The 57671-nt window shown below is 71.5% G+C and carries 46 protein-coding genes and 2 tRNA genes (2 of these 48 only partly in view); 11 read left to right on the top strand and 37 right to left on the bottom strand.

Features of this window, described 5'->3' with window-relative positions:
* From ABZ865_RS01650 to hrcA, 4 genes are all read right to left on the bottom strand, one after another.
* A protein-coding gene (locus ABZ865_RS01650; protein ID WP_361222331.1) for a 16S rRNA (uracil(1498)-N(3))-methyltransferase crosses the window boundary here: on the bottom strand, positions 1–533 show its 5' portion. 208 nt of this gene lie to the left of the window's left edge; 533 of the gene's 741 nt are visible here — the first part of the coding sequence; the start codon lies at positions 531–533; its stop codon lies off the left edge, out of view.
* The gene (locus ABZ865_RS01645) at positions 530–1618 is read right to left on the bottom strand and encodes a nitronate monooxygenase (protein ID WP_361222329.1); all 1089 of its coding nucleotides are present in this window, start codon (positions 1616–1618) and stop codon (positions 530–532) included. The genes ABZ865_RS01650 and ABZ865_RS01645 overlap by 4 nt, the downstream gene beginning before the upstream one ends.
* A gap of 214 nt (positions 1619–1832) precedes the next feature.
* Positions 1833–2969 (bottom strand): molecular chaperone DnaJ, encoded by a 1137-nt coding sequence (dnaJ, locus tag ABZ865_RS01640; protein WP_361222327.1) that lies wholly within the window; start codon positions 2967–2969, stop codon positions 1833–1835.
* Positions 2970–3986: a heat-inducible transcriptional repressor HrcA gene (gene hrcA / locus ABZ865_RS01635; protein WP_361222325.1), complete on the bottom strand. Its 1017-nt coding sequence runs from the start codon at positions 3984–3986 to the stop codon at positions 2970–2972.
* 162 nt (positions 3987–4148) lie between these two features.
* Here hrcA and ABZ865_RS01630 point away from each other — a divergent pair, with 162 nt between their 5' ends.
* Together ABZ865_RS01630 and ABZ865_RS01625 are read left to right on the top strand one after the other, a co-directional pair.
* Positions 4149–4880 (top strand): MBL fold metallo-hydrolase, encoded by a 732-nt coding sequence (locus ABZ865_RS01630; RefSeq protein ID WP_361222324.1) that lies wholly within the window; start codon positions 4149–4151, stop codon positions 4878–4880.
* 34 nt (positions 4881–4914) lie between these two features.
* Entirely contained in the window at positions 4915–5730 is an 816-nt protein-coding gene (locus ABZ865_RS01625; protein WP_361222322.1) for a DUF3097 domain-containing protein, read from the top strand.
* A 67-nt stretch (positions 5731–5797) separates the two neighbouring features.
* Here ABZ865_RS01625 and hemW read toward each other — a convergent pair whose 3' ends face one another.
* From hemW to lepA, 4 genes are all read right to left on the bottom strand, one after another.
* Positions 5798–7030, bottom strand: coding sequence for a radical SAM family heme chaperone HemW (hemW, locus tag ABZ865_RS01620; RefSeq protein ID WP_361222320.1), 1233 nt, complete (start codon positions 7028–7030; stop codon positions 5798–5800).
* A gap of 59 nt (positions 7031–7089) precedes the next feature.
* On the bottom strand, positions 7090–8925 hold the full coding sequence (locus ABZ865_RS01615) for a SpoIIE family protein phosphatase (RefSeq protein ID WP_361224303.1): 1836 nt from the start codon (positions 8923–8925) through the stop codon (positions 7090–7092).
* Between the two features lie 280 nt (positions 8926–9205).
* Entirely contained in the window at positions 9206–11080 is a 1875-nt protein-coding gene (locus ABZ865_RS01610) for an AMP-dependent synthetase/ligase (protein WP_361222318.1), read from the bottom strand.
* 257 nt (positions 11081–11337) lie between these two features.
* The gene (gene lepA / locus ABZ865_RS01605) at positions 11338–13212 is read right to left on the bottom strand and encodes a translation elongation factor 4 (RefSeq protein ID WP_361222316.1); all 1875 of its coding nucleotides are present in this window, start codon (positions 13210–13212) and stop codon (positions 11338–11340) included.
* A 226-nt stretch (positions 13213–13438) separates the two neighbouring features.
* Between lepA and rpsT the strand changes: the two genes are divergently transcribed.
* Complete coding sequence (gene rpsT / locus ABZ865_RS01600; RefSeq protein WP_015660447.1) at positions 13439–13705, top strand: 30S ribosomal protein S20; 267 nt, start codon at positions 13439–13441, stop codon at positions 13703–13705.
* Positions 13706–14092: 387 nt separating this feature from the next.
* Here the strand turns inward: rpsT and holA are convergent, their stop codons facing one another.
* The 7 genes from holA to leuS form a co-directional block, all read right to left on the bottom strand.
* The gene (gene holA / locus ABZ865_RS01595; protein ID WP_361222314.1) at positions 14093–15082 is read right to left on the bottom strand and encodes a DNA polymerase III subunit delta; all 990 of its coding nucleotides are present in this window, start codon (positions 15080–15082) and stop codon (positions 14093–14095) included.
* 235 nt (positions 15083–15317) lie between these two features.
* Positions 15318–15563: a hypothetical protein gene (locus tag ABZ865_RS01590; RefSeq protein WP_361222312.1), complete on the bottom strand. Its 246-nt coding sequence runs from the start codon at positions 15561–15563 to the stop codon at positions 15318–15320.
* Between the two features lie 196 nt (positions 15564–15759).
* On the bottom strand, positions 15760–18513 hold the full coding sequence (locus ABZ865_RS01585; protein WP_361224300.1) for a ComEC/Rec2 family competence protein: 2754 nt from the start codon (positions 18511–18513) through the stop codon (positions 15760–15762).
* A gap of 71 nt (positions 18514–18584) precedes the next feature.
* Positions 18585–19829 (bottom strand): ComEA family DNA-binding protein, encoded by a 1245-nt coding sequence (locus ABZ865_RS01580; RefSeq protein ID WP_361222310.1) that lies wholly within the window; start codon positions 19827–19829, stop codon positions 18585–18587.
* A gap of 121 nt (positions 19830–19950) precedes the next feature.
* The gene (locus tag ABZ865_RS01575) at positions 19951–20796 is read right to left on the bottom strand and encodes a DegV family protein (protein WP_361222309.1); all 846 of its coding nucleotides are present in this window, start codon (positions 20794–20796) and stop codon (positions 19951–19953) included.
* Between the two features lie 72 nt (positions 20797–20868).
* On the bottom strand, positions 20869–21609 hold the full coding sequence (locus ABZ865_RS01570; protein ID WP_361222307.1) for a hypothetical protein: 741 nt from the start codon (positions 21607–21609) through the stop codon (positions 20869–20871).
* A gap of 140 nt (positions 21610–21749) precedes the next feature.
* Positions 21750–24623, bottom strand: coding sequence for a leucine--tRNA ligase (gene leuS / locus ABZ865_RS01565; protein WP_361222305.1), 2874 nt, complete (start codon positions 24621–24623; stop codon positions 21750–21752).
* 416 nt (positions 24624–25039) lie between these two features.
* Between leuS and ABZ865_RS01560 the strand changes: the two genes are divergently transcribed.
* Both ABZ865_RS01560 and ABZ865_RS01555 read left to right on the top strand, forming a co-directional pair.
* Positions 25040–26326 (top strand): cytochrome b/b6 domain-containing protein, encoded by a 1287-nt coding sequence (locus ABZ865_RS01560; protein ID WP_361222303.1) that lies wholly within the window; start codon positions 25040–25042, stop codon positions 26324–26326.
* A complete protein-coding gene (locus tag ABZ865_RS01555) occupies positions 26323–27933 on the top strand; it encodes an NADH-ubiquinone oxidoreductase-F iron-sulfur binding region domain-containing protein (protein WP_361222302.1) in 1611 nt (536 codons plus the stop codon). The genes ABZ865_RS01560 and ABZ865_RS01555 overlap by 4 nt, the downstream gene beginning before the upstream one ends.
* Before the next feature lie 149 nt (positions 27934–28082).
* Here the strand turns inward: ABZ865_RS01555 and ABZ865_RS01550 are convergent.
* Positions 28083–28155: transfer RNA gene (locus tag ABZ865_RS01550), tRNA-Ala, on the bottom strand.
* A 139-nt stretch (positions 28156–28294) separates the two neighbouring features.
* Between ABZ865_RS01550 and ABZ865_RS01545 the strand changes: the two genes are divergently transcribed.
* Positions 28295–29536: a glycosyltransferase 87 family protein gene (locus tag ABZ865_RS01545; RefSeq protein ID WP_361222300.1), complete on the top strand. Its 1242-nt coding sequence runs from the start codon at positions 28295–28297 to the stop codon at positions 29534–29536.
* Here ABZ865_RS01545 and ABZ865_RS01540 read toward each other — a convergent pair.
* The 3 genes from ABZ865_RS01540 to ABZ865_RS01530 all read right to left on the bottom strand — a co-directional run bounded on the left by ABZ865_RS01540 (position 29515) and on the right by ABZ865_RS01530 (position 31353).
* The gene (locus ABZ865_RS01540) at positions 29515–29748 is read right to left on the bottom strand and encodes a hypothetical protein (protein ID WP_006136074.1); all 234 of its coding nucleotides are present in this window, start codon (positions 29746–29748) and stop codon (positions 29515–29517) included. The two genes, ABZ865_RS01545 and ABZ865_RS01540, sit on opposite strands and share 22 nt — an antisense overlap.
* A 3-nt stretch (positions 29749–29751) precedes the next feature.
* Positions 29752–29925 carry a hypothetical protein gene (locus tag ABZ865_RS01535; RefSeq protein ID WP_107407407.1) on the bottom strand — a complete coding sequence of 58 codons (174 nt, stop codon included), beginning with the start codon at positions 29923–29925 and terminating at the stop codon, positions 29752–29754.
* Positions 29926–29994: 69 nt separating this feature from the next.
* Complete coding sequence (locus ABZ865_RS01530) at positions 29995–31353, bottom strand: MFS transporter (protein ID WP_361224297.1); 1359 nt, start codon at positions 31351–31353, stop codon at positions 29995–29997.
* 400 nt (positions 31354–31753) lie between these two features.
* On the opposite strand from ABZ865_RS01530, the gene ABZ865_RS01525 reads away from it, so the two are divergent.
* The gene (locus ABZ865_RS01525; protein WP_361222297.1) at positions 31754–32641 is read left to right on the top strand and encodes a helix-turn-helix transcriptional regulator; all 888 of its coding nucleotides are present in this window, start codon (positions 31754–31756) and stop codon (positions 32639–32641) included.
* 77 nt (positions 32642–32718) lie between these two features.
* Here the strand turns inward: ABZ865_RS01525 and ABZ865_RS01520 are convergent.
* The 7 genes from ABZ865_RS01520 to ABZ865_RS01490 all read right to left on the bottom strand — a co-directional run bounded on the left by ABZ865_RS01520 (position 32719) and on the right by ABZ865_RS01490 (position 37266).
* A tRNA-Ala gene (locus ABZ865_RS01520) sits at positions 32719–32791 on the bottom strand.
* Positions 32792–32897: 106 nt separating this feature from the next.
* Positions 32898–33566, bottom strand: coding sequence for a histidine phosphatase family protein (locus ABZ865_RS01515; protein WP_361222295.1), 669 nt, complete (start codon positions 33564–33566; stop codon positions 32898–32900).
* Positions 33566–34009, bottom strand: a complete 444-nt coding sequence (rsfS, locus tag ABZ865_RS01510; RefSeq protein ID WP_361222293.1) for a ribosome silencing factor — start codon at positions 34007–34009, stop codon at positions 33566–33568. Before rsfS ends, ABZ865_RS01515 begins: the two co-directional genes overlap by 1 nt.
* Before the next feature lie 241 nt (positions 34010–34250).
* Positions 34251–35969: a LytR C-terminal domain-containing protein gene (locus ABZ865_RS01505; RefSeq protein ID WP_361222291.1), complete on the bottom strand. Its 1719-nt coding sequence runs from the start codon at positions 35967–35969 to the stop codon at positions 34251–34253.
* Between the two features lie 16 nt (positions 35970–35985).
* A complete protein-coding gene (gene nadD / locus ABZ865_RS01500) occupies positions 35986–36714 on the bottom strand; it encodes a nicotinate-nucleotide adenylyltransferase (protein ID WP_361222289.1) in 729 nt (242 codons plus the stop codon).
* Between the two features lie 56 nt (positions 36715–36770).
* Positions 36771–36935: a hypothetical protein gene (locus ABZ865_RS01495; RefSeq protein ID WP_361222288.1), complete on the bottom strand. Its 165-nt coding sequence runs from the start codon at positions 36933–36935 to the stop codon at positions 36771–36773.
* A gap of 166 nt (positions 36936–37101) precedes the next feature.
* Positions 37102–37266, bottom strand: a complete 165-nt coding sequence (locus ABZ865_RS01490; RefSeq protein WP_361222286.1) for a hypothetical protein — start codon at positions 37264–37266, stop codon at positions 37102–37104.
* A gap of 102 nt (positions 37267–37368) precedes the next feature.
* Here ABZ865_RS01490 and ABZ865_RS01485 point away from each other — a divergent pair, with 102 nt between their 5' ends.
* On the top strand, positions 37369–38463 hold the full coding sequence (locus ABZ865_RS01485; protein ID WP_361222284.1) for a M48 family metallopeptidase: 1095 nt from the start codon (positions 37369–37371) through the stop codon (positions 38461–38463).
* 70 nt (positions 38464–38533) lie between these two features.
* Here the strand turns inward: ABZ865_RS01485 and ABZ865_RS01480 are convergent, their stop codons facing one another.
* From ABZ865_RS01480 to proB, 5 genes are all read right to left on the bottom strand, one after another.
* Positions 38534–39604, bottom strand: a complete 1071-nt coding sequence (locus ABZ865_RS01480) for a hypothetical protein (RefSeq protein ID WP_361222282.1) — start codon at positions 39602–39604, stop codon at positions 38534–38536.
* Between the two features lie 87 nt (positions 39605–39691).
* Entirely contained in the window at positions 39692–40291 is a 600-nt protein-coding gene (locus tag ABZ865_RS01475; RefSeq protein WP_361222280.1) for a hypothetical protein, read from the bottom strand.
* An 81-nt stretch (positions 40292–40372) separates the two neighbouring features.
* Positions 40373–41659, bottom strand: a complete 1287-nt coding sequence (locus ABZ865_RS01470) for a glutamate-5-semialdehyde dehydrogenase (protein ID WP_361222278.1) — start codon at positions 41657–41659, stop codon at positions 40373–40375.
* A gap of 76 nt (positions 41660–41735) precedes the next feature.
* On the bottom strand, positions 41736–42161 hold the full coding sequence (locus tag ABZ865_RS01465) for a hypothetical protein (RefSeq protein WP_361222276.1): 426 nt from the start codon (positions 42159–42161) through the stop codon (positions 41736–41738).
* Between the two features lie 171 nt (positions 42162–42332).
* Positions 42333–43460 (bottom strand): glutamate 5-kinase, encoded by a 1128-nt coding sequence (gene proB, locus ABZ865_RS01460; RefSeq protein WP_361222274.1) that lies wholly within the window; start codon positions 43458–43460, stop codon positions 42333–42335.
* Between the two features lie 363 nt (positions 43461–43823).
* On the opposite strand from proB, the gene ABZ865_RS01455 reads away from it, so the two are divergent.
* Positions 43824–44555: a hypothetical protein gene (locus ABZ865_RS01455; protein WP_361224294.1), complete on the top strand. Its 732-nt coding sequence runs from the start codon at positions 43824–43826 to the stop codon at positions 44553–44555.
* Positions 44556–44614: 59 nt separating this feature from the next.
* Here the strand turns inward: ABZ865_RS01455 and galE are convergent, their stop codons facing one another.
* Positions 44615–45586: a UDP-glucose 4-epimerase GalE gene (galE, locus tag ABZ865_RS01450; RefSeq protein WP_361222272.1), complete on the bottom strand. Its 972-nt coding sequence runs from the start codon at positions 45584–45586 to the stop codon at positions 44615–44617.
* A gap of 336 nt (positions 45587–45922) precedes the next feature.
* On the opposite strand from galE, the gene ABZ865_RS01445 reads away from it, so the two are divergent.
* Together ABZ865_RS01445 and ABZ865_RS01440 are read left to right on the top strand one after the other, a co-directional pair.
* Positions 45923–48154, top strand: a complete 2232-nt coding sequence (locus tag ABZ865_RS01445) for a bifunctional glycosyltransferase family 2 protein/CDP-glycerol:glycerophosphate glycerophosphotransferase (RefSeq protein WP_361222270.1) — start codon at positions 45923–45925, stop codon at positions 48152–48154.
* Positions 48155–48177: 23 nt separating this feature from the next.
* Positions 48178–51747, top strand: a complete 3570-nt coding sequence (locus ABZ865_RS01440) for a CDP-glycerol glycerophosphotransferase family protein (RefSeq protein ID WP_361222268.1) — start codon at positions 48178–48180, stop codon at positions 51745–51747.
* 123 nt (positions 51748–51870) lie between these two features.
* Here the strand turns inward: ABZ865_RS01440 and ABZ865_RS01435 are convergent, their stop codons facing one another.
* From ABZ865_RS01435 to ABZ865_RS01415, 5 genes are all read right to left on the bottom strand, one after another.
* Positions 51871–52986 (bottom strand): glycosyltransferase family A protein, encoded by a 1116-nt coding sequence (locus ABZ865_RS01435; protein ID WP_361222266.1) that lies wholly within the window; start codon positions 52984–52986, stop codon positions 51871–51873.
* Between the two features lie 388 nt (positions 52987–53374).
* Positions 53375–54820 carry a GTPase ObgE gene (obgE, locus tag ABZ865_RS01430; RefSeq protein ID WP_361222264.1) on the bottom strand — a complete coding sequence of 482 codons (1446 nt, stop codon included), beginning with the start codon at positions 54818–54820 and terminating at the stop codon, positions 53375–53377.
* 120 nt (positions 54821–54940) lie between these two features.
* Positions 54941–55195, bottom strand: coding sequence for a 50S ribosomal protein L27 (gene rpmA, locus ABZ865_RS01425; RefSeq protein ID WP_361222263.1), 255 nt, complete (start codon positions 55193–55195; stop codon positions 54941–54943).
* A 13-nt stretch (positions 55196–55208) separates the two neighbouring features.
* Positions 55209–55529, bottom strand: a complete 321-nt coding sequence (rplU, locus tag ABZ865_RS01420) for a 50S ribosomal protein L21 (protein WP_361222261.1) — start codon at positions 55527–55529, stop codon at positions 55209–55211.
* A 270-nt stretch (positions 55530–55799) separates the two neighbouring features.
* Positions 55800–57671: the final stretch of an Rne/Rng family ribonuclease gene (locus ABZ865_RS01415; protein WP_361222259.1), read on the bottom strand. The gene runs 2475 nt beyond the window's last position; only the last 1872 of its 4347 coding nucleotides appear in the window; its start codon lies beyond the right edge, outside the window; the stop codon is at positions 55800–55802.

Below are 57671 nucleotides of genomic sequence, written 5' to 3'. Positions count from 1 at the left end.
TCGCCGCTCTCGTGGAGCACGGCGGCGAAGTCGGCCTTGGCCAGAAGCGCGCCAACCTGCTTGGTCGTCGCCGCGTCCGCGACCTCGGGGAAGCGGACTCGGCGGGACTGCTTGCCGGCCTCGCGGGCGGTGGAGCGCCACTTGCCGAGCGCCTTGAGACCGCGGTCGCCCTTCCACTGGGTGATGCAGCGGGACGCCTGCCACGGCACGATCGCGTCGACGCCGACCTCGGTCATGGTCTCCACGGCGAGTTCGCCCCGGTCGCCCTTGGGGAGGGCCTGCACGACGGTGATGCGGGGCGTGGGCCACGGCTCCTCGTGGACGGACTCCAGGTCCGTCACCACCAGGCGGTCCTTGCCCTCGGCGGCCTTGACGACGCCCTCGGCCCAGCGTCCCCGCCCGTCGGTGAGGACGACGTCCTCGCCCGGCCGCAGCCGCTTCACGGAGACGGCGTGCCGGCCCTCGGGGCCGTCGAGCACGAACTCCGGCCCGATGCGGTCGAGTTGGTCCACGACGAAAACGGGCGCGGTCATCGCGCGTCACCTCCGGGCCATCTGACATCCGACAACGCTGTCCTGGCCGCGGCGAGTTCGGCCGCCAGCACCTCCACCAGTTCCCCGGCGGGCAGTTCGCGGGCCATCCGGTGGCCCTGCCCCGCGAACATCGCCATGCCCTGCGCGTCACCGGCCTTGGCGGCGGCCTTGCGCAGCGGGGAGGTCAGATGGTGGATCTCGGGGTAGGCGGCGGGGGCGTACGGGCCGTGCTCGCGCAGGAAGCGGTTGACCAGGGCGCGGGCCGGGCGTCCGGTGAAGGCGCGGGTCAACTCGGTGCGCGCGAACAGGGGGTTGGTCAGCGCCTGCTTGTGCTGGGGGTGGGCGCCGGACTCCGGGGCGGGCAGGAAGGCCGTGCCCAGCTGGGCGGCGCAGGCACCGGCGGCGAGGACGGCGGCGATCTGGCCGCCGCGCATGATGCCGCCCGCGGCGACGACGGGGATGGCCACCGTCTCCCGGATCTGCGCGATCAGCGACAGCAGTCCGATGCCGGCGCCGTCGTTCTCCGGGGTGTCCCGGTGGGTGCCCTGGTGGCCGCCGGCCTCCACGCCCTGCGCGATCACCGCGTCCGCGCCGGCCCGCTCCACCGCGAGGGCCTCCTCGGCGGTGGTGGCCGAGACCAGGGTGAGGGTGCCGGCCCGGCGCAGCGCCTCCAGCACCTCCCGGCTCGGCACGCCGAAGTGGAAGGAGACCACCGGCACCGGGTTGTCCAGCAGGACCGCGAGCTTGGCGTCGTACCCGTCGTCCCGGCCGCTGTCCGGATCGCCCAGCTCCGTCTCGTACCAGGCGGCCTCACCGGCCAGCTGCTGGGCGTACAGCTCGACCGCGCCGGACTCGGCATACTCCGGCTGCGGCACGAGGACGTTCACGCCGAAGGGGCGGCCGGTGAGCCCTCGCAGCTGCTTGATCTCCTGATACATGCCGTCGGCCGTCTTGTACCCGGCGGCGAGAAACCCCAGCCCACCGGCCTCGGACACGGCAGCGGCGAGCTGCGGCACGGAGACACCGCCCGCCATCGGGGCCTGCACGATCGGGTGGGGGAAGAGATCGGTCAGTGCGGAGGACATGACCGCATGTTGTCACGTCCCCCGAACAAGTCCGAATCCGGCCTTCCCATGGCATAGGCCATTGGCACAGGGGGTGCCGGGAGCGCTACGGGGCCGCTTTTTCAGCCGCTTTCCAGCCCACCGAGTCGGGTGGTGGGTGGGCCGGCCGGGGGTCCAGGGGGCGGAGCCCCCTGGCGGGGTCGAAGGGGCAGAGCCCCTTCTCCCCGGCTCCGGCTCAGCGACCGTTGAACGCGTCCTTCAGCCGTGAGAACAGCCCCTGCTGACCCGGCTGGAACTGACCCTGGGGCCGCTCCTCGCCGCGCAGCTTGGCCAGCTCCCGCAGCAGCCGCTCCTGCTCGGGGTCGAGCTTGGTCGGCGTCTGCACCTCGACGTGCACGATGAGGTCACCCCGGCCGCCGCCACGCAGATGCGTGACGCCCCGGTTGTGCAGCGGGATCGACTGGCCGGACTGGGTGCCGGGCCGGATGTCGACCTCCTCCATGCCGTCCAGCGTCTCCAGCGGCACCTTCGTGCCGAGGGCCGCCGCCGTCATCGGGATCGTGACCGTGCAGTGCAGGTCGTCGCCGCGCCGCTGGAAGACCGGGTGCGGCAGCTCGTGGATCTCGACGTACAGGTCACCGGCCGGACCGCCACCGGGGCCGACCTCGCCCTCGCCGGCGAGCTGGATCCGGGTGCCGTTGTCGACACCGGCCGGGATCTTGACGGTGAGGGTGCGACGCGACCGTACGCGCCCGTCGCCCGCGCACTCCGGGCACGGGTTCGGCACGACCGTGCCGAAGCCCTGGCACTGGGGGCAGGGGCGGGACGTCATGACCTGGCCCAGGAAGGACCGGGTGACCTGGGAGACCTCGCCACGGCCGCGGCACATGTCACACGTCTGGGCGGACGTGCCGGGAGCGGCGCCTTCACCGTTACAGGTGTTGCAGACGACCGCGGTGTCGACCTGGATGTCCTTGGTCGTCCCGAAGGCCGCCTCGTCCAGCTCGATCTCGATCCGGATCATCGCGTCCTGGCCGCGCCGGGTGCGCGAGCGCGGCCCGCGCTGCGACGCCGTACCGAAGAACGCGTCCATGATGTCGGAGAAGTTGCCGAAGCCACCGGCCCCGAAGCCGCCCGCCGCGCCGGCGCCGGCCTGCGAGAGCGGGTCGCCGCCGAGGTCGTAGACCTGCTTCTTCTGCGGGTCCGACAGCACCTCGTAAGCGGCGTTGATCTCCTTGAACCGCTCCTGGGTCTTCGGATCCGGGTTGACGTCCGGGTGCAGCTCGCGCGCGAGCCGCCGGAACGCCTTCTTGATCTCATCCTGCGACGCGTCGCGGCGCACGCCGAGAACGGCGTAGTAGTCCGTGGCCACTTACGACTCCGCCAGGATCTGTCCGACGTACCGTGCCACTGCGCGTACCGCTCCCATCGTTCCCGGGTAGTCCATGCGGGTCGGTCCGACCACGCCGAGCTTGGCAACCGCCTCGCCGCCCGAACCGTAGCCGACCGACACGACGGAGGTGGAGTTGAGTCCTTCGTGGGCGTTCTCGTGCCCGATGCGCACGGTCATGCCCGGATCCTTCGCCTCGCCGAGGAGTTTGAGGAGCACGACCTGCTCCTCCAGTGCCTCCAGGACGGGCCGGATCGTGAGGGGGAAGTCATGTCCGAAGCGGGTGAGATTGGCGGTGCCGCCGATCATCAGCCGCTCCTCGTTCTCCTCGACCAGTGTCTCCAACAGGGTGGAGAGCACCGCTGAGACCGTACCGCGATCCTCGGCCTCGAAGGCCTCGGTCAGGTCCTCGACCAGGTGCGGCACGTCGGAGAACCGGCGCCCCGCGACCCGGCTGTTCAGCCGGGCCCGCAGATCCGCCAGTGAGGTCTCGCCGAAGGGCGCCGGGCAGTCGATCATCCGCTGCTCGACCCGGCCGGTGTCCGTGATCAGCACGAGCATCACGCGCGCGGGGGCGAGCGAGAGCAGCTCCACGTGCCGCACGGTCGAGCGGGTCAGCGACGGGTACTGCACGACGGCGACCTGCCGGGTCAGCTGCGCGAGCAGCCGCACCGTGCGCGCCACGACGTCGTCGAGGTCGACGGCGCCCTCCAGGAAGTTCTGGATGGCCCGGCGCTCGGGCGCCGTCATCGGCTTCACCCCGGCGAGCTTGTCGACGAACAGCCGGTAGCCCTTGTCGGTGGGGATGCGCCCCGCGCTGGTGTGCGGCTGGGCGATGAACCCCTCGTCCTCCAGGGCGGCCATGTCGTTGCGCACGGTCGCCGGGGAGACGCCGAGGTTGTGCCGCTCGGTGAGCGCCTTGGAGCCCACCGGCTCCTCGGTGCCCACGTAGTCCTGGACGATGGCGCGCAGAACCTGCAGCCTGCGTTCACTCAGCATCCGCGCGCACCTCCATCGCGTCGTCCCCTTGGCCCTTCGGGTCATGGGCCTGGCACTCTGCGTGTGCGAGTGCCAGACTTCCCCGGCCCAGTGTACGGCCGTGGGGTACGCCCTGGGCAAGGTCGGTCCCGCTGCAACGGCTCGTGGAGCTAGCGTCGCGGTATGACGGTGACTTGGGAAGACCTGGGATGGGAGCGGCTGGCCGCGGGGGCCGGGCGGTGCCGGCTGCCCGGCTGGGACTGCACCGTGGGGCTGGTCCTGGGCGCGGGCACGGCGCTGTTGGTGGACGCCGGGTCGAGCCTCGCGGAGGGCGCGCGGCTGCGGGCGGCGGTGGAGCGGCTGGCCGGCCGGCGTGTGACCCATCTCGCGCTGACCCATCCCCACTTCGACCATGTCTTCGGCGCCGCCGCCTTCGCCGGCGCGGAGGTGTACGCGGCGGTGGGCCTGGACGCGGTGTTCGCGTACGAGCGGGAGGACCTGCGGCTGGACGCGATCAGGCACGGCCTGCCGGCGGCGGACGCGGACGAGGCGGTGGACGCGCTGACCCCGCCCCGCCACCTGGTCTGCGGCGAGTGGACCCTCGACCTCGGCGACGGCCGCCAGGCCCTGCTGGCCAACGTCGGCCCCGGCCACACCGCCCACGACCTCGCGGTCCTCGTCCCCGGCACCCCGGACACCCCGGAGATCGTCTTCTGCGGCGACCTGGTCGAGGAGTCCGGCGAACCCCAGGCGGGCCCGGACGCCGTACCGGCCCGCTGGCCGGACGCCCTGGACCGCCTCCTCGCGCTCGGCGGCGAGGACGCACTGTACGTGCCCGGTCACGGAGCGGTGGTCGACGCGGCCTTCGTACGACGGCAGCGCGACCAGCTGGCGGCGCGTTTCGGCGTGTCGTGAGTGCCGGCCGGCGGCTTCTCCTATCGTCATCCGAATGCGCCAGTACTCCCCCGACCTGACCCCTCCCTGGAAGAAGCCCCAGCCCGTGCCGGAGGTCCCGGCGGAGCCCGGACTGGTGGTGGAGGAGCCCGGCACCGGGTTCTGCGGGGCGGTGATCCGCTGCGAGGCGGGCACGGTGACGCTGGAGGACCGCTTCGGCAAGCACCGCGTGTTCCCGCTGGAACCGCGCGGCTTCCTGCTGGAGGGCAGGGTGGTCACCCTGGTCAGGCCCTCCTCGGGTCCGGCGGCTCCGGTACGGCCCACCCGTACGGCGTCCGGTTCGGTGGCCGTCCCCGGCGCACGCGCGCGCGTGGCCCGCGCCGGCCGCATCTACGTCGAGGGCCGGCACGACGCCGAGCTGGTCGAGAAGGTGTGGGGCGACGACCTGCGCATCGAGGGCGTGGTCGTGGAGTACCTGGAGGGCGTGGACGACCTGCCGTCTGTCGTGGACTCCTTCGCCCCGGGCCCGGACGCCCGCCTGGGGGTCCTGGTGGACCACCTCGTGCCGGGCACGAAGGAGTGGCGCATCGCCGAGTCGGTGACGAGCGAACACGCGCTGGTGGTGGGCCACCCGTACATCGACATCTGGGAAGCGGTGAAGCCGTCGTCCCTGGGCATCCCGGGGTGGCCCCGCGTTCCGCACGGCCAGGACTGGAAGACAGGCGTGTGCCGGGCACTGGGCTGGCCGTCGGAGAACACGGGTGCGGTGTGGCAGGCGATCCTGGCGCGCGTGGGGTCGTACAGGGACCTGGAGCCGGAGTTGCTGGGCCGGGTCGAGGAGCTGATCGACTTCGTCACGGCTCCCGCGTAGCCACGGGCACCGGCACAGGGTGCACAGGGTCCATAGGGCTCACAGGGTCCATAGGGTGCACCGGTCCTCAGTCCACCAGGTCCCGCACCACCGCGTCCGCCAGCAGCCGCCCGCGCAGGGTCAGCACCGCGCGCCCCTCGTCGTACGCACCGGGGTCCAGCAGCCCGTCCGCCAGCGCCCGCCGGGAAGCCGCGAGCCCCTGCTCCTTCAGCAGGGACAGCGGGACGCCCTCGCACAGGCGCAGCTCCAGCAGGATGCGCTCGACCCTGCGGTCCTCGTCCGACAGCAGCTCCCGGCCCGCGCCCGGTGAGCGCCCGGAGGCCAGCGCGGCCGCGTACGCACCCGGATGCTTGACGTTCCACCAGCGCACCCCGCCCACGTGGCTGTGCGCCCCCGGCCCCGCGCCCCACCAGTCGGCGCCGCGCCAGTACAGCTCGTTGTGCAGGCAGCGGCCCGCCTCCGAGGTGGCCCAGTTGGAGACCTCGTACCAGTCGAAGCCCGCGGCCGACAGGGTCTCTTCGGCGATCAGGTAGCGGTCCGCGTGAACGTCGTCGTCCGTCATCGGGACCTCGCCCCGGCGGATGCGACGCGCGAGCTGGGTGCCCTCCTCGACGATCAGCGCGTACGCGCTGATGTGGTCCGGCCCGGCTCCCAGCGCCGCCTCCAGCGAGGCCCGCCAGTCGTCGTCGCTCTCCCCCGGGGTGCCGTAGATCAGGTCCAGGTTCACGTGCTCGAAGCCGGCGGCCCTCGCCTCGGCCACGCAACGCTCGGGGCGGCCGGGGGTGTGCGTCCGGTCGAGCACCCGCAGCACGTGCTGCTTCGCGCTCTGCATGCCGAAGGAGATCCGGTTGAAGCCGCCCTCGCGCAGCGTGGCCAGGTAGGCGGGATCCACCGACTCCGGATTGGCCTCCGTGGTGATCTCCGCGTCGGCCGCCAACCCGAACTCGTCGCGGATCGCCCCCAGCATCCGTACGAGATCGTGGGCGGCCAGCAGCGTCGGCGTGCCACCGCCCACGAAGACCGTACGGACCTCGCGCGGATCGTCCCCCAGCACCTTCCGGGCGAGGCGGATCTCGTCCGTCAGGGTGTCCGCGTAGTTGTCCCGGGAGGCGAGCACCCCGCCCGTGCCGCGCAGCTCGGTCGCGGTGTACGTGTTGAAGTCGCAGTAGCCGCAGCGGGTCGCGCAGTACGGGACGTGCAGGTAGAACCCGAGGGGGCGGCCGGCTGCCCCGGCGAGCGCGGAGGCGGGCAGCGCGCCGTCGTCGGGGACGGGCTCGCCGTCGGGGAGTGCGGAAGGCATGTACTCCATTGTCCCGTACGCCGGCGGTTGCCCCCGAGGGTGCCGACGTACGACCACGCTCACTCGGCCTGGAGAACCAGCAGCGCGAGGTCGTCCTCGGGCAGGCCCCCGCCGAAGTCGTGCACGAGGTGCCGGATCCGCTCCGCGATCTGCTCGGCGTTCAGGCCCGCGCAGCCGGACAGGGCACGCGCCAGCCCGTCGCCGTCGTCGAACTGGCGGGAGCCGGAGCGGCGCTCGGTCACCCCGTCCGTGACGCACAGCAGGCTGTCGCCGGGCCGCAGTTCGATGGTCTCGCTGGTGTAGGTCTCGTCCTCGACGACACCCAGCAGGGTCTGCGGGCGGGCGGCGGTGCGCACCTCGCCGTCGGGGCGCAGCAGCAGGGGCAGCGGGTGTCCGGCGGAGGCGAGGGTGCAGCGGATCCCGCCGTCGTACGGGGCCAGCTCGCCGTAGAGGAGGGAGAGGAAGCGGGTCTGGGAGCCGTCCGCGTGGGCCATCGGCCGGCCGCCGGCGGCGACCAGGGCGCGGGCGGCGGCGTCGGCGGCCTCGGTGGCGTCGTCCAGCAGGAGCTGGTTGAGGCGGTCGAGGACGTCGGCGACCCGGTAGCCCTCGCGGGCCAGCAGCCTGAGCCAGGGCCGGGCGAGCCCGATCACGACCGCGGCCTCGGGGCCCTTGCCCTGCACGTCGCCGACGGCGAAGCACCAGCGGCCGTCGCCGGCCGGGAACAGGTCGTAGAAGTCGCCGCTGGGGCCGCCCTTGTCGCAGGGCTCGTAGACGAGCGCGCTGCTCACGCCGGGGATCTCGGCGACCGCGCCGGGCAGCAGCCCGCGCTGCAGGACGGCGCTGATGGTGGCCTGGCGGGCGTACTGGCGGGCCGCGCCGATGGCGAGCGCCACGCGGCGGCCGAGGTCCTCGACCAGACCGGTGACCTCGTCGGGAAACCCGGCCGCCCCGCACCGGCCGATCACCAGCGTGCCCAGCGGGCGGCCGCCGGCGATCAGCCGGTAGGCGAGCGCGGTGCCCTCGGCGCCCTCCGGGCCGAGCACGTCGCCGGGCCACGGATACGGATCCGGTCCGGACCGCACCCCTTCGAGCGAACGGGGCGGATCCTTCTCCAGGGTCCGGTGCAGCTCCTCGATGCGGTTCTCGCACGCGTGCCAGACCCGGGCGGGCCCGCCGCCGTCGCCGCCGCGCACGGTCGCCTCGTCCTCCAGCCACACCGCGCACCAGTCGGCGAGCCGGGGCACGATCAGCTGGCCGGTGAGGGCGACGACCAGGTTCTCGTCGAGCTGTCCGGCGAGCAGGTCGGAGGCCTCGGCGAGGAAGGACAGCGCGCCCCGGCCGAGCCAGTCCCGGTCGCCGCCGCGCCGCCCCGGCTGCGGCGCGAGGGCCTCGGCGGCGTCCAGGGCGTCCGCCGGCGCGGGCCCGACCGGCTCCGGCCTGCCACCGGCGGGCAGCCGGGCCCACACCGTCTTGGCGCCGACGCGGTAGGTGATGCCCCACGACTCGGCGAGGGTGGCGACCAGGCGGAGGCCGCGCCCGTACTCGAGGGAGTCGTACGACGCCTCGCCGCCGACGGGGTTGCGGGGCGCGCGGGAGGGATGCCGGTCGGTGACCTCGACCACGAACGCCCCGCACTCCTCCAGCCGCCAGTCGACCTCCACGTCCGTACCGGCGTGCACGACCGCGTTGGTCACCAGCTCGCTGACCACGGCCATCGCATCGTCCACCAACCGCCCGTCGGCGTCCCCGGGCGCCCTCACGCCCCGCTCGCCGAGGGCAGCCCGCACCAGGGAACGCGCGCACCCCGGCGCGAGGGGGCTTCCGGGCAGCACTGCGTGCCCCTGCGCCCCACGGCCGTAGGTCTCACTCTCCCGCTGCGTCGGTATGGCCGCCATGTCCATGCGGTCAGGGTGACAGAACGGGGGCGCCCATAAGCGATGAGTTACGGAAGCGGCCGGCGATGGGCGCGAACTGTGCTACAGGTGTGCTCGAACGGGGTCGGAAAAGGTGCGGAATCAGGTCACCCACGTGCCTGAGGCATAGTCCGGCCATCGCCCCCCGCTCCGGCACTCCCGTGCCCCGTGGTCCGTGCCCCGCGCCCCCAGCTCAGGCGCTCTGTTCGGGACACGGCTCGGCCCCGGAAGGGCAAGGTGCTTCCGGGGCCGGGCGGTTGGGTCACGCCTCGCGGGTGCCCGCGTACATCTCGTCGATCAGGTGCTTGTACTCCCGCTCCACCACGGGCCGCTTCAGCTTCAGGCTCGGCGTGATCTCGCCGTGTTCCACGTCGAGGTCCCGCGGCAGCAGCCGGAACTTCTTGACGGTCTGCCAGCGCTGCAGGCCCTCGTTGAGCTGCTTGACGTAGCCCTCGACCATCTCGACCGTCTGCGGCGCCGTGACGATCTCCGCGTACGACTTGCCCTCCAGGCCGTTGTCCTTGGCCCACTGGAGGATGGCGATCTCGTCCAGGGCGATGAGGGCGGTGCAGTAGTTCCGGTCGGCGCCGTGCACCAGGATGTTGGAGACGTACGGGCACACCGCCTTGAACTGGCCCTCGACCTCGGCCGGCGCGATGTACTTGCCGCCGGAGGTCTTGATGAGGTCCTTCTTGCGGTCGGTGATGCGCAGGTAGCCGTCGGGGGACAGCTCGCCGATGTCGCCGGTGTGGAACCAGCCGTCGGACTCCAGCACCTCGGCGGTCTTCTCGGGCTGCTGGTGGTAGCCCTCCATGATGCCGGGGCCGCGCAGCAGGATCTCGCCGTCCTCGGCGATGCGCACCTCGCAGCCGGGCAGCGGCTTGCCGACCGTGCCGGTGCGGTAGGCCTCGCCGGGGTTCACGAAGGAGGCCGCGGAGGTCTCGGTGAGGCCGTAGCCCTCCAGGATGTGGATGCCGGCGCCGGCGAAGAAGTAGCCGATCTCGGGGGCGAGGGCGGAGGCGCCCGAGACGCAGGCGCGCAGCCGGCCGCCGAAGGCCTCGCGGAGCTTGGAGTAGACGAGGGCGTCGGCGACCTTGTGCTTGGCGGCCAGGCCGAACGGCACGGCGTGGGTGCCGGTGCGCCGGAAGTTGTCCTGCGAGACCTTGGCGTACTCGCGGGCGACCTCGGCGGCCCACTGGAAGATCTTGTACTTGGCCCCGCCGCCCTCGCGGGCCTTGGCGGCGACGCCGTTGTAGACCTTCTCGAAGATGCGCGGCACGGCCGCCATGTACGTCGGCTGCACCACCGGAAGGTTCTCGATGATCTTGTCGACGCGGCCGTCGACGGCGGTGACGTGGCCGACCTCGATCTGGCCGGAGGTGAGGACCTTGCCGAAGACGTGGGCGAGCGGCAGCCACAGGTACTGCACGTCGTCGCCGCTGACCAGGCCGGTCGCGGCGATGGCCTTCGCCATGTACGCCCAGTTGTCGTGCGGCAGGCGCACGCCCTTGGGGCGGCCGGTGGTGCCGGAGGTGTAGATGAGGGTGGCGAGCTGGTCGCTGGTGAGCGCGGCGACCCGCTCCTTGATCAGCTCGGGGTGCTTCTCCAGGTAGGCGGCGCCGCGCTCCTCAAGCTCCGCGAGGGTGATCACCCAGTCGCCGGTCTCGACGCCGGCCGGGTCGATGACGACGACCTTGGTCAGCGCGGGCAGCTCGTCGCGCTTCTCGACGGCCTTGGCGACCTGGGCCGCGTCCTCGGCGATCAGTACCCGGCTCTCGGAGTCGGACAGGATGAACGCCGACTCGTCCGCGTTGGTCTGCGGGTAGACGGTCGTGGTGGCGCCACCCGCGCACATGATGCCGAGGTCGGCGAGGATCCACTCGACACGGGTGGAGGAGGCGAGCGCCACCCGCTGCTCCGGCTGGATGCCCAGCTCGATGAGGCCGGCCGCGATCGCGTACACCCGCTGGGCCGCCTCGGCCCAGCTCAGCGACTTCCAGTCGTCGGGCCCCTGGCCGGAGGCGGACGGGACCGGATAGCGGTAGGCCTCCGCGTCCGGTGTCGCCGTCACGCGCTCCAGGAAGAGGGCCGCCACGGACGGCGGACGGTTCTCGATCAGGGTCTGTGTGTCGCTCACGACATCCTCCGGGGCCCGCGGCAGTGCGGCTGACTCGGTGCGGCTGGGTTAACTCACGGTGGGGTTCGAGCTTGTTTAACTCGCGAGTAACTATCGAGCAGGGATCAGCGTAAGGCGCGACCGGCCGCTGCGTAAGGGGCATCGGCCTGTCACTTTCCACCGAGAGCGACGTTACGCACGCGTAGGGGCCCGCCGCACTTTCGTACGACGAGCCCCTGTGTGCCCGCTTTACGGACGTAACCCGCGGTAACCGACGGCTACTTCTTGCTCTTGGCCGACCCCGCGCTGTCATCACTGGAGAGGACGGCGATGAAGGCCTCCTGCGGAACCTCCACGGAACCCACCATCTTCATCCGCTTCTTGCCTTCCTTCTGCTTCTCCAACAGCTTCCGCTTACGGGAGATGTCACCGCCGTAGCACTTGGCGAGGACGTCCTTGCGGATGGCTCGGATGGTCTCGCGGGCGATGACCCGGGAGCCGATGGCAGCCTGGACCGGCACCTCGAAGCTCTGCCGCGGGATCAGCTCCTTGAGCTTGGCGACGAGCCGTACGCCGTACGCGTACGCCTGGTCCTTGTGGGTGATCGCCGAGAAGGCGTCCACCTTGTCGCCGTGCAGCAGGATGTCGACCTTGACCAGGGAGCTGGTCTGCTCGCCCGTGGGCTCGTAGTCCAGGGACGCGTAGCCGCGGGTCTTGGACTTCAGCTGGTCGAAGAAGTCGAAGACGATCTCCGCGAGCGGGAGCGTGTAGCGGATCTCGACCCGGTCCTCCGAGAGGTAGTCCATGCCGAGCAGGGTGCCGCGCCGGGTCTGGCACAGCTCCATGATCGCGCCGATGAACTCCGTGGGCGCCAGGATCGTGGCCCGCACGACCGGCTCGAAGACCTCGTCGATCTTCCCCTCGGGGAACTCGCTCGGGTTGGTGACGACGTGCTCGCTGCCGTCCTCCATGACCACGCGGTAGACCACGTTGGGCGCGGTGGCGATCAGGTCGAGGCCGAACTCGCGCTCCAGCCGCTCCCGGATCACGTCCAGGTGCAGCAGACCGAGGAAGCCGACGCGGAAGCCGAAGCCGAGGGCGGCGGAGGTCTCCGGCTCGTAGACCAGCGCGGCGTCGTTGAGCTGCAGCTTGTCGAGGGCCTCGCGCAGCTCGGGGTAGTCCGAGCCGTCGAGCGGATACAGACCGGAGAAGACCATCGGCTTCGGGTCCTTGTAGCCGCCGAGCGCCTCGGTGGCGCCCTTGGCCTGGCTGGTGACGGTGTCACCGACCTTGGACTGCCGGACGTCCTTCACACCGGTGATGAGGTAGCCCACCTCGCCGACCCCGAGGCCGTCCGCCGGCAGCATCTCGGGCGAGTTGACGCCGATCTCCAGCAGCTCGTGGGTCGCGCCGGTCGACATCATCCTGATGCGCTCGCGCTTGTTGAGCTGGCCGTCGATGACACGGACGTAGGTGACGACACCGCGGTAGGAGTCGTAGACCGAGTCGAAGATCATCGCGCGGGCGGGTGCGTCGGCGACCCCGACCGGCGCCGGGATCTCCTTGACGACCTTGTTCAGCAGCGCGTCGACGCCGAGGCCGGTCTTGGCGGAGACCTTGAGCACGTCCTCCGGGTCACAGCCGACCAGGTTCGCCAGCTCCTCGGCGAACTTCTCCGGCTGGGCGGCCGGCAGGTCGATCTTGTTCAGCACCGGGATGATCGTGAGGTCGTTCTCCATCGCCAGGTACAGGTTGGCGAGGGTCTGCGCCTCGATGCCCTGGGCGGCGTCGACGAGGAGGATGGTCCCCTCACAGGCGGCCAGCGACCGCGAGACCTCGTAGGTGAAGTCGACGTGCCCCGGGGTGTCGATCATGTTGAGGATGTGCGTCGTGCCCTGGTCGGGCCCCTCGGTCGGGGCCCAGGGCAGACGCACCGCCTGGGATTTGATCGTGATGCCGCGCTCGCGCTCGATGTCCATCCGGTCGAGGTACTGAGCACGCATCTGCCGCTGCTCGACCACACCGGTCAGCTGGAGCATCCGGTCGGCGAGCGTGGACTTGCCGTGGTCGATGTGCGCGATGATGCAGAAATTGCGGATCAGAGCCGGGTCGGTACGGCTCGGCTCGGGCACATGGTTAGGGGTCGCGGGCACGCAGGGTCCTGTCTCTTGAGGCGCCTTATGCCTCGGGTCGGATCGTTACGTAGTCTCCATGGTCCCACGCGGAGCGAGCGGCGACCGTTTTGGGCCGTCCGCGGGGCCGCTGGTACTGTAGATGGCTGTGCCTCATGCCCTCTCAGCGCGAGGCGCGACAGAAAATTTTTGGATCACCGGTACGGGACCCGAGCGGCCCCGCACCAGAACCTGAAAAGGCTCCTTCGTGGCGAACATCAAGTCCCAGATCAAGCGGATCAAGACCAACGAGAAGGCTCGGCTGCGCAACAAGGCCGTCAAGTCCTCCCTGAAGACCGCGATCCGCAAGGCCCGTGAGGCCGCTGCCGCGGGTGACGTCGAGAAGGCCACCGAGTACCAGCGCGCTGCCGCGCGTCAGCTCGACAAGGCCGTCTCGAAGGGCGTCATCCACAAGAACCAGGCCGCCAACAAGAAGTCGGCGCTTGCTTCCAAGGTCGCGTCCCTCAAGGGCTGAAACTCCCTTCTGATCTGACCGCCGGAAGGACCCAGAGCGGGCCCTCTCTCATCCGCTCCCGCCCGGCACCCCCGAGCCTGTACGCGGCCTGCGTTCGCCACGCGGGTACGGGCTCACCACCAGCTTGAACCGGAAACCCCGGCACCTTCCCTTCCCCAGGGCAGGTGGCGGGGTTTTTGGCATACGGGGGTTGAGGTGCCGCACGGGGCGCTCGGTGCCACGCGAGGCTCGGTGCCTACGCAGGGATTGGGCCACGCGGGGCTGAGCGCCGCACGCGGAGCTTGCTTGCGCCACGCGAGGGCTCGGTGCCGCATGCGGGGACTGGGCCACACGGGCGCTCGGTGCCGCATGCGGGGCTTGGGTCACCGGAGCAGAGCCCCGGCGCGCTCAACCGCGCCCGCGCGACCGAGCGGCCCGTGCGATCACCACGACCGCCTTCTCCAGCGCGTACTCGGGATCGTCCCCGCCCCCCTTCACCCCGGCGTCGGCCTCGGCGACAGCCCTGAGCGCCACCGCCACCCCATCCGGCGTCCACCCCCGCATCTGCTGCCGCACCCGGTCGATCTTCCACGGCGGCATCCCCAGCTCACGCGCCAGGTCGGCAGGCCGCCCGCCCCGGGCCGACGAGAGCTTCCCGATCGCCCGCACGCCCTGGGCGAGCGCACTGGTGATCATCACCGGCGCCACTCCCGTCGCCAGCGACCATCTGAGCGCCTCCAGCGCCTCCGCCGTACGCCCCTCCACGGCCCGGTCGGCGACCGTGAAGCTGGAGGCCTCGGCCCGGCCGGTGTAGTACCGCCCGACGACCGCCTCGTCGATCGTCCCCTCCACGTCGGCGACCAGCTGCGAGACCGCCGAGGCCAGCTCCCGCAGATCACTGCCGATCGCGTCGCAGAGCGCCTGGCACGCCTCGGGCGTGGCCGACCGTCCGAACCCCCGGAACTCCCCTCTCACGAACGCCAGCCGGTCCGCCGGCTTGGTCATCTTCGGACAGGCCACCTCCCGCGCGCCCGCCTTGCGCGCGGCGTCCAGCAGCCCCTTGCCCTTCGCGCCGCCCGCGTGCAGCAGCACGAGCGTGATCTCCTCCGCGGGCGCCCCCAGGTACGCCTTCACGTCCTTGATCGTGTCGGCCGACAGGTCCTGCGCGTTGCGTACGACCACGACCTTGCGCTCGGCGAAGAGCGACGGACTCGTCAGCTCGGCGAGCGTGCCGGGCTGCAACTGGTCCGGGGTGAGGTCTCGTACGTCCGTGTCGGCGTCGGCGGCCCTGGCGGCGGCCACCACCTCCTGCACGGCACGGTCGAGCAGGAGGTCCTCCTGGCCCACGGCGAGAGTCACCGGGGCGAGAGGGTCGTCATTCGCAGTCTTCCTGGCCATCACTCACAGCATCCCACGCGGCACTGACAACGAACCGGCCCCGACCCCTGACCGGTCCCCGACCGACCCCTGAACCCGCCTCAGGGGCGCACGACTCCCCTGCGCGCCGGGGGCCGGCTGCTCGCTCCTGGGGGCGGCTCTGCACGGTCATGGCTCCTCACGACGGGGTGGCTGCACGGTCTCGGCTCGTCACGACCGGGGGCGGCTCCCCGCGCCCGAGGGCGGCCTCGGACGGTCACGGCTCCTCGCGCCAGCCGTCCCACTCGCCGGCGAAGGCGTCCAGCTCGGCGGGGTCGAGTCGTTCGTCCTCGTCGTGCAGGACGACCAGCCACTGGGCGTCCTCGGCGTCGTCCTCGCCGGCCAGGGCGTCCCGGACGAGCCGGGGTTCCTCGTCGATGCCGAACCGCTCCCCGAGCGCCTCGGCCGCCTCCTCGGCGGCGTCGCGGTCGGGCAGCACCAGCACGTGTCTCACATCGCTCACCGGGCCATTCTCCGGCACCCCGACATCGCGGAAGCACCAGGTCAGTGCCCGGGCACGATCTGTACGTCGAGACCGACGCGGATGCCGGGCCGACCGCCGCGATGCTCCGCGCCGACATGGTCTGCCGGCCGACCCTGCAGTCGTCGCGGTGGAGTTCGGTGGCGAGCCGGCCCCCCTCTCGGTTCGGCCGCCGGGTTCAACTGCCCTGTCTGACCACGCGCAGCCCTCCATCCGCCCCTCCGCTCCCGCCGACCGCGAGCGCGCCGTCCCGGTCCGTGCGCAGCACCACCGCCCCGCCTGCCCGCAGGGCCGCCACGGTCGCCGGTGCCGGGTGGCCATAGGGGTTGTCGGTGCCACAAGAAATGAGGGCGATCCGCGGGGCCGCCAGCCGTATCAGCTCCGGGTCCTGATACGCGGACCCGTGATGGGCGACCTTGAGCACGTCCACCCCGGCCAGCTCGGCCGCCACCGGTGACCGCAACAGCTCCTGCTGGGCGGGAGGTTCGAGGTCCCCGAGCAACAACAGCCGCAGTCCGCCGGTGCGAGCGAGCAGTGCGACGCTGGCGTCATTCGGGCCGTCCGGCTCCGGTGCCGGGTCCGGCAAGGGCCACAGCACCCGCCAGGTGAGCGCTCCGGTGCGCCGTTCCTCTCCCGCCACGGCCCGGGTGAGCGGGATGTGCCGCTCGGCCGCCTCCCTTCGCACGAACGCGACCTGGTCCGCGGGTTCTTCGAAGCCGGTGGTCTCGATCCCGGCGACCGAGCGGCCCCGCAGCACGCCGGCCAGGCCCGCGACATGGTCCGCGTGGAAGTGGGTCAGGACGACGAGCGGGATGCGGGTGATGCCCAGCTCCCGCAGGCAGTGGTCGACCAGTTCCGGATCGGGCCCGGCGTCCACGACCACCCCCGTCCCCTCCCCGGCCGCCAGCACCGTGGCGTCGCCCTGCCCGACATCGCACATCGCGAACCGCCAACCCGGCGGCGGCCAGCCCGTGACCACCCGGGTCAGCGGAGCCGGCCGCACCACCGCCAGCAGCAGAAGCACGCCGAGCGCACCGCACCACCAGGGGTGCCGCAGCAACCGCCGCCCCGCGAGGACGACGACCACGGTCACGGCAGCGAGCAGCAGCGCCCCCGCCCAGCTGCCCGGCCAGTCCACTCCCCCACCGGGCAGCGCCGCCCCGGTCCTGGCCACCCCGGCGATCCATCCGGCCGGCCAACCCGCGCACCAGGCCAGCGCCTTGGCCAGGGGCATGGCCACCGGCGCCGCCGCGAGCGCCGCGAACCCCAGCACGGTGGCCGGCGCGACCGCCATCTCGGCCAGCAGGTTGCAGGGCACCGCCACCAGGCTCACCCGGGCCGACAGCACCACCACGACCGGCGCGCACACGGCCTGCGCGGCAGCGGCCGCCGCCAGCGCCTCCGCGAGCCGCGCGGGCACTCGGCGCCGCCGCAGCGCCTCGCTCCAGCGGGGCGCCAGCACGAGCAGCGCGCCGGTGGCCAGCACCGAGAGGAGGAAGCCGTAACTGCGGGCCAGCCACGGGTCGTACAGCACCAACAGCAGGACGGCCGCGGCCAGCGCGGGGATCAGGGATCTGCGGCGCCCGGTGGCCAGGGCCAGCAGGGCGACCGAGCCGCAGGCCGCGGCCCGCAGCACGCTGGGGTCGGGCCGGCACACGATCACGAAGCCCAGCGTCAGCACCCCCGCGAGCAGGGCGGTGGCCCGCAGCGAGAGCCCGAGACGCGGGGCGAGTCCACGGCGCTCGATCTGCTGGGCCAGGCCGGGAGGACCGATGAGCAGGGCGAGCAGGATCGTGAGGTTGCTGCCGGAGACGGCGAGGGTATGGGCCAGGTCCGTCTCCTTGAAGGCATCGTCCAGTTCAGGGGTGATCCGCGAGGTGTCCCCGACGACCAGCCCGGGGAGCAGCGCCCGCGCATCCGCAGGAAGCCCCTCGGTCGCCTCGCGCAGCTCGGCCCTGAGCCGGCCCGCCAGCCGTTGCGATCCGCTCGGCCCCGCCACGACCTCGGGACCCGGCCGCCCCCGCACCCGCAGCACGGCCGCGGTCCGGTCACCGCCCGTCATGGCCGGTGCGAGCCGCCCGCTCACGCGCAGCCGTGTGGAGGGCAGCAGCCCGAGCCAGGCCGAGCGTCCCCCCTTCGTTTCCCGGGCCCCGCTGCCAGGCGGCCCCGGCGGCCCGATCCGTCCCGCTGAGCCTCCGGTCCTCGCCCCCAACGTGGCAGCCCCTTCCGGTGCCGGAACCTCCGCGTCGACGACCAGCAGCACCGGACTACGCGTCCGCACGCCTGCGCCTGCCCCGGCCCCGGCCCTTGCCCCGTCACCGTCCTCGACACGCAGCACCTCGGCCCGCGCCAGCACCGCCACCGGCGCCGCGTGATCGCCCCGCACCCGCGGTCTGCTCAGCCAAGGGTCGCCATTCAGCTCCACCTCAGCGGTCACGATCGCGAACCGCCGAGCCAGCTCAGGTACCGGCCCGCGCCGCACATCCGCCCCGTGCAGCCCGGCCGAGAGGGCTGCCGCGGCCACACAGAGCAACACGGCGGCGATCGGCACACGGGCCCACCCGGGCCGAGCAGTTGCGAGCCGAGCCACAGGGCCACCCACAGGTCCACCCGCAGGGCCAGGCCAGTTCACAGGTCGCGCGGGCCGACGCGGGTTTCGAGCGCCCGCCCGCCTCGACGGACTTGGCCGTCCCGACGGCGCCTTCCGCCTCGACCGCCTCGACCGCAACGGCATCGGCCACCGAGTCGACAGCATGACGAACCCGACGATCAGACAGACGACCGCGACACCGATGCCCCAACCCGGCGGAGCAACCACGACCACGGCCGCTGTCGCCCAGGCCGCGAGCGCGGGCGGCACGAGCCGCAGGTCCGACGGGGCTTCCTGCCGTGGCCGAGCGCTCCTCTCCTGCACACCAGCGGCGGCCGACATGTGTGGCCGCTCGGCTCCCCGCCCCGGGGACCGCTCCCCGCGCTCCGGCGCCGCGTCGTCCAGCGACCCGTTCATGGCCGCACCAAGGGGCGCAGATCGGAGAAGCGGCGGTCGCCGATGCCGTTGACCTGGCGTAACTCGTCCACCGAGCGGAAGCCGCCGTGCCGGGTGCGGTAGTCGATGATGTGCTGGGCAAGCACCGGGCCGACCCCGGGCAGAGTGTCGAGTTGGTCCGCGGTCGCCGTGTTGAGCGAGACCGGGGCCGCGGGGCCGCCCGCAGGCCCGCCCGGCGGGGCCGGACCGGCCGCGCTGCCCGGCCCGGGAGGTGCGGCCGCCGCTGGGGGTGCGGGCACGCCGACGACGATCTGTTCGCCGTCCACCAGGAAGCGGGCCCGGTTGAGCCCCTCGGTGCTGGCACCCGGCCGCACCCCGCCCGCCGCCTTCAGCGCGTCCACCACACGTGCGCCGGCCGGCAGGCGACGGATCCCCGGATTGCGGACCTTGCCGCTGACGTCCACGACGATCTCCCCGCCCGGCGAGTTCGCAGCACTCACGGATCCACTGGGCTTCGCCCCCTCGTCCTTCGTGGCGGACGACGCCTCCGCGCGCACCACCTGAGGGGCGCTCACGGTCTGCGTGCGGCCCGCCCAGAAGTGCTGGGCCGCGAACGCACCGGCGGCCACGAGCACCACGGCCAGCGCGATCACACCTCGCCGCTCCACTCCGCACCGTGCCTGCACCCACACCGGCACCCGCTCCCGCAGCGCGAGCCCCGCCCGCTCCCGCCAGCCCGGCCCGGGAAACTCCGCTTCCTCCCCCACATCGCCTGCCGGATCGGCGAGTTGCCGCGCGGCTGTGGTGGTGTCGCCCGGAGCGTCCGCGGGCTCGGGCGACCCCGCCGCTTCCACGACACGCTCTCGCGCCTCGTCGACCGCGGCCCGCGCTCCACTCGCCCCACCCGCAGTCGCAGTCCCAGACTCAGCCGCAGCCCCGTCCTGCCCGCCCCCAGGCGCCACACCGTCCGGCCCGGCCCCGGCCGTCCGCAACCCGACCGCCACCCCCGTCACGGCCGCCGTGCTCGCCGGCGCCCGCGCCTCACCTTCCGGCGGGCCCTTGCCCGACTCCCGCCAGACTCCGGCTCGTTCGCCGAAGATGAGTTCCGCACGGCGGCGCAGCTCCTCCGCGGGAGCGGGTGGGCGGTGCCGGGCTCGGCGGTGCTCGGTGGGCCGGCGGTGGCGGACGCGGCCGTCGGAGGCGGGGCCGCGACCGGGACCGCTGGTCGGAGCGGCTGTGCGTGAACGTGATCGAAGTGCCATGCGACGAGGATCGGGCATCTCGCCGCTTCACGATGATCTTGGTCAATTCCCGGGGATTACCGCCCAGTTGTGGAAAACCGCGCCACCCGTACGGGTGAGGGCGGACCCCGTAGGCCAGACGTCAACGCGGCGAGACGACCACGCCGAGGAGACCGGGCCCGGTGTGCGCCCCGATCACCGCGCCGACCTCGCTGACATGCAGGTCCGCCAGCCCAGGTACCCGCTCGCGCAGCCGGTCGGCGAGGGCGGAGGCGCGGTCGGGGGCGGCGAGGTGGTGCACGGCGATGTCGACATCGGCGCCGCCCGCCCGCTCGATGACGATCTCTTCGAGGCGGGCGATCGCCTTGGACGCCGTACGGACCTTCTCGAGGAGGTCGATGCGGCCGCCGTCCAGCTGGAGCAGTGGTTTGACGGCGAGCGCGGATCCGAGCAGGGCCTGTGCGGCGCCGATACGGCCACCGCGGCGCAGGTAGTCGAGGGTGTCGACGTAGAAGTAGGCGGAGGTGCCCGCGGCCCGCTTCTCGGCGGCCGTCACGGCTTCGTCCACCGTGCCGCCCGACTCTGCCGCCTCGGCCGCGGCCAGGGCGCAGAAGCCCAGCGCCATCGCGACCATCCCGGTGTCCACGACCCGCACCGGCACGGGTGCCTCGCGTGCCGCCAGGACCGCGGCGTCGTACGTGCCGGAGAGTTCGGCGGACAGGTGCAGGGAGACGATGCCGCTCGCACCCGACTCGGCGACCTTGCGGTAGGTTTCCGCGAACTCCTGCGGGCTGGGGCGGGAGGTGGTGACCGGGCGCCGCTTCTGCAGTGCCTGGGCCAGCGAGCGGGTGGAGATCTCGGTGCCCTCTTCGAGCGCCTCGTCACCCAGGACCACGGTCAACGGCACCGATGTGATGCCGTGGCGCTCCATCGTCAGCGGCGGCAGGTAGGCCGTTGAATCGGTGACGATCGCGACATGGCGGGACATGAGCTGGAGGTTACCTGTCGTAGCGCCCGCACGGCAGTCCGGCCCCTGCCTGCATGACCATGAGGGGCAGGCTCACGCGGTGCTCTCGGGGCGGGGCTTCTTCTCCCACGGGTAGGTGGGCCGCCCCGTCGGCGGGGTGATCGCGCGGTTCGTGGGCTGCTCACCCGGACGTGAGCCGGGTGTTTCCGGCCAGGTCTGCTGCCGGGTTGCCGGACCGTCGGCGGCCGGCGGGGCGTCGGGCCAGGGCGTGGCACCCGGCGCCGTGTCGGTGCGTGTCCAGTGGCGCAGGGCTCCCGCTTCGACGTCGATCTGCGCGCTGAGCACGTCCAGGTCGTCCTCGGCGAAGCGGTGGGCGCGGTCGCGGGCGGCCCAGCGCAGGGAGTCCGCGGACTTGGTGATGCGCTCGGTGCGGCTGTGCAGTTCGGGCAGCCGCGCGGCGAGTGTGGCCCGGTCCGGCTCCGACTCCAGGCGTTTGAGGTCGGCGTCCAGTTCGAGCCCGTGCGCGCTGAGCCGCTCGAAGAGGGCGAGGGACTCCTTCAGCGACTCGTCCTCGGCCACGCCCGCGTGCAGCGCGTCCTGGGTGGCGCGCATCGACGTGCGCAGTGCGAGCCGGAGTTGGGCGATCTCGCCGACCGGGCCGGGCTGGGCGAAGGACTTGGCGCGCAGGGTGTGGTCCTCGACCGTGCGGCGGGCCTGGGCGATCGTGCGGTCCACTCCGCGCTTGGCGGCGCCGACGGCCTTGACGGTGGCGTAGACGCCGAGGCCGACGAAGAGGAGGAAGAGCAGGACGAACACGGTGACCACTGTTTCCATGACGCTCCTCCTCGCCTGTCACGGCACCGGCCGCCGCACTCTCCACGGTAAACGCAGCGGGCAGGTCCGGAGTTCCGGAAGAACCCCGAACCTGCCCGTAGGGGACTACCCCGACGCCGGCCGCACCCGGCGCACCGTCGTCACGCGGGAACGATGTTGACCAGCTTGGGCGCCCGCACGATCACCTTGCGAATGCCCGCGCCGTCCAGCGCCGCGACGACCTTCTCGTCGGACAGCGCCACCTTCTCCAGCTCCTCCTCGGAGATGGCCGGCGGCACCTCCAGGCGGGCCTTGACCTTGCCCTTGATCTGCACGACGCAGGTCACGGTCTCGTCCACCACGTACTGCGGGTCGGCGACCGGGAAGTCCTGGTGGACGACCGAGTCGGTGTGGCCCAGCCTGCGCCACAGCTCCTCGGCGATGTGCGGGGCCAGCGGGGCGACCATCAGCACCAGCGGCTCGGCGACCGAGCGCGGCAGGGCGCCACCGGCCTTGGTCAGGTGGTTGTTCAGCTCCGTGACCTTGGCGATGGCCGTGTTGAAGCGCAGGCCCTCCAGGTCCTGGCGCACGCCGTCGACGGCCTTGTGCAGGGCGCGCAGCGTCTCCTCGTCGGGCTCGGCGTCGGTGACGGTGACCTCGCCGGTGTTCTCGTCGACGATGTTGCGCCACAGCCGCTGCAGCAGCCGGAACTGGCCGACCACCGCGCGCGTGTCCCACGGCCGGGAGACGTCCAGCGGGCCCATGGCCATCTCGTACAGGCGCAGGGTGTCGGCGCCGTACTCGGCGGCGATCTCGTCCGGGGTCACCGCGTTCTTCAGGGACTTGCCCATCTTGCCCAGCAGGCGGGTGACCTTCTCGCCCTCGAAGTGGTAGGCGCCGTCGCGCTCCTCCACCTCGGCGGCCGGCACCGCGATGCCACGGCTGTCGCGGTAGACGTAGGCCTGGATCATGCCCTGGTTGAACAGCTTGTGGAACGGCTCGGCGGAGGAGACGTACCCCAGGTCGTACAGGACCTTGGACCAGAAGCGCGCGTACAGCAGGTGCAGCACGGCGTGCTCGGCGCCGCCGACGTACAGGTCGACACCGCCGTGCGGCTGGCCCTCGCGCGGGCCCATCCAGTACTGCTCGATCTCGGGGTCGACCAGCTGGTGCTCGTTGTGCGGGTCCAGGTAGCGGAACTCGTACCAGCAGGAACCGGCCCAGTTGGGCATGGTGTTGGTCTCGCGGCGGTACTTCTTCGGCCCGTCGCCCAGGTCCAGGGTGACGTTGACCCATTCCTCGTTGCGCGACAGCGGCGTCTCGGGCTGGGTGTCGGCGTCGTCCGGGTCGAAGGTGCGCGGGCTGTAGTCCTCGACCTCGGGCAGCTCCAGGGGCAGCATCGACTCGGGCAGCGCGTGGGCGACGCCGTCCTCGTCGTAGACGATCGGGAAGGGCTCGCCCCAGTAGCGCTGGCGGCTGAACAGCCAGTCGCGCAGGCGGAAGTTGACGGTGCCCTCGCCGATGCCCTTGCGGGCCAGCCACTCGGTGATGCGGGCCTTGGCCTCGACGACGCCCAGGCCGTCCAGCTTCACGTCCTCGGTGGCGGAGTTGACGATCTTCGCGTCGTACGACACGAAGGCCTCGTCCCACGTCGAGGGGTCGGTGCCGCGGCCGTCGGTCGGCTCGACCACGCAGCGGATCGGCAGCTCGAAGGCGCGCGCGAAGGCGAAGTCGCGGCTGTCGTGCGCCGGGACGGCCATGATCGCGCCGGTGCCGTAGCCCATCAGGACGTAGTCGGCGATGAAGACCGGGACCTTCTCGCCGTTGACGGGGTTGGTCGCGAAGGCGCCGGTGAAGACGCCGGTCTTGTCCTTGGCCTCGGCCTGGCGTTCGACGTCGGACTTCGAGGCGGCCTGCGCGCGGTAGGCGGCTACGGCCTCGGCCGGGGTGGCGTGGCCGCCGGTCCACACCTCGTGCGTGCCCTCGGGCCACGCCTCGGGGGTGAACTTCTCGACCAGCGGGTGCTCGGGCGCCAGCACCATGTAGGTCGCGCCGAACAGGGTGTCCGGGCGGGTGGTGAAGATCGTGATGTGCTCGCCGTCGATCGGGAAGTCGACGCGGGCGCCCTCGCTGCGGCCGATCCAGTTGCGCTGCTGCAGCTTGATGGCCTCGGGCCAGTCCAGCTCCTCCAGGTCCTCCAGCAGCCGGTCCGCGTAGGCGGTGATGCGCATGTTCCACTGGCGCAGCTTGGCCTTGAAGACGGGGAAGTTGCCGCGCTCGGAGCGGCCGTCGGCGGTGACCTCCTCGTTGGCCAGCACGGTGCCCAGGCCGGGGCACCAGTTGACGGGCGAGTCGGAGGCGTAGGCCAGCCGGAACTCGCTCAGGACGTCGGCACGCTCGGTGGCGGTCAGTTCGTTCCACGCGCGCGTGTGCCCCGGTACGCCGCGCTCACCGGACTCGAACTGGGCGATCAGCTCGGAGATGGGGCGGGCCTTGCGGGCCTCGTCGTCGTACCAGGAGTTGAAGATCTGCAGGAAGATCCACTGGGTCCACTTGTAGTAGTCCGGGTCGATCGTGGCGAACGACCGGCGCTTGTCGTGGCCCAGGCCCAGCCGGCGCAGCTGGGCCTTCATGTTCTCGATGTTGGCCTCGGTGGACACGCGCGGGTGCGTGCCGGTCTGCACGGCGTACTGCTCGGCGGGCAGGCCGAAGGCGTCGAAGCCCAGGGTGTGCAGGACGTTGTGACCGGTCATGCGCTGGAACCGGGCGTAGACGTCGGTGGCGATGTAGCCCAGCGGGTGGCCGACGTGCAGGCCCGCACCGGACGGGTACGGGAACATGTCCATGATGAACTTCTTGGGCTTGGCCACCAGAGCGGAGTCGCCGGCCAGGTCACCCTTGGGGTTCGGCGCCGCGTAGGTGCCGTCGACGTCCCAGAAGTCCTGCCAGCGTGCCTCGATCTCGGCTGCCATGGCGGCCGTGTAGCGGTGCGGCGCGGCCACCTCGGCGGTGGCAGCGGGGTTCGTCTCGCTCATGATCCTCAAAGCTCCATCGATCGTCTCTGCCTGCGGCTGTGTCCTTTTAGAAACGAAAAAACCCCTCGCACAGGAGGGGACGCCGCGCCGATGCCGACCACACGGCTTCACCGGCGGTCGGTACTGATCAGCGCGGCCCGCTAAGCAGAAGGCGTACGGCACGCATGGCGCTAGGGTACCGCAGCCCTTGAGCAAGCCGCGACGCACTTCCGTATGCCTTGTGGACATGCCACGAACCCGACCAGAACTGAACGAAGGTCAAGGATTACTTCGCGTAACAGCCACTAAGGGACATCGACTCAGTCGCATTGTCCTTTGATAACAACGCAATAACTCAAACCTCGTACTGATCGGTATGGCGCCACCTAGAGTTCGGCAGCGGGACCGCCTTCCCGAAACTGCTCGGAGTTGCCCCCATGAACCCTCGTCGTAGTAACAGCTCCCTCCCCAAACCGGGCCGCTCGGCCTATGGGGTGGCGACGGCTGTCGTTCTGCTGCTCATACCCGTGGTGGTGGTGTACGGAGGCGGCTGGCTCCAGGACTTCCTGAACTTCGGTGCGGGCGTCCTGTCCCTGGTCAGCCTGACTTCCTCGGTGATCTGGGGCCTGATCACCCAGGACCGGCTCATCCTCAACACCCGTCAGCGGATCATCGCCCAGGCCGTCCACCGGGTGCTCGCCGTCGCCTCGATCGCCTTTCTCCTGGTGCACATCACGATCAAGCTGGCGCTGGGCCACACCGTCCTGATCGCCGCGCTGATCCCCTTCGGCCTCGGCGTCGAGGGCAGCGCGGGACTGATCGGCCTCGGTTCGCTGGCAGGCCTGCTCATGATCTTCGTGGGTGTCACCGGCGCGCTGCGCAACCAGTTCGCCTCTCCGGCACCGGTGGCGGCGCGCTGGCGTGCCATGCACATGCTGGCCTACCCGGCCCTGTGCGCGGCGCTGATCCACGGTCTGTTCGCGGGGCGCGCGGCGAAGCCGTTCTTCATGGTGTCGTACGAGCTGTGCCTGGTCGGAATCATGGCCGCGCTCGCGCTGCGGGCCGCGCCGCGCCCGTTCAAGCGCAAGGTCGCCGACCGGATCGTCGCGCTCATCGGCACCGAGGAGCGGCAGGGCCTCGAGGACCTGGACGCGAGCCGCTCCCGGGTCGCCGAGTCCGGCCCGGCCGGCTTCGAGGGCCGGCGCGCGCCGAAGGCGTCGCCGGCCGACTCGCCCGCCGCCTCGCCGCTGTACCAGACGCCCGCGACCCCGGCCCCGGACCCCGTGCCCGGCTTCGCGGCGGCCTACCGCGCGGTGAACACCCAGGGCCGCCCCCAGCAGCCGTTCGCGGCCGGCCAGACCGCGCGCATGGACCTGCCGGTCGACCTGCTCGCCACGGAGGCGATCCCGCGCGTGGACGGCCCCGCCGGCACCTCGGGCAGCTGGCCGATCCCGTCCCCGCCACCGGTCGGCGAGGCTCCCCCGTCGGCCTACGACCCGCTCCAGGACACCGGATACACCATCCCGGCCTACGGCAATCCGGACACCGCCGGATACGGCGGAAGTGATCTGTACGACACCGGTGAGCCGAACACCCTCTATGGCACGTACAACTCGGGTGACACGTTCAACAGCGGTCCCGCCACCGAACCAAACCCCGGCACGTCGTACGACACGCCGGGTTCGGGCGAACCTTGGAACATGCCCTCCGGAGGCTATAGGTGAACGAGGCCCTGCCCGACGTCCCCGAAGTCCGCGTGGTCGGGCTTCCCCAGCTCACGTCGGGCTTCGACCTTGTGGAACGGCTCGACCTGCCCATGCACCTGAAGGTGCACGGCCCGCTCGACCCCCTGGGCGGCGAACAGCTCGCCCAGCTCGCCGAGAACATCAACCTCAAGGGCCGCGGCGGCGCGGGCTTCCCGTTCCACAAGAAGCTGCGTTCGGTCGCCGAGTCGGCGATCAAGCGTGGGGTGCGGCCGGTCGTCGTCGTCAACGGCAGTGAGGACGAACCGGCCTGCCGCAAGGACACGGTGCTCATCAACCGCGCCCCGCACCTCATCCTGGACGGCGCCCTGCTGTGCGCCGAGGCCCTGGGTGCCCGCACGCTCGTGATCGGGGTCACCCGGGAGTCCACCCAACGCTCCATGGAGGCCGCGCTGGCCGAGCGCGGGCTGAGCAACAGCCGCAGGTCGGCCCTGCGCGCGTGGGTGCAGCGCAACCCGGTGCGGATGGTCACCGGCGCCGCCGCGTCGCTGATCCGCTCCATCGACGGCGGCCCGGCGATCCCGCCCGGCCGCAAGATCAGTGCCTCCCAGAGCGGCGTCGGCGGGGCACCCACCCTGCTGTCGAACGCGGAGACGTTCGCCCAGCTGGCCATCGCCGCCCGCATCGGCCCCGAGCGCTACGGCAACACCGGCCTGTACGACGAGCCGGGCACCGTCATGCTCACGGTCTCCGGCGCGGTCGCCCGCCCCATGGTGCTCGAGGTCCCCACGGGCGTGCCGCTGCGCTACGTCCTGCAGCTGGCCGGCGCCCCGCCGGTGCCGCAGGGCGTGCTGACCGGCGGCTACCACGGCAAGTGGATCGACGCGGCGACCGTCAACGAGGCGATCGTCTCCCGCAACTCCCTGGACGCGGTGGGCGGTTCGCTGGGCGCGGGCGCGATCCTGCCGATCACCCAGGAGACCTGCCCGCTGGGCGAGTCGCTGCGCGTGGCCCAGTGGCTGGCCGAGGAGAGCGCCGGCCAGTGCGGCCCCTGCTACCTCGGACTGCCCGCCGCCGCGCGGGGCATGGAGGACATCCTCAACGGCGGCGGACCGGCCGCCCTGGAGGCGCTGAAGCAGGTCGCCAAGAACGTGAAGCGGCGCGGGGCGTGTTCGCACCCGGACGGCTCCGCGATGTTCCTGGAGTCGACCATCAAGGCGTTCACCGACGACCTGGCCGCGCACGTCCTCGGAAACGGCTGCGGAAGGCCCGTGGAGGGCGTTCTGCCGCTCTTCGAGGGGGGCAGGGCGCCTACGGGCATCCCAGGCGGCGGAGAGCCCGAGGAAACCGGCTCCAGCCGCCAGAAGATCTACGTCGACTGGACCCTGTGCCGGGGCCACGGCCTGTGCGCGGACATCCTCCCCGAGGTCTTCGAACTGGGCGCGGACGGTTTCCCGACCGTGGCCCAGGCGCAGGTGCCGCGCTACGCGGAGGCGAAGGCGCTGCGGGCGGTGCGCCGCTGCCCGGCGCTGGCGCTGCGACTCGAGGAGGACACGCGCGGGCAGGCGCCCTCGCGCAATCTGCCGGTCCTATCCCAGGGCCGCGGCCGCCGCGCCCTGGGACGCTGAGCACAGGGACACCGAGCGCACGGGCCGACGGCGCACGGACGGCGGGTCACCCGGTCGGGTGGCCCGCCGTCGTGTCGTCGGCTCCTGAGAACGCCGTGGAAAACGCCGAAGGCGGACCATCCGTTCGGATGATCCGCCTTCGACTTCTGTGGAGCTAAGGAGAATTGAACTCCTGACCTCCTGCATGCCATGCAGGCGCTCTACCAACTGAGCTATAGCCCCTTGTGGCCTCGCGGCGAAGCCGCTTGTCGACCGTGTCGCCCGGTTTCCCCGGCGGCGACGCCAACATTACACGGTCACAGGGGTGCAGTACCAAATCGGTTTCCGCTCTGCTCCCATACGGGCACTAATGTCGGGGTTCGTGACCGAGACGGCGTTCCCCGGAGCCTGGCGTCGGGCGCCGATCGCCCTGGTCGCGTGCCTGGTGTCGTTCACGGCCTTCTGGGCCGCGCAGCGGGCCGCGCACGTGTCGATGGTCGACCTGCTGGTGTACCGGGCGGAGGGAGCCACCGTCCGCGCGGGCGGCGACCTGTACGCCCTGCGGGCGACCGCGGACCGCCTGCCCACCACCTATCCGCCGTTCGCGGCCCTGCTGTTCACACCGCTGACTCTGATCGACCCCGCGCCCCTGCGCACGCTGGCGACCGCCGGGAACCTCGCCCTCCTGGTGGTGTTCGTCCGGCAGTCGCTGAAACTCGTCGGCCACGCGCGCGTGGAGACCGTCTGGTGGGTCGCGGCGCTGGCCGTGTGGTGCGAGCCGGTGTGGACGACGCTGCGCTACGGCCAGGTCAACCTGCTGCTGGCCGCCCTGGTCCTGTGGGACCTGACGCGCCGCCCGGCCGGCGGGTACGACCGCTGGACGGGGGCGGGCCTCGGACTGGCCACCGCGGTCAAGCTGACTCCTGCGTTGTTTCCGGTGTTCCTGCTCGCCACCGGAGTCGTGGCGCGCCTCAGGGGCGGGGACGGAAGGCCATGGCTGCGCCACGCGCGCGGGGCGGCCGTCGCGTTCACCGGCGCGACCCTGGCCTCCGCGATCGTCCTGCCGTACGACTCGTGGCGGTTCTGGACGGACATGGTCGTCCGCACGGACCGGGTGGGGTACGCCGAGGACACCGCCAACCAGGCTCTGCGCGGCGTTCTGGCCCGTCTGCTGCACACGGCCGAGCCGGGAGCCCTCTGGGTCGCCTCAGCGGCCGTGGTGGCGGCCCTGGGGCTCGCGGTGGCGGTCCAGGCGGAGTTGCTTGGGCGGCGGGCCTGGGCGGTGTGCGCCTGCGCGGCGACCGCGCTGCTGATCAGCCCGGTGTCATGGACGCATCATTGGGTGTGGTGCGTGCCACTGGTGCTCCGGCTGTGGACGCACCGGCTCCGGGCAGCCGCCCTGGGCACGCTGCTCGTCTTCTGCTCGTACGCCCCCTGGTGGGTGCCGCACGGACCAGGGCGACCGGAACTGCACCAGACGGGCGCCGAGTTGACGCTGTCGGCCCTCTACGGAGGCGCCGGTGCGCTGTTCCTCGCACTGGCCTGGACGTCGTTGCCGAGTCGCGGGCGCGGCCGGGCCCAGGCCAGTCCGTCACGGACAGGTCAGGCCGTCACGAAGGAATAGAACCTCTTGAGCGTGCAGTGCTCCTCGAGCAGACGGCCGTAGATCGGCTCGCCCTCCAGCTCGCGGTAGGTCTCGATCGGGTCGCCTTTTATGATCAGCGCCCGCGCGCATTCCTCGCACCAGTACTGGTAGTCGGGATTGATCGGCTCCATGTCACGGACGATCGGCGTACCGCTCCCACACCAGTCGCACTTTCGCCTGTGTGCACCCATCGATCAGCTCCAGCTGTGGCCGCAGGCCGTGCACACGTAGGAGATTCCGCCGTTGTCGCCGAGAACTTGGGCCACATGCGCGGAACCGCAGGAAGGGCAGCTGAGCCGGGTGGCTGTGTCCCGTATCAACGCCGCACCGAGGAGGTGGCCGCCCTCCTCAAGGATGCTCGCAGGCATCGCTACTCCCTCCCGTCGGGCCGCGCCCCCTTCCGGCCGTTTGATTCTGCCACGGCCGGAGCAATACGGTCAGCGACGCCTCAGTACCAGTCCGGACACGGCACCCACCGCCGCCGTTCCGGCCAGCGCCCACGCGGACACCGAGAACGCCTCCGCAGAGGTATACGCCGTCGGGGCCCCGAGTGACTCAAGCCGGTTGAGGAACAGTGTGCCGAATGCCGCGACGCCGATCAGCTGACCCAGCTGGGTCACCGTGGCGAGGAGTCCGCTGGCGTCCGCGGCGTCCTCGGGCCGCACGGTCGCGAGGGCCCCGGTGAACGTGGGGCTGAAGGCGAGGGCGAGCCCGGCGCCCACCGCGGCGTAGGCCGCGTACAGCGCCGCTCCCCCGTCACCCCCGCCGTGGAAGGCCAGGCCCACTCCGGCCGCCCCCGCCGCGGCCAGCGCGAATCCGGCCGGCGCGAGCAGGCGCTGCCCGGGCCACTTGCGCCAGGTCAGGCTGACCGCGCCGAAGACGGCCGCGGTGGGCGCGAAGCTCAGCCCGGCTCGCAGCGCGCTGTAGCCGAGCCCGCCCTGCACGTGCAGCGTCAGCGCGAACAGGAACCCGGCGTTGACGGACATCACGGCCAGGAGCCGGAACACGGCCGGCCCCATGCCGGGATGGCGCACGACCCGCGGTGCGATCAGCGGGGCACCACCGCTCCGGGCCAGCCGGGACTCGTAGCCGCAGAACAGCACGAACAGGAGTACGGCGGCGGCCAGCGACAGCCACGACCACAGCGGCCAGTCCTCCTCCTGCCCGAGCACCAGCGGCACCGTCAGCAGAGAGACGGCCGCGGCGAGCAGCACCAGTCCGGGGATGTCGAGGGCGCGGGCCCGCTCGCGCCCTGCTCCACCGCCCAGTGGCAGGACCTTCCTGCCCAGGACCAGCAGGAGAACGCCCACCGGCACGTTGACCAGGAACACCGGCCGCCAGCCGGTGCCGAACAGATCGGCGCTGACCAGCACCCCGCCCGCGACCTGCCCGGCCGCCGCGCCGACGGCCAGCACCGCCGAGTAGGCGCCGAGTGCCCGGACCCGGGCCTCGCCGGTGAACGTCCGCTGGATGAGGCTGAGCACCTGCGGGATCATCACGGCCGCTCCGGCGCCCTGCACCAGCCGGAACACGATCAGCTCGGTCGCGCCCTGCGCCAGACCGCAGGCGAGCGAGGCGGCGGTGAACACGGCGAGCCCGACGAGGTGGACCCGGCCGTGGCCGAGGCGGTCGCCGAGCCGGGCGCCGGTGATCAGCAGGACGGAATAGCTGATGGCGTAGCCGGCGACCACCAGCTGCAGGTCGGCGCCCGAGGCCTGGAGCTCGGAACCGATGGTGGGGGCGGCGACGTTCACGATGAAGACGTCGAGGACCGCCATGAACAGGGCGGTGAGCAGGGCCCCGAGCAGCAGCCGGGACCGGTTGTCAGTGGCGGGTGTTTCACTGTCGGTGACGGATGATGCACCGTCGGCGCTGGACCGTCGGCCGTCGATGGCGGGCGCTTCGCGGCCATGGGCGCCGGTACCGGCGCCGGATCGATGGTCAGCAGCGGATGCTTCGCTCCGACTGTCGGTGGCGAATGCTTCACTGTCAGTGGCGGGTGCTTCACTGATCGCAGGGTTCGGGACAGGCACGGAGTCCGGCCCGGTCCGGGATGTCGTCGTCATGGCGTCGAGCCTGACGACGCGCCGGTACAGGTGCCGAGTGCCCGCTGATGCTGGTATTGGCAGCACCTGGCAGGGCCGGGACCCGCTGCCGACGATGGGGACGGGACAACGGGGACGGGGGAAGACGACGATGGGGACGACGACACGACGCCGCAGGCCGGAGCTGGCCGCCTTCCTGCGCAGCAGGCGGGCCCGGGTGACACCGGCCGACGTGGGTATGCCGCCGGGGCTGCGGCGGCGCACGCCGGGGCTGCGCCGGGAGGAGGTCGCCCAGCTCTCGGGCGTGGGGGTGACCTGGTACACGTGGCTGGAGCAGGGCCGGCCGATCAACGCGTCGGCGCAGGTGCTGGACGCGGTCGCGCGCACGCTGCGCCTGGACCCGCCGGAGCGGGAGCACCTGTACCGGCTGGCGGAGGTGCCCTTCGAACCGGCGGCGGAGGGCCTGACCCGCCGGGTCGACCCCGCGGTGCAGGGCATCATCGACGCCCTCGACCCCCTGCTCGCGGTGGTCTACAACTCCCGCTATGACGTCCTGGCCACCAACCCGGCCTACCGCGACCTGTTCATGGTGCCGGAGACCCTCCGGATCGGTGTGCCGAACGTGCTGTGGACGCTGTTCACGGTGCCGGAGGAGACCTGCCCAGTGGTGCACCGGGACGGCGAGCTGCCGGTGATGGTGGCGACACTGCGGTCGGCGTACGGCAGACACGTGGGCGAGCCGGCGTGGGAGGAGTACATACGCGGGCTGTCGGCGGCCAGCCCCTACTTCGCCGAGCTGTGGGCGAGCGGTGAGGTGACACCTCCGGGGCCCCGGGTGAAGACGTTCCGTCACGGGGCGGTGGGCGAGATGCGGATGACCTCGCAGTCGCTCTCCATCGACGGGATGCCCGAGTGCCGGATCGTGGTCTACACGCCGGCCGACGAAGAGGCGCGCGCGAAGGTCGCGTTGCTGAGAGAGCAGAGGCAGCGGCTGTGGCCGCCGACGGACGAGGAGGCCGCCGAGATCATTCGACGTTGAAACGCAGAAAATCCCGCCCCCTGAGGGGACGGGATCCTCATCACCGATCTTTGACAACTCAACAGAGTGTCGATCAGTGGAGCTAAGGAGAATTGAACTCCTGACCTCCTGCATGCCATGCAGGCGCTCTACCAACTGAGCTATAGCCCCTGGTGTTCTTCCCGCTCGGCGGGGCGAACAAGAAGAACTTTAGCCTGCGACCTGCCGGAAAGTGAAATCCGGGTCCCCGGGCCGGGAACGGCGGACCCTCGGCCGCTCAGTCGTCGTCGCCGAGGACGGGCTCCGGGAGGGTGCCCGCATTGTGCTCGAGCAGCCGCCAGCCGCGGGCGCCTTCGCCGAGCACGGACCAGCAGCAGTTGGAGAGGCCGCCGAGGCTCTCCCAGTGCTGGGACTCCAGGCCCAGGAGCCGGCCGATGGTGGTGCGGATGGTGCCGCCGTGACTGACCACCACAAGGGTGCCGTCCTCGGGCAGCTTCTCGGCGTGCCGCAGCACGACGGGGGCGGCGCGGTCGGCGACCTCGGTCTCCAGTTCGCCGCCGCCGCGGCGGACCGCCTCGCCGCGCTTCCAGGCGGCGTACTGCTCGCCGAAGCGGGCGATGATCTCCTCGTGCGTCAGCCCCTGCCAGACGCCCGCGTAGGTCTCCCGCAGGCCCTCGTCGCGCGTGATCTCGAGGCCGGTGAGGGAGGCCAGCTCGGCAGCCGTGTTCGCGGCCCGCCGCAGGTCCGACGAGACGATCGCGTCGGGTCGCAGGGAGGCGAGCAGCCGGGCGGCGCGGCGGGCCTGGCCGATGCCGGTCTCGGTCAGCTCGACGTCCGTTGTGCCCTGGAAGCGGCGCTCCACGTTCCAGGCGGTCTGGCCGTGACGCCACAGGATGATGCGGCGCCCCCGGTCCTTGCGGTCGCTGACCTCGCCCGTGGCGCTCATCACCACTCCCCGGCCGGTTCGTCGGCGGCCTCGGCGGCCTTCAGCTTGGCGTGCTCCTCGGCCTTGCCGCGGGTGGCCTTGGCGTCCTCGGGCAGCTCGATCTCGGGGCAGTCCTTCCACAGCCGCTCCAGGGCGTAGAAGACCCGCTCCTCGCTGTGCTGGACGTGGACGACGATGTCGACGTAGTCGAGCAGGACCCAGCGGGCCTCGCGGTCGCCCTCGCGGCGCACCGGCTTGGCGCCGAGTTCCTTCAGCAGGCGCTCCTCGATCTCGTCCACGATCGCCTTGACCTGGCGGTCGCTGGGCGCGGAGGCCAGCAGGAATGCGTCCGTGATCGACAGCACGTCGCTGACGTCGTAGGCGATGACGTCGTGGGCGAGCTTGTCGGCCGCCGCGTGGGCAGCGGTGTTGATGAGCTCAAGGGAACGGTCGGTGGCGGTCACTACGAAGCTTTCGGTAGGGGTCGGAGATCGGCTGGAGTGGGGGATTCGACCCCCCACATGGCACAGCCCGTCGGCGGTCACCAGATCTCAAGGGTCTCACGGACCGCCCGACGCACCCCACGTGATTAACGCATCACGTGGGGTGCCCCGGCCGCGCCTCCGCGGTCGCGGCTCCGTGGCCGCGTCCCGGGCCGCATCCGAGTGGGGCGTCGCCAGCGACGCCGTCCCCGTCCGCGTCCCGTCAGGAGGAGGCCTTGTAGTCCTGGCCGAGGACGACCGAGACGTCGGCGCCGGAGGAGACCGTGCCCTTGCGCACGGAGCCGGCGGGCAGGCCCAGGGTCTTGGCGACCTCGGAGGCGTTCTCCTTGTCGGCGGGGTCGGAGTAGATCACCTTGGAGGCGGTCTGGGCGCTCTGGGCGGTGCCGCCCTCGAGGAAGGTGAACCCGCCGTTGAGGAGCACCACGCGGGCCTTCTCGGTGTCGTCCTTCACGCCGGTGGCGTTCTGGACGGAGACCCGGACCGCGGAACCGGCGTCGGGGCTCTTGGCGGTGCCGCCGAGGATGTCCTTGACCACGCTGTCGCTGGTCCGGGCGCTCAGGGTGCCGTCGGCCTGCACCGGCAGCAGGGCCGTCTTGTAGTCACCGCCCTTGGCGAGGTCGGCGAGCTTGGCGAGGAAGGTGCCGAGGTCCTTGTCGGTCAGCGGCGGGTCGAGGATCTGCGCGAGGGTCTGCACGGTGACGGTGGCACCCTGCGGGTCGGAGGAGATCTTGCGCAGCACGCCCTGCATGACCTGCCCGAACCGCTCCAGCTGCGCGTTCTGGGCCTCGCCGGTGGCGCGGTAGGTGGCGTAGGCGACGGCCATCTTGCCGCTGAGGGTCTGGTCCTTGCCCTGGTGGACGAGCGGGGAGGTGCCCTTCTTCTTGGCGTCCGGGTCGGGCACGTCGGCGTTGGTGTCGATGTCGATGTCGCCGACCAGGTCGACGAGGTTCTGCAGGTAGGGGGTGTCCAGGCGCCAGGTGCCCTGGATGTTGGTGCCGAGGACGGTGTCGAGCTGGTCGCGGGTGCCGGAGGCGCCGTCGTCGTCGACCGACTTGGCGAGGGTCGTAGTGGAGCCCGAATCGTCGGTCAGCCCGAGGGAGTTGGGCAGCAGGACGGTGGTGCCCTGCTTGGTGGTGGTGTTGTCGACCAGCAGCGCCGTGGAGGTGCCGCCCTTGCCGGTGTTGTGCAGGTGGACGACGATCACGTCGCGTTTCTGGGCGCCGGCCGCCGTCGCGGTGCCCGTCTTGGTGCCGGAGGAGGACAGGCCGGGCAGCTTTCCGGCGTACCAGAGGTAGCCGACGCCGCCGACGGCGACGAGGGCGAGGGTGACGAGGAGGGCGATGACGCGGCTGCGGGCGCGGCGGCGGGCCTCCTCGCGGCGCTCGGTGCGGTTCTCGGTGAACTTCAGCCAGTCGATGACGTCCTCGGAGTCACCGTCCGGCTCCTCGACGAAGGCGAACTGCCCGGTGTGGTAGTCCGGTTCGTGCCCGGACGCGGGGTCCTCGGCCGCCCGGGGCGCATGGGGCCCTTGGGGAGCCTGCGGATGCGTCCCCTCGGCCGGGCCGGGCTGCTGCGGGATGTACGCGGTCTGCTCGGCGACCCGGGGCTGTTGCCCGCTGGTCGCCGCCTGGCCGTAGGGGTCGTAAGGAGTGGCGGGGCCCTGGGGGGCGCCGGTGCCGTAGGGGTCGTACGGGTCGTGCGAAGTCCGGGAGCCGTAGGGGTCGTAGGAGGGCGGGGCCACGGGCGGCTGCGGGCCGGTGTCGTAGCCGTCGTAGCCGTAGCCCTGCCTGCCGTAGGGGTCGTAGGCCTGCTGCGGAGTCTGCTGTGCCGGGACCTGCTGGTAGACAGGCCGGCCGTACTCGTCGTAGCCGACGATCTCGTACTGGTCGCCCCCGTACCCAGCGTCGTATCGGTCGTTCACCGGTGCCCCTCTCGGCTCACTCGCCGCGGTACAGCTCGCGCTTGTCGATGTAGCGCACGACTCCGTCCGGCACCATGTACCAGATCGGGTCGCCCTTGGCGACTCTCGCACGGCAGTCTGTGGAGGAGATGGCCAGCGCCGGAACCTCGACCAGCGAGACACCGCCCTCGGGCAGGCCGGGGTCGGTGAGGTGGTGGCCGGGGCGGGTGACGCCGATGAAGTGCGCGAGGGAGAACAGCTCCGCCGAGTCGCGCCAGGTCAGCAACTGGGCGAGGGCGTCGGCGCCGGTGATGAAGAATAGGTCCGTGTCCGGGTTGAGGGCGCGCAGGTCGCGCAGGGTGTCCACGGTGTAGGTGGGGCCGCCGCGGTCGATGTCGATGCGGCTGACGGAGAACTGCGGGTTCTCGGCGGTGGCGATGACCGTCATCAGATAGCGGTCCTCGGCCGGGGAGACCTTGCGGTGGGTCTTCTGCCACGGCTGGCCGGTGGGGACGAACACCACCTCGTCCAGGTGGAACTGCGCGGCGACCTCGCTGGCCGCCACGAGGTGCCCGTGGTGGATCGGGTCGAACGTTCCGCCCATGACGCCGAGCCGGCGCTTGCCCGTGTGGGCGGGGCCGTGGCCCGCCGGGTACGACGGAGTCTTCACCGTGCCGGTCGCCGTGTCGGCGTGCTGAGCGGTGGCGTCGGCCGCGTGCGCGGCCGTCTCGTCCGCCGGACCGGTAGGCATGTCCTGCTCTCCCATGCGTGCAGACCCTACCGGCCCGTCCTGTGGCTCCCGGCCGGGGACCGGGTCCCGGGTCAGCGGTCGCGGTTGAAGCGGGTGGTGATCCACAGCAGGAGCAGCAGGATGACCAGGGCCGCGCCGCCGGTGACGGCCGGGTTCAGGCTGTTGTGGTTGCCACCGTGCTCCTCGCCCTCGGCGGCGAGGGTGACCAACTGGGCAGCGGCGCTGTGGAAGCTCATCTTCGGCAGGACCTATCGCGTGTGGGCGGGATAAAGATGTCGGCTCATCGTAAGCGGGCGGCCCGGCGGCGATCACGCCGACTCCGCCGTTGGGGAGGGGCGGTGGCCGGGACCCCTGGGACGCGGCAACCTTCCCGGGGCGTCGGCGGGGAACTTTCCCGCCGTGTCAGTCGTCCTTCCGCTTGTACCCGCGCAGCAGGAACCATGCGGTCAGTACGCAGCCCAGGACCATCACGATCAGGACGATACGGAGCAGATTTCCCGCCCCGTGCTGCTGGACGGCGCTCGCGGCGGCCTCGGTCAGCCGGACGGCTGCGGGGTGGTGCTCCATGGCTCGGCTCCTTCGGCTGTACTGCCCGTCCACGGTATCTCCGCCTAGGCTGGGCCCTGCCTCGGGGGGACAGTGGGCACTCACACGCACATGGGGGATGACATGTCCGACGACGGCCACGAGCAGACCGGGCGCGAGCGCGTGCCGAGCCGGCAGCGCAAGCGCTTCCCGGGGATCTCCTCGCGTGCGTACGAGCATCCGGCCGACCGCTCGGCTCTGGTGGCGCTGCGCAAGCTGAGCGGCTTCGACACCGTCTTCAAGGCGCTCAGCGGGCTGCTTCCGGAGCGCAGCCTCAGGCTGCTGTTCCTGTCCGACTCGGTGCGGGTCTCGGAGCGGCAGTTCTCGCACCTGCACGACATGCTGCTGGACGCCTGTTACATCCTGGACCTGGAGAAGGTCCCGCCGATGTACGTCAACCAGGATCCGCAGCCGAACGCGATGTGCATCGGGCTGGACGAGCCGATCATCGTGGTCACCACGGGTCTGGTCGAGCTGCTCGACGAGGAGGAGATGCGGGCGGTCGTCGGGCACGAGGTGGGGCATGCCCTGTCCGGGCACTCGGTGTACCGCACGATCCTGCTGTTCCTGACGACCCTCGCCCTGCGGGTGGCGTGGATCCCGCTGGGCAACCTCGCGGTCATGGCGCTCGTGACGGCGCTGCGGGAGTGGTTCCGCAAGTCGGAGCTGTCGGCGGACCGGGCCGGGCTGCTGGTGGGACAGGATCTGCGGGCCTCGATGCGCGGCCTGATGAAGATCGCGGGCGGCAACCATCTGCACGAGATGAACGTGGACGCGTTCCTGGAGCAGGCCGAGGAGTACGAGTCCGGGGGCGATCTGCGCGACTCCGTGCTGAAGATCCTCAATGTGCTGCCCCGCTCGCACCCCTTCGCCACCATCAGGGCGGCGGAGCTGAAGAAGTGGGCCGAGTCCCGGGACTACCAGCGGATCTTGGACGGCCACTACCCGCGGCGCAGCGAGGACAAGGACACCAGGGTCAGCGACTCCTTCCGGGAGTCCGCGGCGAGCTACGCCAGCGATGTGAAGACGTCCAAGGACCCGCTGATGAAGCTGGTCACGGACCTCGCGGGCGGTGCCGGCGACCTGGGCGGCCGGGTCCGCCGGGGCTTCGACGGCTTCAGGAGCCCGGCTCCCCCGAAGGACGGCCCGCGCGACACGCCGCCCCAGGACGAGGAGTAACTCTCCCTGGAGGAACCACCCCGCCCACCCCTCACGGCACCCCACCCCTCACGGCACCCCGCCGCGCCACTCACACCTTCGGCTGGGCCTCAGCGGCCAGCGTGCCGCAGAGGGCTGGTGCGCTGTCCGTCGTGTAGGGGTTGGTGCCGGCCGGGCCGCCCGTCCGGGCGCTCTGGCCGGACAGGAGCGGGCGGAGGTAGGAGGTCGAGTCCTCCGCGCAGGACAGCGGGCCCGCCTCGGTGGAGGAGGTGACCAGCCGGGTCTGGCCCACGCGCAGGTCGTCGCGGTCGAAGCGGAAGGTCAGCGCGCGGCGGACGGTGAACAGGGACACCGCGGAGTGGTCACCGGTGCCGACGGGGCGCAGGGCGTAGACGAAGGTGCTGTCGGAGGTGATCTCCAGGGTGGCCGGGTCGGTCTCGGTGGCCTGGAGGGTGCCGAGGACGCGGATCTGGTCGTCGGCGAGTTCCGCCCGTGCGGGGTCGAACCGGACCACCCAGCCGGTGGGGGCGTGCCGGCCGTCCGCGGCGGGGTGGTCGAAGCTCTGGTCGAACTGGTCGAGCTGGTCGGCGTCGAGGAGGGCCCGGGCGGGGCGGACCTGGCGGCCGGTGAGCACGTCGGGGTCGAGCGAGGAGCGCACCAGGTAGGTCCTGGCGATGCTCAGGCCGGCCGTGACCTGGCTGTCGGAGAAGTGCGCGGTGCTGCGAGTGGCGGGCAGCGGTATCCCGGCGGCGCCGACCTCGAACTGGGCGGCGGGGCTGTGCGTGTAGAGGGTCCTGGCGCTGGCGGCGCCGGGCACCTTGCCCTGCGGGGCGAGCGGGATGACGGTCATCCGCAGGGGCTCGGCGGGCTGCCGGGTCTCCGGGGAGCCGTAGGGGTGGCGGACGCCCATGTAGATCGCGGTGCCGAAGGCGACGGCGACGAGCACCACGAGAACGAGGATCTGCCAGGTCAGTCCGCGGCGCAGGGGCGGGCGTCGGCGCACGGCGGGGGCGTGGTCGGCCATACGCTCCTGCGCGGAGTACTCCTGGAGGCGGGCAGCACGGACGAACGATTCGTCGAATACGACGGATCGGTACTCGTCGTCCGCACCTCCGGGGCCGCCCTCGGGTGTCCCCTCCGGTGGGTCTCCAGGCCCGCCCATACTTTCAGAGTAGGTCTCAGGGGCCTCGGGTAAACGCGCTGGTACACGACAACTTCTGACAGGTTCTCACCAAAGCGTGCGGGGCGCTCAGGGGGAACGCGGGATCGCCGAGAAGGCCGGCTGGGGGGAGTCGGTGGAGACGGAGGGGGCCGCCGCGCTGCCCTGCTCGAGACCGGTGGAGGCAGGGGGCGGAACCTGGTCGCGGGTGCCCGAGGAGCCGCCCCGGTAGACCGCGGCGAAGGCCAGCGCGACCATGCCGATGCCCATCACGAGGGCGAGCACCCAGGCGACGGGGCGGTGCCAGCGGACCTGCTTGCCGTAGGGGCCGGCGGAGCCGTCGTGGTCGCCGAGGACGTAGGTGTCGTCCAGCTCGTCGTCGTCCCGATCATGACCGAAATCGGTTCCCTCGGGGCCGTACGCGTCGTCGTAGCGCTCGCCTCTGGCGTGGGCGCGGCGTGCTTCGGCCTCGGAGGCCTCAGCTCTTGCCTGGGCGGCGGCCAGGAGGCGTTCGACGGCGGTCGGCTCGTGCACCGTGGCCGCCTGTATGAAGGCCTCGTCGAAGACCACGGAGGCGAACTCTTCGTCCGACACCCCGCGGTCGTGGTCGTCGTCGGGCTCCCAGCCGTCAGGGAACGGCGTGCCCCCCACGTCCTCCGGCACGGGTCCAGAGTAGACCTGGGGGGTCAATTTGGGCAGACGGTATGGAAATTCGTCCGCCCGTCGAGACACCTTTTCGGACGGCCGGCCCGGGGGCCGAAGAGGTGAACCTCAGCGGCGCACGTGACCGTCGCCGGTGACGATGTACTTCGTGCTGGTCAGCTCCGGCAGACCCATCGGGCCGCGGGCGTGCAGCTTCTGGGTGGAGATGCCGATCTCGGCGCCGAAGCCGAACTGGCCGCCGTCGGTGAAGCGGGTGGAGGCGTTCACGGCGACGGTGGTGGAGTCGACCAGTTGGGTGAAGCGGCGGGCGGCCTGCTGGGAGGTGGTGACGATCGCCTCGGTGTGGCCGGAGGTCCACAGCCGGATGTGCTCGACGGCCTTGTCCAGCGAGTCCACCACCGCGGCGGCGATGTCGTACGACAGGTACTCGGTCTCCCAGTCCTCGGGCACGGCCTCCACGACGGTCGCCTTGGAGTCCTTGCCGTAGGCCATGACCCGTTCGTCGGCGTGGACGGTGACGCCGGCCTCGGCGAGGGCGTCCAGGGCGCGGGGCAGGAACGCGGGGGCGATGTCCTGGTGGACCAGGAGGGTCTCGGCGGCGTTGCAGACGCTGACCCGCTGGGCCTTGGAGTTGATCAGGATGTCGATCGCCATGTCGATGTCGGCGTGGGCGTCGACGTAGACGTGGCAGTTGCCTGTGCCGGTCTCGATGACGGGGACCTTGGACTCCATGACCACGGTCTGGATGAGGGAGGCGCCGCCGCGCGGGATGAGGACGTCGACGAGGCCGCGGGCGCGCATCAGCTCGTGGACGGACTCGCGGCTCTCGCCGGGCACCAGCTGGACGGCGTCGGCGGGCAGGCCGGCGCCGCCGACGGCGTCCCGCAGGACCCGGACGAGGGCCGTGTTGGACTCGTAGGCGGAGGCGGAGCCGCGCAGCAGGACGGCGTTGCCGGACTTCAGGCAGAGGGCGGCGGCGTCGACGGTGACGTTCGGGCGGGCCTCGTAGATGATGCCGACGACGCCGAGCGGGACGCGGACCTGGCGCAGGTCGATGCCGTTGGGGAGGGTGGAGCCGCGGACGACCTCGCCGACCGGGTCGGGCAGCTTCGCGACGTCGCGGACGTCGGAGGCGATGGCGCGGATCCGCTCGGGGGTGAGGGTGAGCCGGTCGACGATGGCCTCGCTGGTGCCGGTCTCCCGGGCCTTGGCCACGTCCTTGGCGTTGGCCTCGACGATCTCGGCCGTGCGGACCTCCAGGGCGTCGGCGATGGCGAGCAGCGCGTCGTCCTTCACGGCGCGCGGGAGCGGCGCGAGGTCGGCGGCGGCGGCCTTGGCCCGGTAGGCGGCCTGGGTGACCGGGGTCATCGAGTCGTACGGCGAGAGCGAGGTCATGAGGGAAGGGTAGTGCGCGGTGCGCACGGTCTCAGCGGCCGTTCCACACCCCGAGACGGGATCAATGGGGTGAAAGTCAGAAGGGGTGTACGCCTACGGGTGTCGCCGGTGCGGGACCGTAGCCCTCGGCGATGCGCTGGTGGTAGGTCTCGCGGTCGATGACCTCCAGGCCGACGATCTCCCAGGGCGGCAGGCCGGCGCTCTGCCGGTGCTCGCCCCACAGGCGCAGGGCGACGGCGGCCGCGTCGTGCAGGTCGCGGGCCTCCTCCCAGTACCGGATCTCCGCGTGGTCGCCGGCGTATCTGCTGGTCAGCAGGAAGGGGTGGTCGTGGGCGAGCTGTTCCAGAGCGCGCCGCAGGTCCTGCACGGGGACGTCCTCCCCGGCGACGCTGAGGGTGACGTGCCACAGGCGGGGCAGGTCCTTGGGCTCCTCGTAGGTGTTTCCGGCCGCGACGCTCGTCAGAGCGCCCCGGGACGCCGCCCCAGGACGGACTCGTCTCACAACGGCCTCCTTCACGCATGGCCCCTTGACGGAACGTGTCCCTTCGACACGTCGCCCGACACGTCTCCGAGACAAAGTTGAGCAGGCCGCCGGGCTCCGCGTGGCGGTTTTACGGAACGTCCCCCACCGGGGGCGGTCCATACGCCCTGTTTTGCGGCCGGTCCGCGCTGGTCACGCGTGCAGGAGAACCAGGTCGTCCGCGTGGACGACCTCGCGTTCGTAGGCCGGGCCCAGTTCCCGTGCCAGCTCCCGGGTCGAACGTCCGATCAGCTGGGGGATCTCCTTGGCGTCGAAGTTGACGATCCCGCGGGCCACCGCGCGCCCGGTGCCGTCGCGCAGCTCGACGGGGTCGCCGGCGCTGAACTCGCCGTCGACGGCGGCGATTCCGGCGGGCAGCAGGGAGGTGCGCCGCTCGACGACCGCGCGGACGGCGCCGTCGTCCAGGGTGAGGGAGCCCTGCGGGGTCGAGGCGTGCTGGAGCCACAGCAAGCGGTCGGCGGAGCGCTTGCCGGTGGGGTGGAAGTAGGTGCCGGTGTCGCCGCCGGAGAGCGCGTCGGCGGCGTGGACGGCGCTCGTCAGCACCACGGGGATGCCGGCGGCGGCCGCGATCCGGGCGGCCTCCACCTTGGTGACCATGCCGCCGGTGCCGACGCCGGCCTTGCCCGCGCTGCCGATCTCGATGCCTTCGAGGTCCTCCGGTCCCCGCACCTCCGCTATCCGGGAGGTGCCCGGCCTGCTGGGGTCGCCGTCGTAGACGCCGTCGATGTCGGAGAGGAGGACCAGCAGGTCGGCGCGGACGAGGTGGGCGACGAGGGAGGCGAGGCGGTCGTTGTCGCCGAAGCGGATCTCGTCGGTGGCGACGGTGTCGTTCTCGTTGACGATCGGGAACGCGCCCATCGCGAGCAGCTTGTCCAGGGTGCGGGAGGCGTTGCGGTGGTGGGCGCGGCGGCTCATGTCGTCGCTGGTGAGCAGGATCTGGCCGACGCGGACGCCGTAGCGGGCGAAGGAGGCGGTGTAGCGGGCGACGAGCAGGCCCTGGCCGACGCTGGCGGCGGCCTGCTGGCGGGCCAGGTCCTTGGGCCGGCGGCGCAGTCCCAGCGGGGCGAGACCTGCGGCGATGGCGCCGGAGGAGACGAGGACGATCTCCCGCTCTCCCCCGCTGCGGATCTTGGCGAGGACGTCGACCAGCGCGTCGACACGGTCGGCGTCCAGGCCGCCCGCGGCGGTGGTGAGCGACGAGGAGCCCACCTTGACGACGATCCTGCGGGCCTGGGCGACCTGCTGCCTTGCCGCTGACACGTGCTTCCCTCCGACCTCGCGCCCACGCCCCGTCGGACGTGGCTGTTGCAATCTACGCGATGTGTACGGAGCGTGCTCGCGTCGTCCACGTGCCGGACCGGTACGCGAGCGCCGCTCGCGAGACCGACGGGGAGCCGTGTCCGGCCCGCCGGGACGCCTCCGGGCGCAGTCCCGGCACGAGGCATCTCCCGTGCGCGGAATTCCGACGGAACTGGTCGGCTGCGTGTACAGCACGAGTGGGTAGGGCTCTCTCTCCTCCCTCCCACACACACAATTCGGCGAGCCATCCGGCACTACGCCCGGCCTGAGACTGCGACAGGACGGTTACAGGCACGTCCAATACGGTCTGCGACCATGGAACCCATGCGGAAGAGCGGGTTGATACGGGTCGTCACGGGAGCGGCCTGCGGTGCGTTGCTGGTGATGTCCCTTTCGGCGTGCGGCGGTTCGGGCCACGGGCGCGCCGCCGCGGCACGGAAGCACGCGGACGACGCACGGCCGCAGGAGACGGACCTGAAGCGGGTGCCCGGCATCGGGGACCGGCTGTGGGGGCAGGTGCCCGCCGGCTCCCGTCAGGTGGTCGCCGTGTACGGCGCCGGGAAGAACTCCCCCGACTCCACCGTGGCGCTCTTCACCAAGTACGGCTCCGTCTGGAAGCGGGAGCGCTCCTGGGCGGCGCACAACGGGGGCAGGGGCTGGACGACGGACCATCACGAGGGGGACCGGCGCAGCCCGGTGGGTGTGTTCACGCTGAGCGACGCGGGCGGGGTGTACGACGCGCCGGGGGTCAAGCTGCCGTACACCCGGTCCGCGGCCTTCCAGGCGCCCCGCTACTGGAAGAAGGCGTACTGGCACGACTTCGACTACGTCATCGCCATCGACTACAACCGCGTCAAGGGCACTCCGCCCAATGACCCGACGCGGCCCGAGGGGCAGTCGAAGGGCGGCAGCATCTGGCTGCACATGGACCACGGCAGCGGCACGTCGGCGTGCGTGAGCCAGTCCGAGTCGGCGATGCGGTATCTGCTGCGCACGCTCGACCCGGCGCTCCACCCTGTCGTGGTGATGGGCGACAGGGCGGACCTGAAGGCCTGACAGGAGCGGGCGGAGCCGAAGATCCCGCGGCTCCTCCGGTTACCCGCCCGCCCCGTCGCTCAGCCGTGGCGGTGGCGCCAGCCCTGCCAGGCGGACTCGATCATGTCGTCCAGGCCGAGGCCGGCGGTCCAGCCCAGTTCCGTCTGGATGCGGTCCGCGGCCGCGACCACCCGCGCCGGGTCTCCGGGGCGGCGGTCGGTGACCTCGGGCGCCTGGTGCTCGTTGCCGGTCACCTTCAGGATGCGGTCCACCATCTCCCGGACCGAACTGCCTTCGCCCCGGCCGATGTTGAGGACGAGCGAGGTGCCCTCCGGGGCCTCGCGCAGCCGTACCGCGGCCGCCTGGTGGGCGGAGGCGATGTCCTGGACGTGAATGTAGTCACGTACGCAGGTGCCGTCCGGTGTGGCGTAGTCGGCGCCGAAGATCCGCGGCGCCTCGCCGGCCTCCAGCCGCTCGAAGACCATGGGGATGAGATTGAAGACACCCGAGTCGGACAGTTCCGGGGCGGCGGCTCCGGCCACGTTGAAGTAGCGCAGGGAGACGGCGCGGATGCCGTGGGCCCGGGCGGCGGCGTGGATCAGCCACTCGCCGATCAGCTTCGTCTCGCCGTAGGGGCTCATGGGGACGCAGGGGGTGTCCTCCGTCACGAGGTCGACGTCCGGCATGCCGTAGACGGCGGCGGAGGAGGAGAAGACGATCCGGCCGACGCCGGTGGCGGTCATCGCCTCCAGCAGGGTCTGCAGGCCGGTGATGTTCTCGCGGTAGTAGTGGAGCGGCCGCTCCACGGACTCCCCCACCTGCTTCTTGGCCGCGATGTGCACCACACCCGTCACGGCGTGGTCGCGCATGGTCCGCTCCAGCAGGGCCCGGTCCAGCACGCTGCCCACGACCAGCGGCACGTCGGCGGGCACGCGGTCGGCGCTGCCGGTCGACAGGTCGTCGTACACGACCACGTTCTCGCCGTCCTGCCGCATGGCGCGCACCACATGCGCACCGATGTACCCGGCGCCACCCGTGACCAGCCAGCTCATTCCCACGCCTCCTCGGTTCTGCCGATGAGAGAGCAGACTCGTTCATGGAGTACGGAAAATCGAGTCGGGGCAATTTCGGACAATCGAGGCAAATGTAAAAGCCTTTGGCGGCACCGGTGATGGCCGCTTCGCCGGGCCGGGTGCAAGAATGCGTCCCACATGGGCAGAGGCGGGACTCTGCGACAGTTCTGTGACTATCCCCCGCTACCTCGCCCACGGAAACTTCAAGTGAATCCTTTACCCTGATGCGGCGGCGTACTGCGGGCCCGTCGGCGGACGGAGCGGGCCAGGGTCCCGGCCCACGCTCACGTAATCAGTCTCGGAACAGGTGTAAGGATGCCCAGACTCTCTCTCGTCATCCCTGTCTACAAGGTGCAGGGCTACCTGGCCGAGTGCCTGGACTCGGTGCTCGGGCAGGACTACACGGACTTCGAGGTCATCGCCGTCGACGACTGCTCGCCGGACGGCTCGGGCGCCATTCTCGACGAGTACGCGGAGCGCGACGCACGGATTCACGTGATTCACCTCACGGAGAATGTGGGGCTGGGCCGCGCGCGCAATGCGGGCATGGAGAAGGTTCAGGGCGATTACGTCCTGTTCCTGGACAGCGACGACACCCTGACCAAGGGCGCCCTGCGGGCGATATCCGAGCGGCTGGAAGCCGCCGACGATCCCGAGATCCTCGTCTTCGACTACGCCCGCAGCTACTGGGACGGCCGGGTCCGCCCCAACCAGCTCGCCGACCTGCTCCAGCCCGACGGCCCGGAGGCCTTCCCGCTCGCCGAGCGGCCGCAGCTGCTGGACCTGCTGCAGATCGTCTGGAACAAGGCCTACCGCCGGGACTTCGTCCTCCGCGAGGGATTCACCTTCCCGCCCGGCTACTACGAGGACGCCCCCTGGACCTTCTGCTCCCTGATCAGCGCCGAGCGCATCGCGGTGCTGAGCAAGGTCTGTGTGATGTACCGCCAGCGCCGCGAGGGCGGGAACATCCTGAAGACGGTCAGCCGTAAGCACTTCGACGTCTTCGACCAGTACGAGCGCGTCTTCGGGTTCCTCGACGCCCGCCCCGAACTCGAGCAGTGGCGGGCGCCGTTGTTCCGCAAGATGGTCGACCACTTCCTGACCATCCTGGACCGCCCGGACCGCCTGCCCGCCGACGCCCGGGCGGAGTTCTTCCACCGCGCCGCCGCCGACTACCGCGCCCGGCTCCCCCAGGGCTTCACCCGGCCGGGCGGAGGCCGTGGCCACAAGTACGCGATGCTGGAGAAGGACGCGTACACCGCCATGGCGAGCGCCACCGCCGTCGTGAAGCTCCGCAACGCGGTCCGGACCCGCACCCGCAGCGCCCTCAACCGGTCCAAGCGCAGCGCGATGGGCGTCTTCTACCAGTCGCAGCTGCGGCTGCCCCTGGACGAGAACCTGGCGCTCTTCTCCGCCTACTGGAGCCGCAGCGTCTCCTGCAACCCGGCGGCCATCGACGCCGAGCTCGCCCGCCTCGCCCCGCACATGCGCCGGGTCTGGGCCATCCGGCCGGAAGCGGTGGAGCAGGTCCCCAAGGGCGTGGAGTACGTCCGGGTGGGCTCCAAGGACTACTGGGCGGCCCTCGCGCGCGCCAAGTACCTGGTCAACAACGTGAACTTCGCCGACAGCGTGGTCAAGCGCGAGGGTCAGGTCCATCTGCAGACCCATCACGGCACCCCGCTGAAGACCATGGGCCTGGACCAGCAGAAGTACCCCGCCTCGACGGACATGGACTTCGACAAGCTCCTGGAGCGCTGCGACCGCTGGGACTTCAGCCTCAGCTCCAACCGCTTCTCCACCACCGTCTGGGAGCGCGTCTACCCGTGCTCCTACGTCTCCCTGGAGAGCGGCTACCCCCGCAACGACATCCTCGTCAACGCCACCTCCGCGGACGTGCGCCGGGCCCGGACGGCCCTCGGGCTCGCCGACGGCACCAGGGCGTTCCTGTACATGCCCACGCACCGCGAGTACCAGCCCGGCTTCGAGCCGAGCCTCGACCTCGCCCGCCTCGCCGACGAGCTGGGGCCCGACGTCACGCTGATGGTGCGCGGCCACTACTTCTACGGCAGCTCGCCGCACGTCGCCGAGCTGCGCCGCAGCGGCCGGATCGTCGACGTCTCGGGCCACGGGCGGGTCGAGGAGCTGTACCTCGCCGCGGACGCGCTGATCACGGACTACTCGTCCGCGATGTTCGACTACGCCGTCCTGGACCGGCCGATCATCATCTACGCGCCGGACTGGGACATCTACTCCGCGGTCCGCGGCACCTACTTCAACCTGCTCCAGGAGTCGCCGGGCGCGGTGGCCACCACCCAGGCCGAGCTGATCGGCCTGCTGGGCTCGGACGCGTACCGCGGTGAGGAAGCGGCCGCGCGCCGCGACGCCTTCCGCCGCCGGTTCTGCGAGTTCGACGACGGCCGGGCCGCCGAGCGCGTGGTCCGGCGGGTCTTCCTCGGCGAGACGCAGCCGCTGCCCTTCGTGCCGTTCGCCGAGCGTTCCCACGCTCCGGCCCCCACCCAGGCGCTCGCGACCGTCGAGCGGGCCTGACCCCGAGAAGGAGATCAACAAGCATGGCCCCTCGGCTCAGTGTCATCGTGCCCATGTACGACGTCGAGCACTATCTGCCGGCCTGTCTCGACTCGCTGGCGGCGCAGACGTTCCAGGACTTCGAGGTCCTGATGGTGGACGACGGCTCGCCCGACGGCTCCGCGGCGATCGCCGCGACGTACGCGGAGCGCGACCCGCGGTTCCGGCTGATACGCAAGGAGAACGGAGGCCTGGGGGCCGCCCGTAACACCGGCATCGCCCACATGTCCCCCGAGGCGGAGTTCCTGACCTTCGTCGACAGCGACGACCTCATTCCGCCGGACGCCTACCGGCTGATGGTGGGCAGCCTGGACGAGACCGGCTCCGACTTCGCCACCGGCAACGTCTTCCACCTCAAGGGCGAGAAGTCCTGGCAGGTTCCGCTGATGCGGATGCTGGCGGGCGAGGCGCGCCAGCGCACCCACATCTCCCGCTACGCCAAGCTCGTCGCCGACCGAATCGCCTGCAACAAGGTGTTCCGCCGGACGTTCTGGGAGAAGCAGGGCTTCGCCTTCCCCGAGGGCCGCCTGTACGAGGACACCCCCGTCACCATGCGGGCGCACTACCTCGCCGACGCCGTCGACGTGATCTCCGAGCCCTGCTACTACTGGCGGCTGCGCGAGGGTGAGTCCGCCCCCTCGATCACGCAGCGCCGTACCGACCCCGCCGGTGTCCGCGACCGTGTCACCTCGGTGCTGGAGATCAGCGACTTCCTCGGCAAGCAGCCCGGCGCGACGTTCGCCCGCCTGAAGAACGAGTACGACACCCGGGTCCTCGTGGACGACCTGCGGCTGTTCCTCAACGTGGTGCCCGACGGCGACGAGGAGTACCGCGCCGAGTTCCTGCGCTCCGCCAACCGCTTCCTGGACCACATCGACCCCAAGGTCGTGATGGCCCTGCCGACCCCGCTGCGCGTGCAGTGGCTGCTGGTCCGCAAGCACCAGCTCGACGAGCTGATCACCCTGCTGGCCGGGCAGCGCCGCAAGGAGGCCATCGAGGTCAGCGGCCTGGTCCGCAAGTACGCCTCCTTCCCGTCCCTGGCCGACGCCGACGTGGACTTCCCGCGCAAGGCGCTGCGCATCGACCCGGACCTGCAGATGCGCGCCCCGCTGAAGGACGTGACCTGGTCCGACGGCAAGCTGGTGCTGTCCGGCAACGCCTGGATCGACAAGATCGACCTGGCCTCGAAGCGTTCCTCGGTGAAGGTCCTGCAGCTGCGCAAGGACAAGTCCCGCCGCCGTACCCTGCTGCCCGCCCGGAACGTGGAGAGCCCCGAGTGCACCACCGACTCCGGCCAGGACCGCTACAACTACGACTGGGCCGGCTGGGAGGTCACCCTCGACCCGGCGAAGCTGCGCAAGGGCGGTGAGTGGCGGGAGGGCCTGTGGCACGTGGGCCTCGGCCTGTACGCCTCCGGCCTGGTGCGCCGGGCCGCCGTGCAGTCCAGCGGCGGCGCCGCCTGCAACTTCCCGCCCTACCGCTGGCTGAGCGCCGACTTCCGGATGCTGCCGTCGGTCGAGGGCGGCGCGCTCAAGCTGCGCGTCGAGAAGGTCCGCGCGCTGATCACCGGCTGGACGCTGGAGGGCGAGCGGCTGCGGATCACCGGCGAGATCCGGGTCCCCCTGGCCGTCGGCGAGCGCGTGGCGCTCCGGGTAAAGAACCAGAAGGGTGCCGAGGTCCACGAGTACCCGGTCGACGTCACCGAGGACGGCGGCACCCGCTCCTTCTCGGTCGAGGTCCCGGTGGCCGACGTGGCGCTGGTGTTCCACGAGGGCGTCGACGCCAAGGCCCAGCCCGAGAAGCGCGTCTGGTCCACCGTGCTGGTCGCCACCGATGCGCAGGGCACCGAGCGCCAGTTCAGCACCGTGATCCAGGAGGGCCTGGCCGACGGCCGGTTCAACCTGCCCGCGTCGATGGGCGAGCAGGCCGAGCTGTGCGAACTGGCCGTGGTCGGCGGGCACAACGGCTACCTGAAGCTGTCCGGCCGCACCCGGCGTGCCGTCATCGACCAGGTCGCTCTGCGGGACGGCCGTATCACCATCACCGGGCGCACCGACGTCCGCCTCGCCGGCTCCCGGCTGCTGATCAAGCCGCGTGCCCGCTTCGAGGAGCGGTTCGTGGAGCCGCGCTGGTTCGAGGACGGCCGCTTCGAGGTCGCCTTCGACCCCTCCACGCTCGGTGGCAGCGGCAATGTGCCGCTGCGCGCGGGCCGTTGGAACCTCTTCCTGCGCCCGGCCGACGGCCAGGGCCCCGACGTGCCCTTCGTCACCGACCGGCTGGCCGCCGAGCAGTTCCCGCTCCGCGCCGAACTGGGCGGCCGCCGCTACTGGCTGGAGAACCGCTGGGCCGACTTCCCGCAGCTGAACTGCCGTTCGGAGCTGGACGACCTGGAGCGCGGCCCGTACCGGCAGAAGCAGCTGCGCCGGGAGGTGTACGAGGCGCTGCGCCGGCAGCCGCTGAAGGACCAGGTCTTCTACCTCAGCTACAACGGCAAGCAGTTCTCCGACAGCCCCCGGGCGATGTACGAGGAGCTGGTGTCCCGTGGCTCGGACCTGAAGCACCTGTGGGCCGTGCGTGACGGGCAGGTCCTGCTGCCCGAGGGCGTGGAGCGGGTCCGGATGTGGGGCCGCGAGTGGTACGAGGCGCTGGCCTCCAGCCGCTACATCGTCACCAACGGCCACCTGCCGGACTGGATCGAGCGGCGCCCCGGCCAGGTCATCGTGCAGACCTGGCACGGCACGATGCTGAAGAAGATCGGCCACGACATCGACACGCTGCACTTCGACCGCCGCTACCAGGAGAAGCTGGCGCTGGAGGCCAAGCAGTGGAGCCTGGTCGTGTCCTCCAACCGGTTCAGCACGCCGATCCTGAAGCGGGCCTTCTCCTACGACGGGGAGATCCAGGAGGCGGGCTACCCCCGCAACGACTACCTGTACTCCTCGGACGAGGACAAGACCGCCATCACCGAGCGGGTGAAGAAGCACCTGGGGCTGCCCGAGGGCAAGAAGATCGTGCTGTACGCGCCGACCTGGCGCGACGACCAGTCGCACAGCGCCGGCCAGTACCTGTTCGACCTGCGCATCGACCTCGAGGACGCGCAGCGGCGCCTCGGTGACGACCATGTCCTGCTCATCCGCCGCCACTCCAACGTGGTGGACGCGGTGCCCGGCGCCGGCAACGGGTTCGTGTGGGACGCGTCGGAGTACCCGGACATCGCCGACCTGTACGTGGCGGCCGACATCATGATCACGGACTATTCGTCGGTCATGTTCGACTACGCCCACCTGAAGCGGCCGATGCTGTTCTTCACGTACGACCTGGAGCACTACCGGGACACCCTGCGGGGCTTCTACTTCGACTTCGAGAAGGACTCCCCCGGCCCGCTGGTCTTCAACTCCAAGGAGCTGGTCGACGCGATCCAGGACATCGACAAGGTGTCCGCCGAGTACCAGGACCGCTTCGACCGCTTCCACCACCTGTTCTGCGATCTGGACGACGGCCACGCCTCGGCGCGGGTCGTGGACCGGATGCTGGAGCAGGCCAAGGAGCTGTGAGCCGGTAGGTACGGCGCCGTACGCGAACGCCGACGGGGCGGGGCCCGGAGGACATGTCCTCCGGGCCCCGCCCCGTCTGTATGCGCCGCCCTGGCGGTGTTGCGCCACCCTTGCCGTACGCGGTCAACGGCCGAGCCGCAGGCGGCGTCTGACGGCCTTGAGCACCCTGGCGGGGGTGTACCGGCCACGCCTCCCGCGCGGCTGGGGCGTCGCCGTGGCCGCCGGCGCCGGCTTCGGCTCGGGCCTGGGGACCAGCGTGGTCAGGGCGGTGAGTTCCTCGACGAGCCCCTGGGAGATCAGCAGGCAGCGCAGCCGGGACAGCGGCGGCAGCTGGGCCACGAGCGGCTGCGGCATGTACGTGCTCAGCAGCTGCCCGGCCAGCTTCACATGCAGGCCGCGGGTCTCCTCCGGGAGGTCGGCGAAGCGCTGGTCGAAGCGGCCGAGGATCTCCAGGGTGAGCCAGCGGTAGAGCAGCTTGTCGCGCTTCTTGCCGGCCGGGACGTGGGCCGTGACGATGTCCAGCACGTCGCGCACGTTGGCGTAGAAGCGGGCCGGGTCCGGGGTCTCCTGGGTGAGGTGCGGGAAGTCGTCGCGGCGGACCAGGTAGTAGCAGTCGTAGTCGGACACGACGGAGATCGACCGGGCCAGCAGGTAGGCGGGCACGACGAAGACCTGTTCCTCGGCCAGCCGGATGCCCTCGGCGAAGCGGAGCCCGTGCTCCATGACCAGGGAGCGCCGGAAGAGTTTGTGCGCGGTGAGCGACCAGACGCCCTTGGACGAGAAGATGTCGCCCCCGTCCACGTTGGCGCGGAACGGGGTGACCGGAGCCTTGCGGCCCACGCCCTTGATCTTGCCCAGCACCACGTCGGACGCGTTGCGCTCGGCCGCGGCCACCAGGCGTTCCAGGGCCTCGGTGCCCAGGTAGTCGTCCGGATCGGCGAAGAACAGGAACTCGCCCTCGGCCATGTCGATGGCCCGGTTGCGCGGGCCGCCCGGCGCACCGGAGTTCTCCTGGTGGACCACCCGGATCCGGCCGGGGTGGCGCTCGGCCCACGCGTCGAGCAGCTCACCGCTGCCGTCGGTGGAGCCGTCGTCCACCGCGACGATCTCGATCCGTTCGAACCCGATCGACTGATCGGCGACCGACTGCAGACACTCCGGCAGGTGGTCGACCGCGTTGTGGACCGGAATGATCACGGAGACGGTGAGGCCGGGCCGGTCGGCGGGCACGGGGCCCATATGTCTTCCCCCACGAAACACGACGTACATGGGTGAGGAGCACCACGCAGGCGCTCCTCACCCTCATCAGCCGTGTCACCGTATCGCCGCCCGCGCGTCGAACCGATTTCACTCGTGCGACGGCTGACGCACAGTCATGTGAAGGTGATGTAACAGCCGAACGGGCCTAGGGGGTGTCGTTTGGATCTTGCCGGAGTCGCGGGCCCTGGCACGCACATCTGCCGCGTTGTCGTCGGTCGCCGACTCCCCCACGCTCGAATGGGGCTCGCGCGGGGGGACCCCCACGCGTCGACTCCCTCCTCCGCCTTGCATCTGCACGCACCAGACCCCGCTCGGGTCTGCCAAGAGGCTCGGTCGGCCGGAGCCGGCCTGATCCAAACGACACCCCCTAGAAGGGCTCGAAGTCGTCGAACTCCCGCTGTGCCTCGTCGCGTTCGGCCTGCCGGTCCCTGCGTCGCTGGGCCGCGGGCCTCGGCGCTTCGAGGCGGTGGTCCTCGCCTCGCCGGCCGAGCATCTCCGCGCCCGCCATGACGGACGGCTCCCAGTCGAAGACGACCGCGTTCTCCTCGGGGCCGATGGCGACGCCGTCGCCGGACCGGGCGCCGGCCTTCATCAACTGCTCCTCGACACCGAGGCGGTTGAGCCGGTCGGCGAGGTAGCCGACGGCCTCGTCGTTGTTGAAGTCGGTCTGCCGCACCCAGCGCTCCGGCTTCTCGCCGCGCACCCGGAACAGCGGCTCGCCGCCGACCTCCTCGCGGGTGACCGTGAAGCCCGCGTCGTCCACGGCCTTGGGCCGGATGACGATCCGCGTCGCCTCCTCCTTCGGCTTCGCGGCGCGCGCCCTGCCGACCAGGTCACCGAGGGCGAACGACAGCTCGCGCAGGCCGATGTGCGCCACCGCGGACACCTCGAAGACGCGGTAGCCGCGCGCCTCCAGGTCGGGGCGGACCATCTCGGCGAGGTCCTTGCCGTCCGGCACGTCCACCTTGTTCAGGACGACGATGCGGGGACGGTTGTCGAGGCCGCCGTACTGCCGCAGCTCCTCCTCGATGATGTCGAGGTCGGAGACCGGGTCGCGGTCGGACTCCAGGGTCGCGGTGTCCAGCACGTGCACCAGCACACTGCACCGCTCCACGTGCCGCAGGAACTCCAGGCCGAGGCCCTTGCCCTGGCTGGCGCCTGGGATCAGACCGGGCACGTCGGCGATGGTGTAGACGGTCGAACCGGCCGTCACCACGCCCAGGTTGGGGACGAGGGTGGTGAACGGGTAGTCGGCGATCTTCGGCTTGGCCGCGCTGAGCACGGAGATCAGCGAGGACTTGCCGGCGCTCGGGTAGCCCACCAGGGCCACGTCGGCGACGGTCTTCAGCTCCAGGACGATGTCCTGCAGGTCACCGGGCTCGCCGAGCAGCGCGAAGCCGGGCGCCTTGCGACGGGCGCTCGCCAGCGCCGCGTTGCCGAGACCGCCCCGGCCGCCCTGCGCGGCGACGTACGAGGTGCCGTGGCCGACCAGATCGGCCAGCACGTTGCCCGCCTTGTCCAGCACGACCGTGCCGTCCGGCACCGGCAGGACCAGGTCCTGGCCGTCCTTGCCGGAGCGGTTGCCGCCCTCGCCGGGCTTGCCGTTGGTGGCCTTGCGGTGCGGGGAGTGGTGGTATTCGAGGAGCGTGGTGACCGACTGGTCCACGGTCAGGATGACGTCACCGCCACGGCCGCCGTTACCGCCGTCGGGGCCGCCGAGCGGCTTGAACTTCTCCCGGTGGACGGAGGCACAGCCGTGGCCTCCGTTACCCGCGGCGACATGCAGATCGACGCGGTCCACGAAGGTGGTCATGGTTCAGTGCCTCCAGAAAAGTACGGGTGTTTCTTGCTTAACACGCGAAAGGCGGACCCGCCTTCCCGACCGGGAAGTGAGGTCCGCCTCGCGAAAGCGTTCGGTGCTGAATCAGATGATTCAGGCGACCGGAACGATGTTCACGACCTTGCGGCCACGGTGGGTGCCGAACTGCACCGAACCGGCCTGCAGCGCGAACAGCGTGTCGTCGCCACCACGGCCGACACCGGCGCCGGGGTGGAAGTGGGTGCCGCGCTGACGAACCAGGATCTCACCAGCGTTGACGAGCTGACCGCCGAAGCGCTTCACGCCGAGCCGCTGGGCATTGGAGTCGCGACCGTTCCGGGTGGACGATGCGCCCTTCTTGTGTGCCATGTCTCCTCAGTCCTTACTTCGCAGCCGCGGGGATCGCGGTGACCTTGATCGCCGTGTACTGCTGGCGGTGGCCCTGGCGACGGCGGTAGCCGGTCTTGTTCTTGTAGCGAAGGATGTCGATCTTGACGCCCTTGTGGTGGTCCACGACCTCGGCCTGGACCTTGATGCCGGCCAGCACCCACGGGTCGCTGGTCACAGCGTCGCCGTCGACAACGAGCAGGGTCGAGAGCTCGACCGTGTCGCCAACCTTGGCGGTGGAAATCTTGTCAACCTCAACGATGTCGCCGACAGCAACCTTGTGCTGGCGACCACCGCTGCGCACGATGGCGTACACGCGGATCTCTCTTTCGCTCGAAATACGGCACCCCCGAAGGCCAGCCGCCCAGAAACATCACGGACGACCTCTCCCGGCCAACCCTGTGCCCGGGAGGAAGAGGTTTACGGGGATGTGGCGTGCTCAGTGGACACGCCGACGGTCAAGGTTACGGGGCGCCTGCCGAAGGGGTCAAACCGGGCCGCGCCCCACAGCTGTGCGGCCCGTCACACGGACGGGCCGCGGGTGGGGGCCGGTCGCTCGGACCAGCCCCCACCCACAATGCTGGGTTCAGCTCTCGTCGGCGGCGGCGGAGACCGTGGTGGTCTTCTTCGCCGTCGACTTGGCGGCGGCCGTCTTGGCGGTCTTGGCCGCCTTCTTGGCCGTCGTCTTCTTGGCGGCCGTCTTCTTGGCCGCGGTCTTCTTGGTGGCCGCCTTCTTCGCCGTGGCCTTCTTGGCCGCCTTGCGGGCGGTCTTCCTGGCCGGCGCGGCCTCCTCCGCCGTCTCCTCGGCGGCGGGCGCCTCGTCGGCCGCCTCCTCGGACGCGGCCGACGGGACGACCACGACGGCCGTCTCCTCGGCCGTGGTCGGCGCGGTGGTCTTGCGCACGACACGGCGACGCGGGCGGGCCGGGGCCACGCTCTCGGCGGGCTCCTCCGCGACCGGGGCCACCGCCTCGGGCTCGGGCTCCGCCACCGGCGCCTCGGTCACCGGCGCGGTCTCCACGACGGTCACCACGGCCGCCTCGGCCCCCACCGGGGAACCGGCCGGCGCCGACACCTTCCGGGTGGCCCGACGCCGCGTACGGCCCTTGGGCGCGGCCTCCTCGGCAGCGGCCTCCGGAGCCGTCACGGGCTCCTCGGCGGCCACGGCCGGGGCGGCCTCCGGCTCGGCGACCGGCTCCGGCTGCGCCGGACGCGCGGCTTCCGCGGTGGGCGTGACCACCTCGGCCGCCGGCCACTCGGCGGTCTCGGTCACCGGCGTCTCGGCCACCGGCGTCTCAGCCGTCACGGCGACCTCGTCCGCCACCCGCGCGCCCTTGCGGCTCGCGGCCTTCGGCGCACCGGCCGGCGCGGAAGCCCGGCGGCTCGCGCGGCGCCGCGAACGGCCACGAGTGGCCGCCGCCTCCGCCTCGGCGACGCTGCTGTACAGCTCCTCGTCCGGCGCGAACTCGGGGGCCGGCAGGGCCACCGGCTCGGCCAGTTCGGCGGCCACTTCGACGGCGGTCTCCAGCTCCGGCTCGACGGCCTCGCCGGTCTCCGCCGCCACGGCGGCGACCTCGTGCTCGGGCACGTGCCCGTCACCGCCGCGGCCGCGCTTCTTGCGCTTGCCACCGCCACCACCGCCGACGGCGGTCGGCTGCTCCATGTGCACGATGACGCCACGGCCGTTGCAGTGGACGCAGGTCTCGGAGAAGGACTCCAGCAGACCCTGGCCGACCCGCTTGCGGGTCATCTGCACCAGGCCCAGCGAGGTCACCTCGGCCACCTGGTGCTTCGTACGGTCGCGGCCCAGGCACTCCAGCAGGCGGCGCAGCACCAGGTCGCGGTTGGACTCCAGGACCATGTCGATGAAGTCGATGACGATGATGCCGCCGAGGTCGCGCAGCCGCAGCTGGCGCACGATCTCCTCGGCCGCCTCCAGGTTGTTCCTGGTGACCGTCTCCTCGAGGTTGCCGCCCTGACCGGTGAACTTGCCGGTGTTGACGTCGACGACGACCATCGCCTCGGTCCGGTCGATCACCAGCGAACCGCCGCTGGGCAGCCAGACCTTGCGGTCCAGCGCCTTGGAGAGCTGCTCGTCGATCCGGTAGGTGGCGAAGACGTCGACCTCGGAGGTCCACTTCTGCAGCCGCTCGGCCAGGTCCGGGGCCACGTGCGAGACGTACCCGTGGACCGTGTCCCAGGCGTCGTCACCGCTGACGACGACCTTGGAGAAGTCCTCGTTGAAGATGTCGCGCACGACCCGGACGGTCATGTCCGGCTCGCCGTACAGCAGCGTCGGAGCGTTGCCGCTCTTCGCCTTCTTCTGGATCTCCTCCCACTGCGCCTGCAGCCGCTCGACGTCCCGGCGCAGCTCGTCCTCGCTCGCGCCCTCGGCGGCGGTGCGCACGATGACGCCCGCGTCCTCGGGGACGATCTTCTTGAGGATGGTCTTCAGACG

This window comes from Streptomyces sp. NPDC047085 (assembly GCF_040643735.1).
Taxonomy (GTDB): domain Bacteria; phylum Actinomycetota; class Actinomycetes; order Streptomycetales; family Streptomycetaceae; genus Streptomyces.
This window is presented reverse-complemented; position numbering and strand designations above follow the sequence as displayed.

Excerpts from the sequence above, each read along its gene's own strand:
- ABZ865_RS01535 (WP_107407407.1), bottom strand. The coding sequence starts at position 29,925 with ATGCCTGCGAGCATCCTTGAGGAGGGCGGCCACCTCCTCGGTGCGGCG.
- ABZ865_RS01435 (WP_361222266.1), bottom strand. The coding sequence starts at position 52,986 with ATGGGCCCCGTGCCCGCCGACCGGCCCGGCCTCACCGTCTCCGTGATC.
- ABZ865_RS01470 (WP_361222278.1), bottom strand. The coding sequence starts at position 41,659 with ATGACCTCGCTCTCGCCGTACGACTCGATGACCCCGGTCACCCAGGCC.
- ABZ865_RS01560 (WP_361222303.1), top strand. The coding sequence starts at position 25,040 with ATGAACCCTCGTCGTAGTAACAGCTCCCTCCCCAAACCGGGCCGCTCG.
- ABZ865_RS01440 (WP_361222268.1), top strand. The coding sequence starts at position 48,178 with ATGGCCCCTCGGCTCAGTGTCATCGTGCCCATGTACGACGTCGAGCAC.
- hemW (WP_361222320.1), bottom strand. The coding sequence starts at position 7,030 with ATGCCTTCCGCACTCCCCGACGGCGAGCCCGTCCCCGACGACGGCGCG.
- ABZ865_RS01575 (WP_361222309.1), bottom strand. The coding sequence starts at position 20,796 with ATGTCCCGCCATGTCGCGATCGTCACCGATTCAACGGCCTACCTGCCG.
- leuS (WP_361222305.1), bottom strand. The coding sequence starts at position 24,623 with ATGAGCGAGACGAACCCCGCTGCCACCGCCGAGGTGGCCGCGCCGCAC.
- ABZ865_RS01525 (WP_361222297.1), top strand. The coding sequence starts at position 31,754 with ATGGGGACGACGACACGACGCCGCAGGCCGGAGCTGGCCGCCTTCCTG.
- holA (WP_361222314.1), bottom strand. The coding sequence starts at position 15,082 with ATGGCCAGGAAGACTGCGAATGACGACCCTCTCGCCCCGGTGACTCTC.
- ABZ865_RS01580 (WP_361222310.1), bottom strand. The coding sequence starts at position 19,829 with ATGGCACTTCGATCACGTTCACGCACAGCCGCTCCGACCAGCGGTCCC.
- ABZ865_RS01485 (WP_361222284.1), top strand. The coding sequence starts at position 37,369 with ATGTCCGACGACGGCCACGAGCAGACCGGGCGCGAGCGCGTGCCGAGC.
- ABZ865_RS01630 (WP_361222324.1), top strand. The coding sequence starts at position 4,149 with ATGACGGTGACTTGGGAAGACCTGGGATGGGAGCGGCTGGCCGCGGGG.
- galE (WP_361222272.1), bottom strand. The coding sequence starts at position 45,586 with ATGAGCTGGCTGGTCACGGGTGGCGCCGGGTACATCGGTGCGCATGTG.
- ABZ865_RS01480 (WP_361222282.1), bottom strand. The coding sequence starts at position 39,604 with ATGGGCGGGCCTGGAGACCCACCGGAGGGGACACCCGAGGGCGGCCCC.
- hrcA (WP_361222325.1), bottom strand. The coding sequence starts at position 3,986 with ATGCTGAGTGAACGCAGGCTGCAGGTTCTGCGCGCCATCGTCCAGGAC.
- ABZ865_RS01445 (WP_361222270.1), top strand. The coding sequence starts at position 45,923 with ATGCCCAGACTCTCTCTCGTCATCCCTGTCTACAAGGTGCAGGGCTAC.
- ABZ865_RS01490 (WP_361222286.1), bottom strand. The coding sequence starts at position 37,266 with ATGGAGCACCACCCCGCAGCCGTCCGGCTGACCGAGGCCGCCGCGAGC.
- obgE (WP_361222264.1), bottom strand. The coding sequence starts at position 54,820 with ATGACCACCTTCGTGGACCGCGTCGATCTGCATGTCGCCGCGGGTAAC.
- ABZ865_RS01455 (WP_361224294.1), top strand. The coding sequence starts at position 43,824 with ATGCGGAAGAGCGGGTTGATACGGGTCGTCACGGGAGCGGCCTGCGGT.
- nadD (WP_361222289.1), bottom strand. The coding sequence starts at position 36,714 with ATGGGAGAGCAGGACATGCCTACCGGTCCGGCGGACGAGACGGCCGCG.
- ABZ865_RS01585 (WP_361224300.1), bottom strand. The coding sequence starts at position 18,513 with ATGTCGGCCGCCGCTGGTGTGCAGGAGAGGAGCGCTCGGCCACGGCAG.
- ABZ865_RS01645 (WP_361222329.1), bottom strand. The coding sequence starts at position 1,618 with ATGTCCTCCGCACTGACCGATCTCTTCCCCCACCCGATCGTGCAGGCC.
- ABZ865_RS01570 (WP_361222307.1), bottom strand. The coding sequence starts at position 21,609 with ATGGAAACAGTGGTCACCGTGTTCGTCCTGCTCTTCCTCCTCTTCGTC.
- ABZ865_RS01615 (WP_361224303.1), bottom strand. The coding sequence starts at position 8,925 with ATGGCGGCCATACCGACGCAGCGGGAGAGTGAGACCTACGGCCGTGGG.
- ABZ865_RS01540 (WP_006136074.1), bottom strand. The coding sequence starts at position 29,748 with ATGGGTGCACACAGGCGAAAGTGCGACTGGTGTGGGAGCGGTACGCCG.
- ABZ865_RS01495 (WP_361222288.1), bottom strand. The coding sequence starts at position 36,935 with ATGAGCTTCCACAGCGCCGCTGCCCAGTTGGTCACCCTCGCCGCCGAG.
- ABZ865_RS01515 (WP_361222295.1), bottom strand. The coding sequence starts at position 33,566 with ATGAGCGCCACGGGCGAGGTCAGCGACCGCAAGGACCGGGGGCGCCGC.
- ABZ865_RS01625 (WP_361222322.1), top strand. The coding sequence starts at position 4,915 with ATGCGCCAGTACTCCCCCGACCTGACCCCTCCCTGGAAGAAGCCCCAG.
- rpmA (WP_361222263.1), bottom strand. The coding sequence starts at position 55,195 with ATGGCACACAAGAAGGGCGCATCGTCCACCCGGAACGGTCGCGACTCC.